Genomic DNA, 57,671 nt, shown 5'->3' with positions numbered 1-57,671 from the left:
AATAGTCCTAATCCAAATTTTTTACTCATTTTTTTCTCCTTTTTTGTTAAATTTTTTAAATAAATCCAGCACTGTTTTCATTATTATGATTGGTGATGATATTTGAGCAAAGTTTTGCACAATATTATCAATCCCACTAGATATATTTTGCATATTTTTTGTAATATCGCCTATTTGCCTTGTAACACGTATAATAAGAATAAAACAAATTATACCTAGAATAATAAAAACTGCTAATGCAATTGATAGTATAACCACTAGTATTTCAGCAGCTGAACTCATTACGCTCCTTTTTTATTTTATATTTATTTTGTTTTTATTTTTGATTTTTATGCAAATCTGTGAATATAGTATCATAAAAATACTAAAATGTCAATAATATTTTTATAAATAGTATTAATCTATATACATATTGACTTACTTATTACTTTATTGTATAATGTATTCTGCCTTTAGAAAGGCAAAAATAGAAAGGTACGTCATACGAAATGGCGTGGTACATTAATATGTTAATTGGAGTAACACAGAACTTCTTAAGAAACTGCTTGATGGATTTTGAAGAATCCAAAAAACAGTCAGGAGATATTTCATTCTCTTGGACAGATTGGCAAGATAGTAAAAGGTCCGAAATGCTGTTTTTCCTGAATGAATCTGAGTGGAGAATCTCGCAAACGTCTTTATTTAATAAGACCTTGATTAGTATTGAGAACAAACTACAGGATGTAAGTATTCATATTCCTAACGATGGAACCGATGCCTATATCGTAGGATTACATCGCGATGTTTACAAAAATCTCGTAGACTTAGCTACGCTAATCACTGAACGGATTAACCGTAGACTAACCTATACGGATAAATGTCAAGATGTGTTCATTGGAGGACAAGTGCGCTACTGGAAGAAAGTAGATCTGAACAAGGAAGTCGAAGCATTCTGTTTTTGCCAATCAAAAACTCCTTATAAGGGGCTATTTAATATAGATTCAATCACTTATGGGGATGATGAAATTAAACGGAATCATTCATTTGAAGATATTTCATTCAAAGATTTCAAGAAACAGAATTGGGAAAAAATCCTACTCCAATAAAAATATATACCCCTCTTTAAAGAGGGGTATTTTTTATCCATTGCCTGAACGCTTAATTGCCAGATGGCTATCATCTTCTGGGGCTATAAAATCTCTATTTCTTTCATCTAGCCTTTTAATAACTTTCTGCACTAACCTTTCAGGGTTACTATCAAAAATAACATCTTTACTATTAGGGGCTTCTACATTCTCAAGTAATGTCTTTGTGTAATCTGCTAAACCTTTAGATCCTGTAAGTACTGCTACAACCTTTCTAGCTTCTAGAGCTGTAGCAAGCTCATGTAGACTTCCCATTCTACCACCTACCGTAATTACTGCATCACTAGAAAGCACTAAGTGAGTATCTCTGCCTACATAATTCATGCCTGTAAAATTAATATAATCAAATGGTTTAAACGGTAATTTATAAGTATTAACATGCTGGCGAAAACTAGATGCTGGCGAAAATCCCACACTTAAACCAGTCCTACCTTTAACACTAACTGCCCCAATAGCAGCATAATGTGGCAGACCTACTGTAGCACCAGTAGTTAATATTTTACCTTGTTTTGAAATCTCTCTACCAAGCCTATAAGCCAATGTAGCAGAAGCTTCAACGCTGTCACCATTTGCAGCACCTGATACGCAAATTTGATATCTCATTTATTCTCCTTAAAATATTTTATTTTCAATTTGTTCTTTATTCATATTAGGGACTTTGGCATTAAATAATTCTATAATTTCTTTTTTAAGCTCTGTTCTAAACCCGTTAAAAGATCTTTTATGATTATCTATATAATAAAGGACATCCCTTTTGTTTACTGAAACTATATCATCCTGGCAAAAAATGACTGTATTTTTATATTTCTGCCAAAATATTTCCTTATTAGAAGTTTCTAAATTCTCCTCGCCTAAAATTTTATTTTTTAACGCCCCAGAGATCTCAGAACAGGTAACATCATTGTCGTAAAAACCTAATTCTTTAAGTGCTTCTATTGATCTACTATACTGTAAGGCCATTATATGCGCAGAGATACTGAAATCTTTACCTGTTTTATTCTCTAAAGACTGTAAGTTGTAATTAAATTGTTTTAATTTTACACCCTGCAAACCCAGTAGACTGCCAAGGTTAAACTTCATCATTTTATACTTTTCTCCATAATAGGCATACTGTGTAATTTTGCATTCTTTTTAAGAATACCGTCTTTAGATCCTATATATTGAATAACAGATGTTGAGTTAGCGCTAGCAAATAAAATACTTTCCGATAAAGATGCTCCTTGTACCCATTGGGATACAAAGCCTGAGCCGAAAGCATCACCTGCCCCAGTCCTATCTATAACTTTAACGTCTTCGTACATGCCTGCCCTTACGATACTTTTACCGTCACTGGCCCATACACCATCTTGCCCATCAGTGATAATGATATTTTTAACAAATAATAGTCCAGCTCTTAATAATTCTTCTATACTTTCTCCAGAAAATAGCTCTTGACCTTCTTGTTTATTAATTATTAGCAGTTCTACATCATCTAATAAAGTTTTAACTTTTTCGGGCTGTAATAATTCTTTGCTACCAGGGTTCCAAGCTATTTTTGTATTAGTTTTACTAGCTTGCGTAAATATTTTTCTAATCGCGTCAAACCTACCAGCTAAATTAGTTACATAAATAAAATCAAATTCACCTTCAGTAAGTTTAAAATTATTGGCATGGATATGACTAGAAGCACCACGATAAGTTAATATTGTTCTTTCCCCATTTGGTGCTAATAATATAGTTGAATAATCTGTTGAGCGTAATTTATCAATTTCTACTCTTGAAGTATCGATAAATTCTTCATCTAGGTTCCTCAATATTATATTACCGGCAACGTCATCACCTATAATTCCCATAAAGCTAGTTTTTAAGCCTTGTCTAGCAAAAGTTATGGCAGCATTGGTTGCTCCTCCTCCAGTTGCAAAATTTATCTGATTTAAATCTATTTTTGAACCTAAACCCAAACTAACAAAATCATGCTCTGGATCTGCCGATATTAAATTAAATTCATCAGAATTACCTAAAAAAACATCTTGAACAGCTGCACCTATAGTTAATATTTTAGGAATTTGCATTTTCTCTAAAACACCCCTTTACGATTAATCTCATCAACCATAGCCTTATATACCTGTTCTGGCTCAGGTGATTGAGCGAAAGCAGCCCCCACGTTTACAACATCAACGCCTGATTGCACTAAGTTGAATACATTAGATAAGTTAGCGCCACCATCCCAACCAATTTCAACATTAGGATTAATTTCTTTCACTAATCTAATTTTTTCTAGTTGCATCATATTAGCTCTTCCACCCATTTCGCCAAGATTGCCACTAAAAATAAGTACATGTTCAGCTTCTTTAATAGCATCAGCAATAGTCTCTGGCACAGTAGAGCGCAATAACGCTACAGCTGGCTTGATCATAGTTTCTTCTTTTAGTTTACGAAAAATTGGAGCTAGTTCTTCCTCACATTCACCATGAAAAATAACCATATTAGGGTTCATAGCTATAATAGTTGCTAAATGGTCGCTAGGGCGAGATACCATCATGTGAATATCTGCCTTTATTTCTGGCGGCCACCATACTTGGTTTTCAGGTATAGTATAGTTTTGAGCAAACATACCGTCAGTAATATCTATATGTATACGCTCTGCAAAATTAGCAATTCTTTCAATTTGATATTTATATTCTTCTTGGTTTCCTGCCAATATAGCTGGTGTAATTGTTGCCATTACTAAACCTCGTCAATTTGCTTATTTCTTCTAATAAATCTTGTAGCTCCAGAAAAGGGGGTTTCAAGCCAAGTATCTAGAACATTATATAAATCTAGCTTAGCTTCAGGTTTATCAAATATCCGTGCTGGTAAACATAGAACATTGCTGTCATTATCGTTACGAGTCCATTTAGCTTCTTCAGTATCCCAAACAACAGAAGCCCTAATGCCCTTAAATCTATTTGCGGCCATTCCCATACCTTGTGCACCACCACACATTAATATAGCTCTAGGGTCTTGATCGTCGCTAGTTTTAATTTTAACAGTAGCTTTTTGTGCAAATTCTGGAAAATCATCCTCAGGGTTATAGTTGTCTGGACCAATATTTTCAACATCATAACCCCTACCCTTTAAATATTCTTCAACTTTATCTTTTAAGTAAAATCCCCTATGATCTGAGCCAATATAAATTTTCACTTTTTCCCCTTACACATTAGCTGCAACATCAGCTGTAAGCTCAACTAAACGATTTGAATATCCCCATTCGTTATCATACCAAGCAACAATTTTTACCAAATTACCACCAACGACATTAGTTAATTCTAGGTCAACTATACAACTATGTGAATTACCTTTGAAATCAGAAGAAACTAAAGGCTCTTCACTTACGGCCAAAATACCTTGATAAAATGGTTCTTTTGAAGCTTTTTTAAATACTTCATTTAATTCTTCTTTTGTAGTGTCTCTTTTTAGAAGAGCAGTTATATCGCTAAGTGAAACAGTTATAGTTGGTACACGCACACTAAGTCCATCAAACTTACCTTTCAAAGAAGGTATAACTTTAGCTGTTGCAATTGCTGCACCTGTTGATGTGGGAACAATATTTTCAGCAGCCGCACGTGCCTCTCTTAAATCTTTTGCTGGAGCATCAATTAGCCTTTGGCTAGCAGTATATGAATGTACGGTTGTCATTAATGATTTTTCAATACCAAATTCCCTCTCAAGTATAGCCATTACAGGAGCGATACAGTTTGTCGTACAACTTGCATTACTGATAATATCATCATCTAGTGTCAATTCTTGCTCATTAACTCCTAGAACAACAAATTTAGCACCTTCACCTTTAGCTGGAGCAGAAATTATAACTTTCTTAGCACCTGTTTCTAAATGAACCTTAGCTTTAGCTGGGTCAACAAAAAGTCCTGTAGCTTCAATAACTACGTCAATTCCCAATTCCTTCCAAGGTAGGTTTTTAGGTTCACGCTCTGCATACACACGGATTTCTTTACCGTTTATTTTTAAACTATTATCCGTATAGTCTACATCATGAAAATATTGACCATAGGTAGAATCATATTTTAATAAATGAGCAAGAGTTTTAGTATCAGTTAAATCATTAATCGCTACTACTTCTATATCATCTCGCTCAAAAGCAAGCTTAAAGGCATTGCGTCCAATTCGACCAAAACCATTTATAGCAATTTTTTTAGACATTTTATCTCCTTTTTATTTACAAAAATTCCTGTTCTCATTTTAGCATAAACTTTTTAAAAAGTCTATTTACACATTAATTATTCTTATGCTTATTATTTTAATACACGGAATAATAATATTACGAAGAAAAAATGCTGCCAAAAGAATAATATTGTTCTAATTATAATCATATTTAATATATTTATATTATTCTTTATCTATTTCTTTTTTGATATGCACAAGGTTTATATGAAGATATAAGAACGCTGCAGACAGAAAACTCTAAACAAAGTAATAACATTGCGTCTAGAAGGAAAACGAGAATTTTGCGAAAAATAAAATTAATCAATTTAAAAAGACTACTTATAGTGAGTAGTCTTTTTAAATTTTCTTTTTTTCTGCCTGTTTCCGTGCTTGTATGGCTGTAGCGTTTGAAGTAGGTTCTATAATTCCTTTACGCTTAAGCTGTGACCGTAATTTTATTCTAGCATGAGAAGTTGTGACTAAATCAAGCCAATCAGCCTTTGGCTCTTGGTTTTTACGAGTCAACACCTCAACCACATCCCCCTCTTGTAAAGGTTTATCAAAAGCATGTATCTTTTCATTAACTCTAAAAGCATAAGCATGTTTTCCTATATCTGAATGAACCATATAGGCATAATCCAATGGTAAAGCACCCTCTGGCAAGTTATATATATCACCTTTTGGTGAATATACAAAAATCCTATCACCAAAAATATCTACTTGTAATTGATCACTGGAAATTTCTTCCCCATCACGTAGCCGTTGTGCTACATCTTGCATTTGTACGACCCACTGGAGTTCATTAGTTAATCCTCCATTACCCTTTATTTCTTGGTCAGGTAGACCTCTCTGAATAGAGGTAGCTCCTGATATATAATTTTTAGATGATTTTTGTTCATGGTAATGGAAGCTAGCAGCCAAACCTCTCTCGGCAAATTCATGCATATCTTCAGTACGTATCTGAAATTCAGCAATCAATTTACTTGGCGTAATAACAGTTGTATGTAATGATTGATACCCATTAGGTTTTGGCATTGAAATATAGTCCTTAATACGTTCAATCATTGGCTTATACATAGTATGAAGAACACCTAAAACACGGTAGCAATCTTCCTTATTTTTGACAATGATACGTAAAGCCATTAAATCGTATACTTGATCGATTTCTCCAGCTTTTTGCAATTTTTTATGCAAAGAATAAATACTCTTTACTCTTCCAGATATCTTAAAGTCTATACCTGCTTTTTTAAGTTGGTTTTCTACATCTTCACGAACACGGCCAAGTTTCCTAGTTGATTTCCCTAGCCGTTTTCTCATTTCATTTTTTAACCTATTATATTCTTTAGGTCTAAGATATGAGAAAGCTATTTCTTCTATCTCCATCCTTACTCGCCCCATACCAAGCCTATCAGCGATGCGCGCAAAAACATCTAAGCTTTCTCTAGCTATTTTTTTCTGTTTTTCTGGGGGCATATACTCTAAAGTCTGCACATTATGAAGTCTATCTGCAAGTTTTATAATTATTACACGAATATCTTGCCCAACTGCTATTAACAATTTAGATAAATTATCTTTAGTTTGCGGTAAGTATGCTTCTAAATTATCCATTCCACTTCTAGCCCTACCAACTTTTGTTACGCCATCCACTAAAAAGGCGACATTCTTACCAAACTTTTCCTCGATATCTTCTAAAGGTGTTTCCGTATCCTCTACGACATCGTGTAATACTCCTGCTATTACGGAATCTATATCCATTCCCCATTTTATCAAGATTCCAGCAACTCTAAGCGGATGAGTTATATATTTTTCACCAGATTTACGAAATTGACCATCATGCTTTATTGTTGCATAATCTATAGCCTCTTCAAGTCTAACTACTTCATCTATTTCATAATGCTTTTTAGCAATTTTTAACAATTCGCTCTTTTCCATATATAGATTTTAGAGTATAACTAGAAAAAAGTAAACCTTTTAAATATTGACTAATATAGAAAAAGATGTTATTATATAGTATCAATCAATAGATTAGTACTTTAATAATTAAGTTTAGTCTATTGAAATTTTCTTAAAAGGAGGACAAAGAGAATGTCCAGATCAATTTACTTTACCGAGCCTGAGCTCAGTAAGATCCCTAAGAGCAATAAAATGCTCGAGTATCAGAAGGTTCTTTCCATAGAGAAAGACGAACTGCTAAATGCAGGGTTGTCAGAAAATGACTATCAAGCCCTAGTCGACTGCGTAGAACTTGGCAAGACTATTAATAATTCATTAGCAATTCGCTTAAGAATTGTCTTAACAAGGATTAATACTAAGCCTATAAAAAAACAGGCTAAAAAAGATCCTGCCAAAAAAGTTCAGAGGACAAAAAAGAGTAGAAAAGTAAAAAATAAGCCTTTAATTGACTACTCTAAAGAGGAACTAATAGAATTAGTTAAAAAGCAACAAAAAGCTTTAGATTCATTTGACGAAAGGAAAAGAAAAAGTAAATCAGATCAAAAGAATAATCTTAATTTACTTCGCAATCAAATATCTACCCTCTCAGAAGATATTACCCAAAATAAAAAGGATCTAAGTGATAAGGACGATACTATTAGTAATTTAGAGGACCAAGTAACTAAATTACTAAAAGATAAGGAAGATCTAGAATTAGAAGCAAAAACTTCAGCTAACAACACAATAGATGTAAAGTTTAAGGAAAAACTAGAATCTGATAAAAGAAGTCTATCTATAAACCTTAATAAAACTAGGGAGAAGTTAGTAGCAAAAGAAAGTGAGGTTCAATATCTAACTAAAGAAAATTCATCTCTTGTTGATGAAAATAATCTTTTACGAGAAGCATTACTTGCTACTCAGGATAAAAAAGAGACAACTTTAGCAAAAGTTAATAGCTCACCTTTTGACATAAAAGTAGAAGATTTATCACCAGGTGTTATTTCTCAACTTTTCAATAGTATCAATCAACGATTGAATATTTTAGAACAAGACAGGATTATTACCTCTAAGGCTAAGCAACCTAAAGAAGAAAAGGAATCTTTACCTGATTTACCTAAATACGCCCCAGCTCAAGAAGAGGATATCGACAGATTAAGAAAATTTGTCGAAGATAATAAAACAGATACTTCCTCAACACCTTTAAATGCTAGTATTCTTAACTCTATTATTCATAAACCTAGAGTTAAATACACCAGCCCCAAAAAGCAAAGCAACAGTTTAGTTAAGAAACTATCAAAAAAATTTACACCTGAAGAAATTGAGATCCTTCAAAGCCAAAATATTATGATAGTTGCGGGAGGTATTCATAAAAATAAAGGTACTATTCGCTCTTTTGAACAATTCTTTGACAATATTGAATCGGTTATTGATGCAGGACCAACTCAAACTATTAACGCAATTAATAATGCTTTGGAGAATAAAAATATTGATTTTATTATCATATTTAATGACTCTATTGGGCACAACAAGTGGGAAGGTATTAATAATAAGAAAAGCTTTAAGATAATTGTTAATACGTTACTAAATAAGCGTAAAAGTAGAGACGAATTGCTTAAAGAAATTCTTTTTAGATTAGATTGGAATAAATAAAAATAGACTAAACTAAAAACCAAGCATTTAATTGCTTGGTTTTTTATTATATATTTTTTGTAATTATTTATTGTTCCAACGTTCAATAGATTCAGCAATAACTTCTTTGGCTTCTTCAATATCACCAAATTTTTCTACTTTAGTAGTTCCAGCCTTTTTTAAATCTTTGTAATGATTAAAATGGAATTCAATTTGTCTGATAAGTTGCTCTGGTAAGTCGGCTAAGCTCTTGTATACATTTCCATTATCTCTATCATCTGCTGGTACGGCTATAATTTTATCATCAACTTCGCCATCATCAACAAATTTCATAACACCCAAAATTCGTGCTTCTAGGAATATTCCAGTAGTTAGTGGGTCGTTAGTAATAAGTAGAACATCAAGTTCGTCACCATCTTCATCTAAAGTTTGAGGAATGAATCCGTAATTAGTTGGCTTAGCAAAAGCTTTAGGCTCTACCCTATCAAGTTGCATTACAGCTAAATCACGATTCCATTCAATTTTATGAGTAGATCCAGTAGGAATTTCTACTACTACATTAATAATACCGTTTTTATAATCTCCAGCATTTAAGATTTTATTAAAATCTGCCATTTTATTATTTCCTTTCTTTTTTTAAATTTTATCAATTTTAAGTAGTTAGATCAAGATTATTAGTCCTTATTTGCTAATTCTATTATTGAATCTTCAGCCGTCTTTTTGCTCTTTTTCTTTTTAGTATTTTTTACAGCTTTCCTACTTATAGGCTTTTTAGTATCTTTTTTAACTATTTTAGTAGGCAATTTTCTTCCACTAACTTTATTTTTTTCTATCCTTTTTTCTTTTTTGCCAGATAGCTTAGCAAACATCATTTTACCAGCAGCCGTTTGCAAAGTTCTAATAAATTCAACCTCTACAGTAGATCCTATCAAACTTTCTCCATTTTCTACAACCACCATAGTTCCATCCGGTAAATGTCCTACACCCTGTTTTTTCTCACTACCATTACCTATAATTTCTATCATTAGCTTTTCTCCAGGTAAGTAGCTTCCTCTAACAGATTGTACTAGTTCATTAATATTTAATACTTCTACGCCCTCAACTTTAGCTACTTTATTTAAGTTATAGTCAGCTGTCATGATCGTACCATTATATTCTTTTGCTAGTTGCAACAATCTATTATCAACACCCTCACTAGCAGTAGTAGAATCTTGCAATAATTTAACGTCTAAATTTTCTAGGTCTTGCAAGCTGTAGGCTATATCTAGCCCATATCTAGCTCTAGTACGTTTCTCATCATCTCCCCCATCAGCTAGTAACTGCAATTCACCTATTACGCTTCTTGGTATTCTTATAGAATAATTAATAAAACCTGTTTTAGCTACAGCTAAAAAACGGCCATCTATTAATATTGATGTATCAATTAGAACTATTTTATTATTTTTTATCTCCACTGATTTTTTTGTTTTTTGTCTATTTGTAATACATAAAAAAAGTATAATAATAGATAGAATAATATTAAATATTTCTACCATCATGAACAATCCTTTCTTTTAATTGTTATTGTAAGTATTTAATTAAAGCTTCTCTTAAGTCTTTTACTGGCTTAATAAACTGGTCTTTACTATCTTTATGGGCTGGTGCTATTGCTTTAGTAAACCCTAACTTTTTAGCTTCTTGCACTCTTTTGTCTGTTTGTTTAGCTATACGTATTTCCCCACTTAAACCAACTTCGCCAAAAACTACAACACCGTCATCTAGTTTTCTACCAGCAGCAGCAGAGGCTATAGCCATACAAATAGCTAAATCGGAGGCATGGTCATTTAATTTTAATCCTCCTACCACGTTAACAAAAATATCTTTATCGCTAAGATCTAATTTAGTGCGTTGATTTAATACAGCAACAAGTAAATTTAACCTATTTAAATCAAAACCACTTACCGTCCGTTTAGGGTAGCCAAAGCTACTTTTAGTTACTAAAGCTTGCACTTCTACTAATAATGGTCGACCGCCCTCTAGCGTAGCCATAATAATTGACCCATCTGTATTCTGTCTTTCAGCAAGTAGGGCTTGAGATGGATTTTTTACAATTTTAAGTCCATTATTATCCATTTCAAAAATAGCAGCTTCCGAGGTTGAACCATACCTATTTTTAACAGCTCTTACTACCTTAAAACCTCCATATCTATCGCCCTCAAAGTTAAGGACTACATCTACCATGTGTTCTAGTGTTTTAGGACCAGCAATAGATCCCTCTTTAGTAATATGGCCAACTAAAATAACAGCTGTATTATTTTTCTTAGCGGCGTTCATAATAAGATTTGAAGAATTAGTAATTTGCGATACAGTACCTGAAGCACTAGATACTTCTTTCATAGCCAAAGTTTGAATTGAATCTATAATAACAAGATCAAAGTTATCAGTATTAATAGTTTCAGCAATATCATCTGCAGATGTTGAGCTTGCAAATTTCAATCCAGTATTATAAACACCTAACCTTTTAGATCTTAACGCTACTTGACTAGCCGACTCTTCACCAGATATATATAATATTTTATGGTTCTTACAAGCAAAACCGCATATTTGCATTAGTAAGGTAGATTTACCTATTCCTGGTTGTCCAGCTATCAGAATAACTCCTGCAGGTAATATACCTCCACCTAAAACTAAATCTAATTCGCCAAAACCTGTAGAAATTCGTTCTTGGCTATCGCCTAAAATAACTTCATCTAGTCCATAGGAGATGATTCTTTTACCCATCCCCTCGCTTTTAGCTATAGCATTTTTACCTTTATTGTCTTCAATGATCTCTTCGACAAGAGTATTCCAACTGCCACAATTTTCACACTTCCCTACCCATTTAGGATATGAGGTATTGCAGTTTTGACATATAAATTTAGTTTTAACCTTAGCCACAAATACTATTTTAACACAAAATCATTTTTTATATTTTATTAGATGTTTTAAGGTTAGTAGTTATACTATCGTATAGTTTTTCATTTTGAATAGATATATCTAATAATCTTTGCCTCATTACATTAAATCTATCTATACTTTCATTTATTTCTTTATTATAAGAATCTATTTTATTCTTTCGTAGTGCTAGCTGATGTCGTTCTCTATCAAACTGTTGCTGACTGTTGAAACTGCCATTATTAGCTCTTTGGTTAAAATTAAGTATATCTTTATCTAATTGTTCTAGCTGACTATTGTATTGAGCTGTTTTGTCATCTATTTCTTTCTTTAGGTTTGGTAATTGATTATTCAGATTCTCAATTTCATTTTCAAGTTTAGTAAACTTACTATTATATTGCTTGTAGAAATTAGCAATTTTTTTACGATTATTGAAAAATTTGGCATAATGCTTTTCTAAATCTGCAGATATTTCTACTTCTTGCGTGCCTATCAAGGAGTGTAATTCATTCTCTATCTCCTCAGGCTCAGTCTCTTTATAATTTTTCATTAATTCTTCAAATTTAGGAGTTTTTATGCGTTCGTACTCCTCAGTTAATTTTTTGCCTAGATCTTTTCTAGTATTATCGTCCATTCTAGCCCAAATGGCATGCAGAAATTCATGCGCTGCCGTAACTTCTTTTATACCGTTTAATTGAGGGTCTTTAACATCTAAAACATGTATTTCACTATCCTTATAACAGCCTAAAACTGCTGTTTTTTCTGCCCTATTAATACATTTACTGGCAAAAGAATCTTTATTCTCTATTTGTGGGTTAGAAGCAAAAAATACTTTTTTTGCGTCATCTTTAAATTCTATACTAGAAACTAATTCTTTTATTTCACTACTAGGCTCATAAAAATTAGCCTTAAAAGTATCTACTATTTGTTGATAATTACTATTAAAAATAAAAACACCAGCAACAATACCTGCAGATAAAGATATAATCATTATTATTTTCTGAAAAGACTTATTTAAACCATCTTTTTCACTAGAAGAACTTTTTTTAGTTACTAAAAACATATATACTATTATTATATTTTAATCATGAGCAAAAAGCAAAATTATTTTACTAACCGGAAAATAGTATTTTATATCTTTTTAGCTATACTATCCTGCACCTATATTTTTTCTCATGAAAAAATGTGGATATCTACTAGAAATATTAGCTCGACTAACAATGAAATATTTCAGGAATTAAATAAACTAGAAGTTAAGGATAAAGACCCAAAGATTAACTATAAGCGAGAGAATTTCGGCAAAGGCTGGCAAATAGATGAAAATGGATGTAATACAAGAAATAGAATCTTAAAAAGAGACTTAAAAGATACTACAGAAGATAAAGCTTGCAAAATAATTACTGGAAAATTATTAGACCCATATACTAATGAAGAGAAATATTTTGATAAAAATAAAGACGCTTCCTCAGTGCAAATAGACCACGTAGTAGCCTTATCTGATGCATGGCAAAAAGGTGCTCAAAAAATATCACTAGAAAAAAGAATAGAGCTAGCTAATGATCCATTAAACCTACTTGCTGTAGATGGGGCTAAAAATAAGCAAAAGGGTGATAGTGATGCTTCTCAGTGGCTTCCACCAAATAAGAAATTTCAGTGTCAATATATATCAAGGCAAGTTAAAGTGAAATATAAATACGCCTTATGGGTTACTGCAGCAGAAAAAGAAGCTATGAATAGGGTACTGAGCACCTGCGAGAACTAATTAATATCTAAAATTTGTTTAATTTCAAAATCTGAACCTTCAACTACTGCCCCTATAAAATTTATATCATAATCTAAATATTCTTTATGACTATTTAAGAATATGGTTGCAGAGTATTTAACCTGATCTATTTTCTTTTTTGTTAGCGATGAAATTCCACCTCCATATAGCTGATTTTTACGATATTTAACTTCTGTAAAATAAATATTCTTCTTATAAATAGATACTATATCAATTTCACATTCCCTTGTTTTAAAATTACGTGCTATAATTTTATGCCTCTTAATATTCTTAAGGTAGTTAGCTACTTTATTTTCAGCTATATCTCCTATATATTTACTACTGCTAGTAGATATAGTTTTTATTTTAGCTACAGGCTTAAAACTTAACCTATGATATTCGCTAACCCCTTTTTCTTCTATTAACTGAAGGTGTTTTTTAGTACCATACCCAACATGATCAACAAAAGAATATTCACTATTACTAATACTCTCCATATATTCATCTCTAGCTACTTTTGCCAGTATTGAAGCAGCAGAAACACTCTTTATTAATAAATCAGCTTTCTTAAGTGTTGATGTTATATTCTCTAAATCAGTACCGGCTAAAAAATTAACATTTCCATCAATAATTATCTCTTTAATTTCTATATTTTTGTCTATACATTTCTTTTGGACTTCTCCCACAGCTCTCTTAGTAGCTAATCGTAAAGACTCGCTGAGTCCCACTCTATCCAATTCTTTATTATCAACCCAGCCAAGACCAAATACAGCATTACTTTCTTTAATTTTTTCGGCTAACTCTTTTCTCTTCTTTTTTGTTAACTTCTTTGAGTCAGTAAGCCCCTCAATAATAGCACCATTCAATAAACAAGCACCCACAACCAATGGGCCAGCCCATGCGCCCCTACCAACTTCATCAATTCCTAGAATATAAGACATATATTTTATATTAACATAAAATTTTACACTAAAAAACCACCGTCAAATGGTGGTTTTTTAGGACTTAAGCCTCTTCTTTTACTTCTTCTTTTGTTTCTTCTGAAACAACTTTTTTAGCTAAAGTGTTAACAGCTTCACGATCGAAAGCTACTGGTTTTAGACGAGCGCTTTTACCACTTCTATTTCTTAAGAATGATAGATAGTTGCGACGTACTTTAGCTCGTCTTACTATTTCAATTTTTTCTACTAATGGGCTATGTAGTAAGAATGATTTCTCTACACCTACACCACTAGCAATCTTTCTTACAGTAATTCTAGCTGTATGTGATTTTTTACGGTCAGTTCTAATAACAACACCTTCAAAAATCTGTATACGCTCTTTATTACCTTCTTTAATTTTTTGGTGAACACGTACAGTATCTCCGCTTTTTACATCTAAAACAGCGTCTTTCTTCTGTGTGTCATTTACTTTTTTGATTAGCTCAAAACTCATATTTTACTCACTTTTAAATTTATTATAAACAATCAAGTGTTATTATATCATACTTTTTACTTATTGTGAAGACTAAATAACCCTATTTACTTCCTCTAAAGTAGTATCCCCTCTTAAAGCTGCTATAACACCCTGTTGCACTAATGTTAATAGTCCATCTTGTCGAGCTTGTTTTTCTATAGCTTCTGTTGATATAGCTCCTCGCTCACCTCTTAAGAAAGCGGCAATATTATCATTTACTACCATCATCTCCATGACAACCATACGACCCTTGTAACCAAAAGGGCTATCGGCCGTAACTACTGGACGCCATAATTTAAAATCACCAGTAATATCTTGAGGCAATTTATCTTTAGGAACTCCATCCAGCACCCTTCTTACCCATGCTTTAGTCGCCTCATCTGGCCTATATTCTTTTTTATTTTCATCTAGCTTACGAACTAATCGCTGCGCTATAAGTAACCTAATAGCACTGGAGAATATAGGGTTCATTCCGATCATGTCAATCATACGAGAGAAAGCTGCCGAGGTTGAATTAGCGTGGAAGCTAGACAGCACCAAGTGACCCGTAATTGAAGCTTGAATGGCAGTACGAGCTGTGTCGTTATCACGGATCTCACCGACCATCACTACGTCAGGGTCAAGACGAAGAACAGACCTTAACCCATCGGCAAAAGATTGACCAGCAGTAGTATCAATAGGGATTTGTGAAATACCACCAATTCCGTATTCAATAGGGTCTTCCAGTGTAATTATTTTTTTATCTAAAGTATTTAAAGCATTAAGCATTGAATATAGAGTAGTAGATTTACCAGAACCAGTTGGACCAACCATTAAAACCATTCCGCGAGGATGAGAAATAATTTCGTCAATCTCTGCTCGCTCTTTTGGTGCAATACCTAATAAGTCAAGTTGTAACATACTTTCATCAAAGTTAAATAAACGGAGAACTGCATCCATACCATACATAGTAGGCACCGTCTCAACACGTAAATTTAATAGGTGTGAAGAGCCGTCACGATAAATATCTTTCTGGATATGTCCAGATTGAGAACTTTTAGCAGCACTAGAAACGCCAGCCCTAGATGACAGCTCGCCCATAATAACACGGTACCTATCCCTACCTAGCTCAGCAACAGGGTGTAAAGCTCCGTCTACACGCATACGGATTCTTATTACCTGCCTTTGGTTTTCAATATGGATGTCACTGGCACCTAACCGATCTGCCTGATCTATAAGATAATCAAATACTTGATCGCTGGCAACAGTAGCTAAAGTTTGCGAAACTTGCTTTAAAGTCTCGCTATCCCCTTCTCCGGCAATCTCAATATCATCATAAATAATCTGCTTCGGTGGATCGTAGCGATACATAATCTTTTTCCAGGCTACATCAGATATAAGATATATTTCCAAGGCCTTACCAGACTCTGCATATTTTTTCCTTAACTTTTGCACTACAGATCTGGGAGTTTGACTAGTAATTAACACTCTCCAAGGTTTATAAGAATCTTCATCCCCAACTTCTAAAGGAGCCAAAAAACCTGCATACATTTGTTCGATAGTAAATACATCCCTAGCAAGCGGGAAAGTATCCTCAAAACTACGAGCATCTATATAATTTAATCCTAAAATTTCAGCTCTTTTTTCAGCAGCAGCTTCTTCTTGATCGCGTCTACGTTGTTGAATCTTATTCTCATCCATTAATCTAATTTTAACATAATCACTTTATGTATTCAATTTAGAATACAGCAATTAATTATGATAAACTATAGGGTATGAAAGAAGTAGTAGTCTTAGCACACAATATACGATCAACCCATAATATAGGGTCTATTTTTCGTACGTGTGAAGGTTTAGGAGTAAAAAAAATATTTTGTTCAGGATATACGCCTTTTCCTACTTTTCAAGGCGATAAAAGATTGCCTCATATTGCAGATAAACTCACTCGACAGATAGCAAAAACTTCTTTAGGCGCAGAAAAAATTGTTCCATTCTTAGCCATCCAAGATATTACTGAAATTATTAATAAATTAAAAAAAGATGGCTTTGATATTATAGCCTTAGAACAAACCCCTAATTCTGTAATATTGCCAAAATTAAAAACTAACCCAAATCAAAAAATAGCCTTACTTCTAGGTGAAGAGGTTCATGGCATAACACAAAATCTATTAAAAGAATGTGATTATAGCATAGAAATACCAATGTTTGGACAAAAGGAAAGCTTTAATGTATCGGTGGCTACCGGAATAGCCTTATATAAAATAATTTGTGATAGCTAATTATTTTATAGAAAATTAGCTCGAAATTTATCCTCATCTATAATGGCAACTGAATATTTTTGTGCTTTAGCTAATTTTGAAGATCCTACTTTAGCACCAATCACTAAATAATCCGTATCTTTAGTAATTGTTTTTTGGAATTCTCCCCCATTCTCAACTATTTGTTTAGCAAATTCTTCTCTAGAAATATCTTTAAGAGTTCCTGTTATAACTATTTTTTTACCTGCTAAACTACCTTGTTTATTTTCTTGAGAAAAACTCTTCACTACCACCCCTAATTGTTCGAGCTTTTCTAATAATTCTATATTTTCCTGTTCAGAAAACCATGCCAATATACTTTCCGTAGCTTTTTCCCCAATACCTTTTATATTAATAATCTCGTCATAGCTAGCTTTTTTTATTTTTTCTATTGTTTCAAATTCTTTTGCGAATAGTTTAGCAGTTTCATTACCTATATATCGCACACCTAAAGAAGCTAAGAATCTTTCCAGGGTAGGATTTTTAGACTTTTCTATTGCATTTATTAAATTGTTAGCTGATATTTCACCAAATCTTTCTAATTTTAATATCTCTTCTTTTTTTAAGTCGTAAATATCACTTAATTCTTTAACAAGGCCACTATCAACTAATGCATTCACATTCTTTTCGCCAAGCCCTTCAATATCCAATCCTGATTTAGATGCATAAAATATAATATTTTTTTTCAATAGAATTGAAGAATCACTATTTTTTAGTCTATAAACAACTTCACCTTTGGGGCGATAAAACTCTTCGTTAGGGAATTTATTTTTTAATTCCTCTTCAAAATTAAACTTTTTTTCTTTCCCATTTCTAAATTCAAATAATACTTTTGATATTTTTGGAATAATATCTCCAGCTTTATAAACTACAACAGTATCACCTATTCTTACGTCTAACCTATCAATTTCATCACTGTTATGTAGGCTAGCATGTTTGACGGTAGTTCCAGCTAATTGCACTGGCTCAAAAACAGCAACTGGTGTTGTAGCTCCAGTTCTACCAATAGATATTATTATATCCTCAACTACAGCAGTAGCTTCTTCTGGCGCATATTTAAATGCTATGGCTCCTCTTGGTTGCTTACCTACAATTCCAAGGTTATCAAAAATATTTCTATCATTAATTTTTACTACAAGGCCGTCCGTATTAAAATCTAATTCTTTACGTCTTTCTGACCAGTATTCAATAAAATCTACAACCTCTTTAACAGAACTAATTTTAGAAGCTTGCCTGTTACGTTCAAAACCTATAGACGTTAACATATTGTACGCTACCTCATTCGTTCTAATTTCATCTTTATTTTCTCTTAAAATATCATAAGCGATGAATCTTAATGGCCTCTTTGAGGCTATTTTTGGATCAAGCTGTCGAATAGTTCCTGCAGCTAAATTACGTGGGTTGGCGAAAGGTGTTTCACCCTGTAATAATCTACTATCATTAATTTTTTCAAAATCTTTTTTTAATATAACTATTTCACCTCTTATTTCAGTTCTTCCAGATTTCAAAAAACTATATTCATTATCATTAAAAAAGAAAGGTATGTTTTTAATAGTTCGTACATTACTAGTAACATCTTCGCCAATAAACGAGTCACCTCTTGTGACTGCCTGTTGGAATTCTCCGTCTTGATATATTAAAGAACAAGCAAGTCCATCCATTTTAATATCAGCAAAAAAAACTGGCTCAATAGATTTATTTATTTTTAAAATTCTCTCAAACCATTGTGTAACTTCACTATAGTTAAAAACATCGTTCAAACTAAGCATTCTTGAACTATGAGCAACCTTATTGAATCCGCCACTAATAGCATTGCCCACACGCCTAGATGGAGAATTCGGTGAAATTATTTCAGGATTTTTCTCTTCTATTTTTTTAAGCTCACTAAAAAGAGAGTCGTAAATAGCATCAGAAACACTTGGTTTATCTAATGTATGGTATTCAAAAGAGTACTGATTTAAAATTTGTACTAAATATTTATATCGATCTTTATAATTTTCTGTCATAATCAATTATTTTACGATATAAAGTATAAACATAAACACCAAAAAATACAATTGAGAAAGCTGTAACTACTAGCATAGAACCCTGAATTATAGGAATATATTTAAACCATTCCATAACGCCATTCAATTTTCCTGCAATAATAATTATAGGTATCACTATTATTGCCCATATTAATGCAATTATGAATAAAGCCCAAAATACTCGTTTAAATATCATCATTCTACGCTGAGATATCATATCGCCAGATATCTTTAATGCTTGAAAAGGATAAATTCCTGGATTAGTACACATAATCATAGCAAATATAGATCCCATAATCCAATACGCCGAAATAGTCGCTAATAACCCTATAGCCCCCATAAACACCATTTGTTCAACACCGCTACCTGCCAGAAAACTAGTTGTTTTAGCTGCACTAGCAATAATAGTAGCTAAAAATAATGGTATAGCCTGTACTACTATTACTATTACTATTACTGCTAGTGGTATAATTGGTCCACCACAAGAGTATAAAGCATCTTTTGCACTAATTTTTTTCCTACCAGCAAAAATATCCCTACACATTTGCACTACTGCAAGCCATGTAAATAAAACTATCATAAACATTGTTAATTGTTGAGAAGGGTTTGGCGATTGGACTAAACCTCCTGTGGAAAAAGTAGAGAAAACTATTAAACCAGCCTTACCTATTTCGCCCCATCCCCCACTAAACAATTTACCATCACCAGTAGTAGATATTACTGTCTGTAAACTATTAATAAAATTCTGATCTAGTATTCCTATTAGAAAAATATTAAAAAATACAATAGTTCCAACTAAATAGGCAAAGGCCTTTTTATGATTTAGGATAATGGAAAAAATTTGTTTAGTGAATTTCCAATAGCCACCAAGGTCAACAGGCCTTGCATAATCTCTTTTCCTACTTATTCTAAAACTACGGTGTGGTCTTCTTTTTTTATAATCTCTCCATCTTTGCAGAATATTTTTTCTAATAAAAATTCTGGCAACAATCCAATAATAATATAACAGTCCTATCTGCTCTTTATTTGAGCTAAGTTTCTTTTTCTTGAATAACATAGTAAGAAAATTAGAACCTCGCACTATTATCTTTTAATCGCTGAATCCTCTTTTCAATAGGTGGGTGTGTTGCGAAAAGAGAATTAAGTACACTTTTTTTAAGTGGATTATTAATATAAAGGCTAGCAGTAGTTGAATTTTGCTTTTGCATCGGTGCTCCATATTTTTGTAATTTATCTAAAGCAGATATTAAACCATCTGGATATCTAGTTAACATCACAGCCGTAGCATCTGCTAAATATTCACGCTCTCTAGATATCGCCATTCTTACTATAAGAGCTAATATGGGCGCTACTATAGCTGCCACAAGCCCACCTACAAACATAGCAGGGCTACGTTCTTCTTTGTCGCTACTATAAAATGTAATGCGTAAAATAATATCAGCTATAAACCCTATAGCAGCAGTTAAAGCTACTGCAGCCATAGATACTCTAATATCATAATTCTTAATATGTCCAACTTCATGGGCAATAACACCTTCTAGTTCAGCCTTATCCATAATTTCTAATAGCCCAGTAGTAACACAAATAATTGCGTTTTCAGGCTTAGTTCCAGCAGCAAAGGCATTAGGAGCATTATCGTTAATAATATAAACTTTAGGCATTGGTAAACCTGCAGTCACAGTTATAGTGTCCACAGCAGCGTATAGTTCTGGAGCCATAGATCTAGAAATTTCAGTAGCTCCAGCCATCTTAATTACCATTTTAGTAGCAACAACATAATCAATTAATGCATAAACTAGTGTTACTACTAAAGTTATCCAAAATATAGATAATTCTTTAAATTCCCACGCAAAAAACAGTCCAATTCCTGAAATAATTGCTATAAATACTGTAAAAATAATTACTGTATTGCGTTTATTTTTAGAAATTGAACTGTACATATAAGATTATAAGCCCTTACGAAAAATTTAAATTTATAAATTTATATATTTAATGCTAAATAATTTAGAATTTAACTTCTGGAGCGTTTTCAACTGCTGTACGATCTTGAACTTCGAAATAATCACGTTTTTCAAAACCTAATTTACGTGCAAAAATATTAGTTGGGAAAGTTTTAATTTTTACATTCAAATCACGTGCTCCACCATTATAAAACCTTCTTGCACCTTGAATTTTATCTTCAATCTCTTGCAATTGTCTTTGTAGGGTGGCAAAATTTTCATTAGCTTTTAACTCTGGGTAAGATTCACTTAACATCATTAATCTACCTAGAGCTTGGCTTAATTCACCTTCAGCTTCTGCGGCTTGTTTAACATTATTTCCAGCACTTAGCATTCTAGATCGAGCGTCAGATACATTAGCGAATACCTCACTTTCATGTTCGGCATAACCTTTAACAGTAGAAACTACATTAGGAATTAAATCTGCACGGTATTTTAATTGAACTTCAATGTCGCTCCATGCCTCATTAACTCTTTCATTTAGATGCACCAAACCATTATAAACAGTTAATACATATACGCCCACAAACAATAGTAGACCTGCAATAATTATTATAGCTATTAACCATGCTGGCATTTTTTCAAATTCTCCTTATAAAAAAATTATTTGGTGCGCAAGGCGGGAATCGAACCCGCACGACTGTTTAGGTCAAGGGATTTTAAGTCCCTCGCGTCTACCAATTCCGCCACTCGCGCGTACTTATTATTATACGCACCTTGTTAAATAAAATCAAGGTGCGTTTTTTACTTTTTTATTCCTCAGTTTTATCTAAAATTGGAGCAATCAATGCTACAAAACCAGTACCAGCCAAAACAACAAGAGCAGTAGATATAGACTTTGCTACAGTTTCACCAGCTTCAATCCAAATAGCAGTTACTGCTATAGCAAGTAGAACTACTACTGTAATAAGCATAATCCAAAAACAAACTGAGCGTATAGCTAAAACTGTTTTGCTGTATTTACGAGGCTCTCTAGCTATTTGTACTATATTGCCTGTTTTATCTTTCCGTATTGGAGTTAGATTCTTTACTTCATTATTTTCCATATTTTATCCTTCATTTTTATACTTTGGAGGCACCTACCGGATTTGAACCGGTGTACACGGTTTTGCAGACCGCTGCGTAACCACTCCGCCAAGGCGCCAGTTAATATGATACAATACTAAAATTATATCATATACATTTTAAAAGTTCAAAGAGCATAAACGTAATTAAATATCTGCCATGTCAACATACTCACCTGTTGACATATTCTTAAATTTAAATATGCTATCTTGAAGTTCTTTCTCACCAATTAACATTGCAAATTCAACTCCTTTTTTGTCTGCAATTTTGAAAGCTTTTTTAGCGTTAACCGGCTCTAATAATACTTCCACATTCTTTCCTTTGCGTCTAATTTCCGAAGCAATAGAATATGCTTTAATAAGCTCCTTCTTCCCCATTGGCATAATTAAATATTTTGCAGTAGTTTTACTATTGAAATTCAATAGTCCTAACTCTCTTAGTGTCCAGAAAAGACGAGTAAGACCAATTGAAGCACCCACGCCCATTAATTTTTCTTTACTATAATATCCACATAGATTATCGTATCTACCACCACTAGCTATAGAACCTATCTGCTTAAAATCATTTAAGCTTGTTTCAAAAACGGTACCAGTATAATAATCTAACCCTCTGACTATCAACATATCAAAACAAATATTTTTTGCATCAACCCCCATATTCAATAATGTAGATCCTAAAGCCTCTAGCTCATTTATACCTAATAGGAACTGTTCATTATTTATAATATTGGCTATATCTTTAAGCTTTATTAATACGTTATCAATATCACCTCGGCAATTTATGAATTTTTTGATGATTTCTATTTTATCACCTAATTCTAAATTATTTGCCTGATCCTCAAATTCAGTTGGGGTAATTTTTTCAGCTCTATCTATTAAAGCCATTATTTCATCTGCTTTATCACCAAGTTTTAGACCACTGATTATTCCACTTATTAAATTCCTATTACTAATACGTAAGGTAAAATCACCAAAAGATAATTCCTTAAATATACTGTAAATAACAGCTATAACTTCAGCATCATAATTTACAGACATTTTTTCCTTACAAATAATATCAATATCACATTGATAAAATTCCCTAAATCGTCCTCGTTGTGCCCGTTCCCCTCTGTAAACTTTACCTATTTGACTTCTTTTAAACGGAAAAAGCAACTGTCCTAAATTATTGGCTGTATAGCGTGCCGTAGGGACAGTTAAATCAAACCTTAAGCTAAGGTCGTTATCACCTTTTTTGAATCGGTATATTTGTTTTTCTGTTTCCCCGCCAGCTTTAGCTAACAATGTCTCAGTACGTTCAATAATAGGGGTATCTATACTAACAAAACCAAATTGTGAATGATGTTTTTTTATAACATTAAGTATTCTATTAAATTCAATCTGTTCTTCAGGTAATAATTCCATCATACCTGGCAATGGTTTTGTATTGATTTTCATAAAAATATGATAACATTACAGCTTTACTTTTTCAAACTAACACAAGTTAAATAAATATAAAATAAAAAAATAGCTCCCATTGGAACTATTTTAAATAAACTAATTGGTGGCTCCTCCCAGACTTGAACTGGGGACACAAGGCTCTTCAGGCCTCTGCTCTACCAACTGAGCTAAAGAGCCACGTGCTAGAAATTATATATTAATTTATGTTTTTTTTCAAGTAACTTTTTTATTTAAATATTTTATAGATGATTTGTTTTATTAGCTTTTTATCATCCATGAAGCTACTAGATTCCAATTCCACCATTTCTATTAGCTCTTTTTTGCTAATTATTTTAGCCTCTCCAACTTCTTTAGGCATGATCTTAATATTAACATTGCTTAAATCAATATCATAAGAAAAAACTGACATAAACCTTCTTTTATTTTTATTTGTGGTAATAAAAATTTTATCAATAAATACTAACTTATCCTCTTTTATTTTTATACCTAATTCTTCCTCAGTCTCTCTTGCTGCAGCTTGTTCATAAGTTTCACCAACTTGGACGTGTCCAGCAGCTGAAGAAAACTGCCACTTATTAGCATATGTTTCTTTAAAGGCAGATCTACGCTGAATCAACACTAAGCCATTAGACGAATCAACTAGAATTACCGCTACTGTGCGATATATATCTCCTTTAGTTTTATCAAATTTAGCCTTATCTATAGACCCTATCTGTTGATCATTTTCATTAACTATAGGTATAATTTCCACTATTTAAACCTCGTCATCTTCAATATTGGTAAAACTTTCAAAAAATTCCCTCTTTATAGTTTGCCAATTTTTATCTTGTCTTACTAATTTTTCAGCATCCGATTGATCTTTTAAAAGTATTTTGACTGTTTCCTCTAGATATACATTACCTTGTGAGCCCTTACATAATATTAATGCCCCTTTTTGCATATTGCTACGCACAAAAATTCCAGCATCAATAGCATTTTTAGCTTCATGTACCTGACAACCCCTTTGTCTAGCTATAGGAGCTATATACTTAGAGGCATCATCACCCACAGTAACAACCCAATCCGTTAAGGATCCATCACATAATAATCCAATTTTTTGATGTTCGGCAGCCGATAATTCACCAAGCTCATTCATACTGCCAAGAACTAAGATTCTAGATGGAGCATTAATCTTGTAAAAAGTATTTAAAGAAGCTTCTACGGCTGCTGGGCTAGCATTATAAGTATCATCAATTAATACACTCTCATCTACTCCAGCTAATATATTCATTCTACCACTTACTGGGCTAATTTTAGAAAGACCACTCACTATCTCATTGGCAGTTAGTCCCATTTTAGAGGCTACAGCAATAGCACCTGCTATAGGGCGTAAGGAATGCTCTCCAAATACCTTAACATTAGCAGGAAACGAACCTAGCTCTAATGATTTAACTTCACCAATATAACCAACATTAATATTAAAATCGTGAGGGATAAATTCATATTGATTATTACCACCAGTGCCATAATAGTTTGTAATATAATTTTTAACTTTCTCGGTAAATTCCAATCTAACATCATTAATGTTAATCAATGATGATTTAGCAAATTTAACGACCTCTAATTCTTCATCAGCAACTGCTTCAATACTACCGAAAAATTCCATATGCTCAGGAGTTATAGCAGTAACTAATGCAATATCTGGCAATAAATATTCACCAAATTTTGCAATATCCCCAGGATGGTCTGTTCCTAATTCCTGAATTATCACTTCAGGCTCTTCAGCTGAAGATGAATTAATTCTTCTTCTAGCTGCTTTAAATACTCTATGCCACTGCCAAAAGCTGCGTGGATTACCTGGATAATTAATACCTAAAATAGCTAGGGGTGCGGAAAGGTGTGTATTATGGTTACCCTCATGCAACCTAACTTTATATCTTTCACTAAGGACTGTTGCTACCGCTAACTTGGTGCTTGTTTTTCCTACAGATCCAGCAACGGCCACTAATTTTATATTGGGGTGTTTTTCAAAATACCTTTTAACGTATTTTTCCAACTTATTTGTAATACTTTTTTTGAACATAATTTCCTTTACATTATAATATATAGCTATAACTCTTATCAAGCTATAGCTATATTGCTGATGTACGCCCACCCAAGGGCGATTTTTGCATTTTATGTTTATTTTTATCTAGTTGCATTTGGGCATTATTTCGCCCTCCTTTGCACACCAGCCTTAACAATATAATATAAAAGTGCTTAAGTTTTGTCAATTCATAAATGGTCTGTAATTATCTACTTGTCTTGCTATCTCATCACATGAAAAAGATTTATCAGGGTCAAATTCCACCCATTCTTCCTTACTTGTGTCTCTATTTGATAAATTTATCATTCTTCGCCAAGAATAATAGCTCCTAACATCTTTAGCGTCTAAAGGATTAACTCTACTGTATTCAACCAGCCCTAAATTACTAATATCATAGATTTTGTTTTGCCAAATATTATCCCAATCTTCTGGAAGTTTTTTCTCGATATCATAGCAAAAGCTCTGAATTAACTGTTTATGTGCAACAATGAGTACATTTTCCCCAGAATCAGCTCTCCACATTTTTTCCCTAAAATCTTTAACTCTATTGTACACATCAAAAAGGCTCTCGCCTCCATCTAACCTAATATACCACGGATCATTATTTGCTAATTTAGTAGTTAAAGGAAATTCCTCTTTTAACTTCTTCCTAGGGACTAAGCCATATATTCCCCAAATTCGTTCACTTAGTCTATCGTCTATATACCAACGAATATTCGAAAACCTACTAATATTCCAAGCAGTCTCCCTAGCTCTAATGAAAGGTGACGTATAATGTTTATCAAAAAAATTAAGGCTACCATATATTTTCTTTAATTCTAAAGCAGCTTTTTGGGCTTGCTCTTTACCTAAAGGGCTTAATCGCTGTTTCCAGTCAGCTCTATTATTTACAAGATCTTCGATACTAGATTTTTTACCGTATTTTTGAGCTTTTTGAACAACATTAGCCTCACTCTCGCCGTGCCTTATCATTACTAATCTTAAAGGATGTGCCACTTTTCCCCTCTTTTTATATTTCTTATGCTTTATTGTATATTATACTAAATTAACTAGCAAACATAAAATATTTTATTTGACAAAATATCTACTATATTTTAAATTAAATACTATGCCTATTAATCCTTGGAATAGACTTTTAAAACACAAATATATTAGTGTAAATAATATTTCTATTTCCACTTACAGTAAAATAGAAAAGAATAAACCTTTAGCAGTTCTCTTTCATGGTTTTGGCGGAAATTATTTTGGACTAACCCCTTTAGCCCATGAATTATCTTGTAAATATTCTATATTAATAGTAGAACTACCCTCCCATGGTAAAAGTTCTATAGCTAATTTAAACCATACTATTTTGTTGAATACTTTTTATATCTCTCTTATTAATACTATCAAAAAAGAATTTATAGATCCAAAAATTATCATCGCTCATTCTTTTGGCTGCTTTATTGCTAAAAATAATGCTATATCTAAAAAAATACCTACAGTACTTATTTGCCCCGTGCATACTCCTTCATCATCTTTCCTTAAAGGAATGCTCCTATCTCAAAAAAGTTCTTTATTTATGGTTTTATCAAATATACCCATATTATCACCATTTAAAGCTTTATTTTTACAAAAGAGATGGTCGTTACAAGCTTTTATAAATATATTTAAAAATATATTTTATTGCCAAAATAGTATAAAACAATTACTAAGCCAACAAAACCTGATAGATATAGCTTTAAAAAAAGATATCTTTTTTAATAATTACGTTAAATTAGTAATTAATGGTAAAAGCGATAACACTATAGATAAAAATAAAAAAGAGCTTTCAAAAAAGCTCTTTAAACATGCTAATATAGTTGATCTTAAGGGTGGTCATCTACTGCCAATGGAATCACCGAAAGAAATAACGAAAATTATTATAAATTATTTTTAATATCTTCAAGTGATATATTTAATCTATTAATAGAATTTTCCCTACCTATTACTGCTAAAGTTTGATTTAAGGCTGGAGAAAAACTAGCCCAAGTTAAACATATACGAATTAGCTGGAATATTACTGCTGGTTTTTCTTTAGTCTCTTCTAATAATTGATTTAGGGTTAACTGAATATTTTCTTCATTCCAGCTATCTATAGATTCTAGTTTTTTTATAGATATTTCCAATAATTCTATTAACCTATTTTTCTCTATTTTCTTTAATTGCTTGTTAGTGCTAATCATTTCTAAATTAGTATCTTTAATTTTAAAGAAATAGCCACTAGCTTCAGGTAAATCTTTCAATGTTTTTAATCTATCGTAAACTATACCCAATACTTGTTTTTTATAGCCCTCTTCAGAATCCTTAGCTTCAGACCCCCAAAAAGGTTGGCATCTAGCATATAGATCTTCAAAATCTAATCGCCTAATCCACTGACCATTAAGCCATAAAAGTCTTTGTTCGTCAAATCTAGCTCCGGATTTTTGAACTCTGTCTAAAGAGAATTTATCTATTAATTCTTCTAACGTAAAAATCTCTTGCTCAGTTCCATCATTCCATCCTAATTGAGCTAAAAAGTTAATCATAGCTTCTGGCAAAATGCCCTCTTCTCTATACTCAGTTACACTTTTAGCCCCATCCCTTTTGCCTAGCTTTTTATTACCGCTAGGCGCTAATATATGTGGAACATGTGCTAAAATAGGCGGTTCTATATTTAAAGCTTCATACAAAGATAAGTATTTAGGCGTACTTGCAACATACTCTGAACCCCTAATAATATGTGTTATCCCCATCTCATAATCATCAATAATATGTGCAAAGTTATATGTTGGTAGCCCATCAGCTTTAATAATAACAAAATCATCTAAAGCCTCTTCACCAGCAGATAATTCACCCATAACAGCATCATTCCAACTATATCTTTTAATAACTGGGGTTTTAAATCTTAAAGGCATACCCACTTTCCATTCTGGTGGGTTTTCGGGTCTATAATTTCGGTATAGAAAAGCTTTTTTGTTAGCTTTTGCCTCTTCTCTAAAAGCTTGCACTTGCTCAACAGTGTAAGGGTCAGCATAAGCTAATCCTTCATCAACCATCTTTTGCGCCCACTCTAAATAGATATTTTTACGCTGCGTTTGGTGGTAGGGCCCATATTTACCCTCTTCAGTAGATAAATTGATAGGACCTTCATCCCACTCTAGCCCTAGCCATCTTAACGTATCTAACACCATATCTTCAGCACCATCTACAAATCTTGCTTGGTCAGTATCTTCAATACGTAAAATAAAATCACCTTTCGACTGGCGAGCTACTAAATACGGATATAAAGCACTCCTAACATTACCTACATGAATATACCCAGTAGGACTAGGAGCAAAACGAGTTCTTACTTTCATACTCTATATATTATCATGATAAGCCGTTAAAATAAAATTAAAGGCTCTTTACAATATTACTTATTTCCGTATCGGAAATAGACCTATTCGAAGTTACTGTATACATTCTACCGTTATTAACCCAAATATACTCATTTCCTTTTGAATAGATGATTATTCCATTACTATAAGCTGTATTATAATTATCTCCCCATCTAGGATAAATGTGATTTTCTCTAAGTGCTACACTATCCCATTCTTTTTGCATTTCTTTTATTTCATAATGATAACCATTATTATTTTTATATTTAAATATAATATTTTCTCCATCAAAAGAGGCTAGACCATCACTACTATAACCTTCTAAAGTATAACTAGGCATATTAACTTCTATTCCAGATTGAGCAGATACTAACTTTACCGCTATATTAGGCATATTAGTATAAACAAGAAAGCAAATAGCTAAAGTAATAAAACCTAAAATTGATGAATATTTTAGAATACCTTTATTCCCTTTAATAAAAAAGCTATCGTGTTTATATTTATTTTTTCTACTATTATCTAAGGCTTCATTAATGGCAAGAATTTTTAACTCTCTAGCTGTAGGTAAAGCTTTTCCTTGTTTAGCAGATTTTAAAGCTTCATTAGCTTTTTTCTGAAGTGGGTGCTCCTGCGGAGGAATTAAAACTTCGTCTTTATCCTTGCTTTTAACTATAGGTTGGACATTAACCCTCTTTTTACTGCTGAATCTATATAAATCGGCACTTCTATTCTTTTCTGCTTTCAGTATAACTTCTGAATAATCATGCTTCCTTTTAAACTGGCGAATTGCTTGATATTGCTTAGGTGTAATATCACTATATTTTTTAGGAGGCTTTAGAAATTTACGATTTAGGGTTGTAGATTTCTGTATACTATTATGTATAGTATTGCTAGTACCCTTAAACTCTCCCGTTCGGGTATTATATTCTCTCCCATTTATAGTAATATATTCTTTCATTAAACCTCTTATTTAAGCTTATGTATATTTTAAGATAACATAACCTTTTTTTCAAGTATTCAGAAAAATATTACAAAATGTTATAATATTACAAATGAAAAAATCTATGCAAAAAGAAAATTTAATTATTTTTTTAAAAAATTTTGCTATGACTATTACAGTTATTACTATTGTAGTAATTTTAGTATTTCTCACTCAAGGATGGACACTGGATCCAAAAGGAAGTTTTGAAAGAAATGGATTGGTACAATTTTTCTCTTCTGTAACCGGTGCAACAGTAGAAATAGGAGATCAAAAGCTAGCAGAAAAAACAAATACTAAAACCCTACTTTCTGCAGGAACTCATGAATTTAAAATTTGGAAAGAAGGGTATGAGACATGGTATCGTAAAACTCAAGTTAAAGAAGGTGAAATACTATGGCTAAATTATGCACGTCTAATCCCAAAACAAAAGAGAATTGATAGTTTTTTAGATATTCAGAATTTAAAAACGGCAAAAGTATTACCAAATAAAGAAAAAATATTAATAGCACAAGAAGATAATAAGAAATCTATTAAATTCTCATTGATAAATCTACAAAATGATACCCCAAATATTAAGGAATTAGGGTATCTTAATGTTCTTCAAGAAAATAATAGTAAAGAAAATTCTATATCTAATGTCGAAATACAAGAAATATCACGTAATAATAACCGTTTTATATTTACCTACAACCAAAACGGAAGTAGACATTGGCTTATTGGAGACGTAAATAACCCATCTAAATTTATTGATATTTCTAAAGATTTTAATTTAAATAATATTGCTAAAATAGAGGCGAAAAATAACGAAGCTTCTATATTATACATTCAAGATGGGCAAAATTTGAAAGAGCTAAATGTAGACAGCTTAACATTATCGGCAAATATATTAACAGATATAGAAACCTTTACTTCAAGAGAAAATATAATTGAATCAGTTCAAAAAAAGACTAACAGCGAGAATAACACTACCTACTCAATACATATAAGGCGAGATAATAAAAATATGTTGATAAAAGATAATATTCCCACTGCCCCAACAATTGCACTTGGTAGATACTATAATGAAAGTTACGTCCATGTAGCAATAAAAGATGAAATACATATATATAAATCATCTAATTGGAGTGAACTTATGAGGCTTTATAAAAAAATTAAGGCCAACCAAGATATAACAAGTTTAAATATAAACGATGAATCTCGCTTACTGGCGATCAAGACCAATTCATCTACTTTAATGCATGATTTAGAAACAAAAGAAACCTTCACGCTAGATAATAATAGTCCAAATAAACCAATATGGATAGATAATTTTCACCTTGCTAATGTAACTAATAATTCTTTAAGCATAGTAGATTTTGATGGAGCTAATAAACACTCATTAATGCCATCACTAGAAAATATGCCTATTGTTCTTTCTGGAAATGACAAGTTTTTATATACTTTAAGTACAAATTCAAATGGAAATATATCTCTATTAAGATTGCGAATGATCTTGGAATAAAATATCTATAAAATAAAAAATGATAGTCTAATTGGACTATCTTTTTTGGTACCGCGAGCCGGACTTGAACCGGCACGAGCTACTGCTCACCAGATTTTGAGTCTAGCGTGTCTACCATTCCACCATCGCGGCATATGTTTATTTAAAACGCTTTGCTTATTTACAATAAATCCCCCCTATTGTATAATAGTAAATAGGAAAAATCAAGGGCATGGATGAAAATAATAAACAAAGCTTGGGGATAAAAATCCCTCAAAGACAAACTACAGATTTAGAAAAAAGACGAGCTCAGGCCGTAATAGATTATCGTAGAAAAAAGGTTGAAGATATATATTCAGGAAATAGTAATTATAAAACACCTCACACAACTCCCCTACAAAACAATTTGAATCAGCCTAAAACTATAGTAGATACAAAAACTTATGATGCTATAGTTGACCCTATCCACAATAAACAAAATATTAAAAATAGCGATATAGCTACCACTTCAAAAATTAAAGTAGCAAATAATAATAGAGCCTTAGATAACTCTGCTAGTATAGAAAATGGCCAGTGGAAAAAATATCATGAAGCTTGGCAAAGTTATTACCAGAAATACTACGAAAGTTACTATTCGGCAGCTTTTAAACACCAACAAAAAATGGCGAATATTCAGCCAGAAGTGATGGACGATTTATCCGATCAACAAGCTAAAATGAAAGCATTAGCTAAAATCAGAAAAGATATAATGGCTAAAGCTCAAGAAAAAACAGAAAAAATACGTAGTAGTAGACATTTTGTACCTATAATATCTGTGATAGTTGTAGTATTTACATTTGTTTTTCTTCAATATAATAGGCTTATATTTGCCTCAGTTGAAGCGTATGTAGCTCCGGGTAATTCAACTGCTCAACATACAGTCTATAGCCCAAACGCTAGTATTAATGTAGGCAATGATCCAAAATTAATTATTCCTAAACTAAATGTAGACGTGCCAGTTATTTACGGTGCAGGAAATGATTCAAAATCACAACTAAAAGCTATGGAAAAAGGTGTTGCTCACTTCGCAATACCAGGAGCTAATAGCGTTCCGGGACAAGCTGGTAATACAGTTTTAAGTGGTCATTCAAGTAATGACTTATTCGATAATGGTGAATATAAATTCATATTTGCACAGCTTGAAAAAATGCAAAATGGTGACACTATATATTCTAATTATAACGGCAAAAGGTACACCTACATAGTTAGGCGTAAAGAAGTGGTTATGCCAAATGAAGTAAGTAAAGTTGTAATGGATACAGATAAGCCTTGGTTAACATTAATTACTTGTACCCCTATAGGTACGGCTGAAAAACGATTATTAGTTTTTGCAGAACAGGTAGCACCAGATCCTTCAACGGCAGATGTAAAGAAACCTGAAAATAATGCTGAACAAAAAAATATAGAACTACCAAGAAATTCAAAAACTTTCCTAGAACGGTTATTCTCTTGGGACTGGTAGTAAATAAGGAAACTACTATTATATTATTTTCCTTATAGAATAGTAATATAAAAAATATTAGCAATAAAATAGATAGCTACATGGCTATCTATTTTATTGTAATTTTTATAATATTATATATTAAATGGTTTTGCTAATTGAAGTTCAGGGTTTGCCTCAGCAATTCTCATCAATTCATTATATTTCGCTACACGATCTGTGCGAGATAATGAACCAGTCTTAATTTGACCACATCCTAAACCAACAGCCAGATGTGCGATAGTAACATCTTCAGTTTCACCAGACCTATGACTCATAACTGTATTATATCCGTTATTTTGAGCAAGCTTAACGGCATTAATAGTTTCTGTTAGAGATCCAATTTGGTTAGGCTTAATTAATATAGCGTTAGCTACACCAAGATCAATTGATTTTTGCAATAGCTCAACATTAGTTACCATTAGGTCATCACCAACTAACTGAATCTTGTTTCCTAGTTTTTCTGTTAATAATTTCCAGCCATCCCAATCATTTTCAGCTAATCCATCTTCTATAGAAGTAAATGGATATTTACTTACTAAATCTTCATAGAATGAAACCATTTCTTCGCTTGTTAATACCTTATCATTAGCTTTAAAGTCATATTTACCATCTTCAGTATAGAACTCGCTAGATGCTGGATCTGAAGCGAAAGCAATGTCTTTACCCAATTCGTAACCTGCTAATTTAATGGCTTCTGAGATTAGTTGTAAAGGTTCTTCATTTCCTTCTTTAACTTTTGGTGCATAGCCACCCTCATCACCTACTGTGGTTGGATAGTTTTTTGATTTTAATACTTTAGCTAATGAATGGAAAGTCTCTGCTCCCATTTGCACAGCTTCAAATATATCTTTCGCACCAACTGGCATGATCATATATTCTTGAATATCAGTAGCCCAACCTGCATGCGCACCACCATTCATAACGTTCATCATAGGTAGTGGTAAGCTTGGGGTAGAATCTGTTTTCTCAGCAATATACTGCCAAAGTTCAATACCTTTAGCTTTAGCAACAGCCTTTGCAGTAGCTAAAGAAACAGCTAAGATAGCATTTGCACCAAGGCGTGCTTTATTATCTGTACCATCAAGTTTTAGCATAGCATTATCTATCTCAGATTGTTCTTCGGCATTTTTCCCTATTAGTAGCTCTCTAATCTCACCATTTACTGCAGATACTGCCTTATATACAGATTTTCCACCATAAACGTTATCGCCATCTCTTAGTTCAAGTGCTTCTCCAGAACCAGTAGAGGCGCCGCTAGGAACAGCAGCTCGCCCAACAGTTCCATCTGATAATATTACATCAGCTTCAACTGTTGGGTTTCCCCTTGAATCTAGTATTTGTCTTCCTTTGATTTCTTTAATTATATATTCCATATAAATATTTTATCACTCAAAACTAGCAATCGCAACATGCTCTCGCTAATCTTTCAGAATAACACAAGCTTCGCCTAATAAATTTACCAGCTCTTTAGCTAATTCGCTTTTAGAATCAACTCTAAAAGGCATTTTTATTGCTGACTTTTTCTCCATTCCTAGCACTAAAATTATATCTGAAACGCCTGGATATTTATTACAAATCTTTTTTACAGATAATAATGACTCATGATCATTAGGATTTTTAATATGCACAAAAACCCTCTGATTTTTCTCAGCTTGATATTCTTTTTTCTCTACTTGAGTATTTTGCTTTTGCTCAGACTGTTTTTTTGTAGGGTTTACTAGGCTTCGTTTATTTACAGTACTTGTAACTTTTTGTGAAACATTTTTCTTTTTTGTTACACTCTTTGCCTTTAATCCTTCAGCTCTTCTACCAGTAGATTCGTAGCTTTCTAGTTCTTCATCAGTAATTACCATTATATTTTCAGCAATCAATTGTGCATCGGGCTTAATATTACCGTCTCTATCTCTAGCAGAAACCTTTCCTTCAACCCTAAGTACAGTATCTATAGAGATCTTATTTTCAACTTCTGAGTATAAATTAGGAAAAACGATAACTTCACCTTCGCCAGTTTTATCCTCTATTTTAATAAAGGCCATTTTTGTTCCAGATTTGGTAATAATTGTTCTAGTATCGAGTACAATACCCCCAATAGTTGCTTTTTGACCATCAGTATTAGGTTGAATTTGAGATAGCGGCACGGTCTGCTCTTCAAAATAAGTAACATATTTATCTAATGGGTGCGCCGATACATACAACCCCAATAAATCACGCTCCCAGGTTAATTGTTCTTTTTCAGTATGTTGCTTAGTTCCAGTAACTAGTTCAATTTCTGGCTCAACCCTCATATCTTCCTCGCCAGCAAATCCAAATAAATCAGTCTGACCACTTAAAGCTTCTTTTTGTATTTTAGATCCATAAGCTTGAATCTTCTCTAAATTATGCAAAAGATCAGACCTAGTGCCAAAACTATCAAAAGCACCAGTCATTATCAAAGAATCCCATGCTTTTTTATTGAATGCCCTAGAATTTACACGCTTGGCAAAATCTAAAACGCTAACAAATTTCCCTTCAGCTTTGCGAGATTCCAAAACAGCATCTACTGCACCACTACCAACAGCCTTAACTGCTAAAAGTCCAAAGCGTATTTTATTCTCATGAGGTACTACTGCAAAATTCTTAAATGATTCGTTAACATCTGGACCTAAAACTTGAATACCCATTTTTCTACATTCAGCAATCTCAATAGCTAAACGGTCCGTATCATCAGCATCACTTGTCATTAAAGCAGCCATAAATGCATCTGGATAGTGAGCTTTAATATAAGCTGTCCAATAAGCAATTAGAGCATAACAAGCAGCGTGACTCTTATTAAAACAGTAGTTAGCGAATTCTTCTAGGTGGTCCCAGAATTTTTCAATTTTTCCACGATCAGCATTAGAATGCTTAACTGCACCCTCAATAAATTCACCTTTCATTTTCTTCATAAGGTCAATTTTCTTTTTTCCCACAGCTTTACGTAAAGTGTCAGCTTGCCCACCAGTGAAACCACATACCTCTTTAGATATCTGCATGAATTGTTCTTGGTACACTAAAATACCATAGGTGTTCTTTAAAGCATTCTCCATATGTTCTTCATAGTAAGTTATCTCCTCTTCACCATGCTTACGAGCAATGAATTTTGGTATTTCGCTCATAGGACCTGGCCTATATAGCGCTACCATAGCAATAATATCTTCAAATTTAGAAGGTTTTAATTCCTTAAGGTAACGCTTCATACCAGCAGACTCAAGCTGGAACACTCCAGTAGAGTCACCTCTTGATAACAGCTGATAAGCAGCTTCATCGCCTAAAGGTAATTTGGCTAAATCAATATCTTTGCCGTAAGTTTGTTTTACGATTTTTTGAGCTGTAGAAATAATAGACAAGTTTTTTAGCCCTAAAAAGTCCATTTTAAGTAGGCCGAGATCTTCAACTTGACCCATTGGAACTTGAGTGGCTACCACTCCCTTTTGCGCCATTTCTAACGGTAAATATTTAACTAGGTCATCTGGCGCAATAACCACACCACAAGCATGAACTCCATGGTTACGAATAGTCCCCTCTAACTGTACAGCAAAATCAAATACTGTTTTGGCCGTAGGGTTAGTTTCATATTCCTTCTTAAGATCTAAATCATTTTCCAAGCTAATTTTTAATGGAATATGCCTACCTTGGTTAGGATCTGGAACTAGTTTAGCTAGCCTATCTGCGTCGGCATAAGGCACTTCCAACACACGCGCAACATCACGAATGGCGTTTTTAGCCATCATCTTACCGAAAGTGGCAATATTAGCTACTCTCTCATAACCATATTTATTAGTACAGTACTGTATTACTTCGTTCCTTCTCGTATCTTGAATATCAACATCAATATCTGGCATTGAAATACGATCAGGGTTCAAAAAACGTTCAAAAAGTAAATCGTAAGCTAAAGGATCTAGATCCGTAATATGTAATGAATAAGCAATAATAGACCCTGCAGCCGAACCTCGCCCAGGACCAAAAACAATACCTTGACTTTTTCCCCAGTTAATAAAATCTTGAACAATTAAGAAATAGCCGTTATATCCCATGCTGTCCAAAATTCCTAACTCCATATCAACGCGATCTAATTGCTCTTTACTTAATTTGCTTCGAATTTCTTTAATGGACATTTTCTCAACTTGATCTCTTGGTATATGTGCATAACGCTCTCCCATACCGTAAAATACTAGCTTATCTAAAAAGCTTTTTTCGCTTTCCTCTCCCTCTGGAAGTGGAAATTTAGGAATAAGAATTTTTCCAAATTCGAAGTTAAAATTTACCTTTTCAGCAACCCTCTTTGTATTTAAAATAATTTCAGGATCAATCTTGCCCCATCTATCAATAATATCTTTTGGGTTTGTAACAAAAAGGTCAAACTCTTTTAAGCTCATCCTTTTTTCATCTCGTAAGTAAGATCCTGTACCTACACATAATAAAATCTCGTGAGCATCTTGATTTTCATGTGTTAAATAATGAGAATCACAAGTAACCACACAGGGAATATCTAGCTCTTTACTTAGCTTTAACAATCCATCATTTATTATCTTTTGTATATCCCAATGATTTGGACATTCTGGGTGTCCATGATCCTGAAGTTCTAAATAAAAGTCCTCTCCGTATATAGATTTATACCAACCAGCTAATTCTTTTGCTTTTTCATAATCATCAGCTTTAATAGCTTCTGATATCTCAGAACCCGCACAACCACTCAAGCAAATGATACCTTCTGAATGTTCACGCATTATGTCATGATCAATCCTTGGCTTATAGTATTGACCTTCAATCCATGCCTTTGTGGTAAGTGCGCATAAATTTTGCCATCCTTTTTCGTTTTTTACTAACAAAATAAGGTGATAGCGTGGTTTATCATGCTGTGGATCACGGTCAAAACGAGTTCTAGCCGCAACATATGTCTCCATACCAATGATAGGCTTTAACCCTTGATCTTTAGCAGATTTATAAAACTCAATCGTACCAGACATAGTTCCGTGATCTGTAATAGCAACGGCCTCCATGCCATTTTCTTTAATTGTTTTTGTTAGGTCATCTATTTTAGTAAGACCATCCAATAATGAATGATAAGTATGCGTATGAAGATGTACAAAATCACTAGGTACTAGCTCTTCAAAAGTTTTTGTTTTCACCTCTGACATATTATATAGTATAACAAATTTTATTACCTTTTTTAATAGTGTCTACTAGTAACAATTTATTAAAAAGGTAACTAAAAACTTAGCTTTTTTGATATATTTAAGGCAGCCAAAGCACCATTACCAGCAGCTATTATAATTTGTTTTTTAGCATCTTCAATAGCATCACCTGTAGCATAAACCAAGTCTAAAGAAGTTTTTAAATTCTTATCCACAATAATCTCTCCTCTATCATTAGTTTCTACACCTGAACCATCTAACCATTTAGTATTAGGGACCAAACCGATAAATTCAAAAATAGCCGGAGATAAAATATTAATATCCTCCCTAGAATCATTAAAAGTAATTTTTGCTCCGGATATATTTTCTGCATCCATTAATAATTCTTTAATTTGTGCACCTTTATAGACTGTTATTTTCCCTTTATTAACAGCGTCTTCCAATCTTTCTTTTAAGACTTCTTGTGCTTTAATGTCGCTCCTTACAATTAAGTGAACCTTAGATGCATACTTACTTATAAAAATAGCTTCTTGTACTGCAGAGTTTCCTCCACCAACTGCAATCACTTCCTTATCTTTAAATAAAGGTCCATCACATGTCCCACAAAAATATATTCCTCTACCAATAAATCTATCTTCGTTTTCAATTCCTAATTTTCTATATTCATTTCCTACAGCCAATAATATTGTTCTAGCCTTAAGTTCAAATCCATCTGCCAAAAATGTAACATATCCATCTTTCTGCTCTAAAGAAGATACTTCGGCATATTCAAATTTAGCACCAAATTTTTCAGCTTGTGATCTCATTTTCTTAATAAGATCTAAGCCAGTTATACCTTCTTCAAAACCAGGGTAATTCTCTATAAGATCCGTTTGAGATACTAGACCACCAATTATTTGCTTTTCAAAAACTTTAACATTTAAGCCATCTCTAGCAGCATATATAGCCGCAGAGATAGCACTTGGACCAGCACCAACTATAGCTAGGTCGATCATTAGAATCCGTAGTCCTTATAGTTGGGTTGTGGTATTTCCTCAAATTTAGGTATAAGCATAATTATAAACTTTAATGGAGTATCAGGAGCTATTGATTTTGCTGAATCTTGCTGATTAGGGCTACCATTAGATCCATAAGCCTTATCTGCAGGAATAGTAAGCTCTCTTACGCCACCAACTTTCATTCCTTGAATGCCTTCGCTCCAACCATCAATAACGCCCCATCCTCGGTTATTTTTCTTTACAGCTAATGGAAGTTTCAACTCGTCTTTATTAAAGCTGCCATCAAAAACACTACCATCTGGTTTCCATCCTATATAATAAGCGTAGAATTCGGTAGTTTTATCAGTTATCTCTTCACCATCTCCTACTTTTAGATCTTTCTTTTCTAACTCTTTTACATCCGAAGCTTTAAATGCACTTGGAGTTTTTCTGAACTCCTTAAAGCTATTGTAGTATTTAGCTGAAAGTTCTTTTGCTTGCTTATCTGCTTTTTTATTGTATTCTTCAGTAGCTTCTTGATATTTCTTATAATTATCCTGCTGAACTTTTGCTTCTTTATAGTTATTATCTTGACTTAGGAACATTGAAGCATATAAGGCAACAGTACTCAACACTGTTAATATTAAGATTGCCCATATTGCATATCTAGTAGTTTTAGAAGTCCCTGTTTGTAATTTTTGTGCCATATTTTCCTCCTCTATACTTTTATATTACTGTTCCTAATTCGATGATAGAATCCTGCAAAGCTGTAATTATCTTATTTATATCTTCACCATTAAATGTTCTATCATATGGCGAAATTTTAAATCTAAAGGTAATATTCTTATTATCTTGATCATATCGATAAATATCTACAGGTTTAATTTTTATTGCACATTCATTATCAATTTTATTAATCTTATTTTCTAAAGATTTAAGCAAATCATCATAACTAACCTTGTTATTAACCCTTATACTTATATCTCTCTCTATACTTTGGAATTTTGAAGGTAATTCAATATTCATTTTTCTTTCTAACCACTGATCAATAATTTTATCTATAACTATTTCAAAACCAGCTGTAGCTTTTGGAAGTTTAAAGCTCCTTTGAACACTCTTTTTAAATTCACCAATTGCACCTATCATTACAAAACTACTATCATGTTCATAATATCCCACCAATGCCGATCTTTTAGGTTCAAATTTGCCTGCTAATGGTGCTGCTGAAATATTGAATGGTTTAACTACTAATTTAATTCCTAATTTACGTAATAAAAATTCTAAATATTGCTTTGCATTATAAAAAGCCTCTTCAGAATCATTATTAGTATAAGCTAAAGCCAGTCTATACTCTTCTACCGGCACATCATCACGAATACCCATATCTTTTCTAGTAACTTTATTTATCTCAAATATCGCAAATTCATTATAGCCACTACGTACATTACTATTAATCTTATCAAGTAAGCTTGGTAAAATAGTTTGACGATAATATTGCAAATCTGGAGATATTGAGTTTATAATTTTATAAGAATTACTCTCGTCTTGATAAACATTTTCTAATAATTTTTTATGGATAAAACTATATGTTAGAACCTCATTAGCCCCTGCTGAACTTAAAATTTCTCTAATTTCCATTCGAATTTTGTCTATATTTGATAATTCTACAGGTTTAAAAGTTCTCTTAGGTAAGGTCAAACTGATATTGTCATAGCCTTTAAGTCGTCCAACTTCTTCAGCTACATCTTCCATAATATGTATATCTGTACGCCAAAATGGAATAACTATACTTATAGCGTTCTCCTCTTGCTTTTGGATTTTAAAACCAACATTTAGTAATGTCTCAGAAATATCATCAATACTAAAATTCGTACCTAGAATATTATTTATTTTTTCTACATTTACTGATAATTCTTGTGCTTTATTTTTAAGAGAATTAATTAAAATATTGCTTGATTGAGACAATCCAATCTGCTGGCTTTTTTCTGCAAATTTTTTAAGTGCAACCACATTCAGCATTCTAGGTATACCTTTAGTAAAACGCGTTATCGCTTCCGAGAAAATACCATGTCTCATTTGAGTGCTACGTAAATTATATAGGTTGAATGTTGCACTTTCTACTAGTACTCTTTTAGTACTATTATCTATTTTTGTAGCCTCTCCTCCAATAGCTCCAGCGATAGCAACAGCGTGTTGCCCTTCACCTCCTACAGCAATCACAATATCATTTTCAGCAAGAGAGATTTCTTTATTTCCTAAAACTACTATTTTTTCGTTTTGAAAAGCATTCCTTATTGTTATTTTAATATCTTTACTTCCGTGTAATTTTTCAAGCTTATCAAGGTCAAAAGTATGCAATGGCTGACCAACCTCTAGCATAATAAAATTAGCTAAATCAGTAATTGGATCAATAGCTTTAACTCCACTACGATGCAAAAAACTCTTTTCTATAGATAATGATTCTTGTTTTTTTAGGTTTACAGCGTCAAAAGTAGCTACAGCATAGCTAGAGCATAATTTCTCATCTTTAATATCAATAGAAATCTCATTATTAGCACCTTCTACTACACTAGCAGTATTTAGACATAAAGGCTCTTTAAATTTCTTACCTAAAATACCAGCAACTTCCCTAGCAAACCCGATATTACCAAAACAATCAGGACGATGCGTTAAACTTTTATTTTCAACTTCTATTAAATAATCATCTAGTTCAAAAATTTCAGAGAAGCTATCACCTGCACATAATTCTTTGTTAGCAATATCATTAGTAATTTCTAGAATACCATCGTGTTCTTCACCAAGGTCCAGCTCTTTAATGCTAGCAATCATACCATTACTCATATTTCCCATAAGCTTACGCGAACCTAATACAAAGTCTTCTTTCTTAAAAGTTTCAGGTACTATAGAAGCTGGTGGTAACCACGCTACAAATAGGCCTGTTCTCATATTTGGTGCTCCACAAACAACTTGAATTAAGCCATCATAATCTCTTTCGACACCTTGCCTTTTCCCACCATCATCAATTTTACAAAGATTTAAATGATCACTGCCTTCAACTTTTTGAGCACTGATAACTTTAACTACCAATACGTCCTTATATTTTTCGTTTAAATTTATTACATCTTCAATTTCAACTAAGCGAGCTCCAATAATTTTTACTAGCTCTTCTACAGGAGGCAAATCTGCCACAAATTTCTTCAACCAATTTACAGATATTATCATTTTAAAACTCCTTTAAAAATTCTAACTTTGCACTTTCGAAATAACGTATATCAGAAATTCCATATTTCAACATAACTAGTCTTTCAATTCCTCCACCCCACGCAAAGCCACGATATTTACTGCTATCAATACCTGCAGCTTCCAAAACATTAGGATGTATCATTCCACATCCAAGCATCTCAAGCCATTCACCTTTTTTACCACCAAGGCTTGCAGGCTTTTCAATTAAAAATTCTAAACTTGGTTCAGTAAATGGAAAATATCCTGGTTGAGTTTTAATAGTTAGCTTTTGACCATAATATTCTTCAAAAAAGGCATGGAGAGTTCCTAGCATCTGGCTTAAATTGGCATTTTTACTAACAAAAACTCCCTCACACTGGTAAAAGGTATGTTCATGTGTAGCATCCAAATCCTCATTACGGAATACTCTACCATATGAAATATGAGCAATCTGTCCTTCTTTTTCTAGTTGTTCTTTTCCGTGTTTTAATACCCTGTTTTGCATTGTTGAAGTATGAGCTGGTGGAATAAAACCTTCTTCTGTTCTAAATGTATCATAACCGTCCCTAGCTGGATGATTCTCAGGGAAGTTTAGTGCACCAAACATATTCCAGTCATCATCAATTTGTCTAGATTCTACTGCTTCAAATCCCATTCGAACATAAATATCTACTACTTTTTGCAGCTCCTTTTGAAGTGGATGCAAAGATCCATTTTCGCAACCTATCAACTTAGGTTTATAGCTACCTTTTGCTGTGCTTTCGCCAAAAGGTGCAGTAATATCAAGGCTTTGAACTTCTTGCTCTTCAATCTCCTGTTTTTTCTGCTCTACTATACTCTGAATTTCATTCTTTAGTTGATTAACTTTTTCACCAAAAGTTTTCCTATGCTCACCAGCTAGCGTGGGGATCATTTTATATAAATCTTTAATTTCAGAAGACTTTAATATATCACTAGGATTTTGCAATGATTCAATTTTTTCTAATAGCTGTTTTCTTACTTGCTCAATCTTTTCCATAACTACTACCTATTATAACACGATGATTTTTTTATTTTACCCTTTAGCAAAGGCTAAGAATAAACCTATAGCTATCATAATAGCAATAAAAACTAACAGCCAAACAAATGCAAGCCCTGTAGTTGGCTTGGTTCCCTCTAGAAAAACAGCATCTTCTCCGTTAAATTCACTTCTTTCCCCTTTGCCACTGCCTTCATCTAAAGAATTTTTCTTTTGTTTTTCCCTCAAATCTGCTGCTATTCTTTGTTGAAGTTCACTTCTTTCTTCGTCTTGTCTAACATATAAAGCCATTATTTTATTCCTTTATTTAGTTTATCTTTATATTATAACACTACTAATTTAAAATAGACTACCCTTTAGGTAGCCTATTCATTACTTAGAATATTATATTTATTTTTTGCTAGCTTTATTCATTAATGAATTTAATACAAATCCTAAAATACCACCAATTAATGCGGCACCTAGGTATATTGCAAATGACCATGAAGCACTTTGATTTTTAATAGTGAAAGCCTGCAAAGTAACTGCTATAGCAGGGTTAACAATAGCTATGCCACCCATAATTGAAGCAAAAGTATTAGCAATAAACACGGCAACCAAGCCAGCACCACCAACGCCAAATGCTTTAGCTATATCAGTTTTTTCATCATTTTTATCTGTTACACGTGCAACAGCAAAGCTAAAGATGAAAGCTCCTAGAAGCTCAGCAAATAGCACTAGCATTTCTTTGCCTTCTGTTATTTTAGTAGCAGAAAACATTTGTGGAGCTTGTCCAAGTTGTGAAGCATCGCCTACTCCTAAGCTATCAATATAACTCTTAACTAGTACGAACGATAACATAGCACCAAGAACTTGTGCTATTACATATAGTAAAGCTTTTGCAGTACTAATTCTCTTCGTAGCCCAAGCACCAACTGTCAATAAAGGGTTTACATAAGCACCAGAAACCGTACCTATCATTAAAACAACTGCCATTAACGCAAACATTAGCATTAGTGGTTGACCATTAGAAATACAAACAACCGTAGCTAACACAAAAGTTCCTATAAACTCAGCCAATACTGTCACTAAAACTGCTGGGTCGGAAAGACTCTTTACGATATTTTTAACTATAGTACTTCCTTTATCCTCTACTTTTTTAATTACTGTATTCTCTTTAGAAGTTTTCTTATTATCTTTAACTACTTTCTTTTTTGTAGCCATCTTCCTCCTTATTTTATACTAAAAAATTTTAACATAATTACTTTGATTTGTCTAATCTATTTGAACAGTTCTTATTCTGTTGGTTTTTCAATATTTTGCGGCAAAACTTCAGCAGAATTTTCTTCTCCGGATATTTTCACAATATCTTTGTCTATTTTACCTAACTCTTTATGTGCATTATTATAGTGGTTAACTGTAGTACCTAATGATTTCCCTAGCTTATTCATTAAATCTTCATATTTTATAATGTGAGCAGATAACAGGCCTACTCTTTTTTGTATCTCTTTACTTTGCTCTTCAATTTGTAAAGATTTAAGCCCTTGTAAAACTGTTTGCAAATACGCCATAAAACTAGTAGGACTCACAACTATAACTCTCTTATCTCTAAAAGCATATTCAATTAAATCTCGCTCGTCGCCACCATTACTACCAACTTTACCAATTAGCATATCATAATATAAACTTTCACTTGGTATAAACATAAAAGCAAAATCCATAGTATTTTCATTAGGTCGAATGTATTTTGCCGTTTCATCAATCCTTATCTTTAGATCGTCCCTTACTTTTTTAGCAAGCTGTTTCTTTTCTTCGCCTTCGGATTCAATCATGCGATTATAGTTCTCTAAACTAAATTTAGAGTCAACTGGCAAGATCTTTTGTTTATCTAAAAATATTACGGCATCAACAATTTCACTATTATTAAATTTATACTGAAGAGTAAAAGCATTAGGAGGTAACACATTGGACAATACTTGAGATAAATAAAATTCTCCTAACACACCCCTCTGCTTAGGGTTACGCAGTGCATTCTGTAAAGTCTTAAGTTCATCGGCAACATTAACAACCCTATTATTTGTTTCATCTAGTTTCGTTAATCTCTTGCTAACTTCTTCAACTATTTTAATACTTTCACTCAACTGCCTATTCATAGAACTTTGCAGTTGAAAGTTATTTTTTTCAAGCTTCTCAGTAACTTTTTCGTTTAAATTCGTTAAATTATTACCAAAGCTATCTTTCATATTATTTAAACTATTATTTAATTCTATTAAATCTGCTTTTAATAATTCTACTGATTTATCGTCATTCTTATTATTACCACCAAAACCACGCCAAAGAATAATAATTATTAAAACTATAAGTGTAACTAAAATTGCAATATCCATATAAAATTCCCCTCTTTTATCTAAAAGTATAACATAAGTTTTTTAGAAGATAAAAACCCCTACAAATAATGAAGGGGTTTTATTAATTTATTTCCTCGATTATGCAACCGTAATTAATTGCATTTGCATATTTTTTACACCAATACTCCAATTAATCATTTCATTAGCCTTTTTACCTAATAAACTTTTTCCTAAGGGGCTATCTGAGGATATCTTGCCTATTAATGGGTCAGCCTCTATACTATCAACTACTTGATATTTAAAAATTTTTCCTGTTGCATTATCTATTAGCTCAACAATAGAGCCTAATGATACTATAATACTCTTTTTCTTAGGTAGTATCTTGGCATTCTTTAATTTTAATTGTTTTTCAGCTATTTCAGACCTAACAGAATCTAGCCTTGCTAAAACTTCAATTTGCAACATGCTGTCTTCTTTTACGTCACTATTTCTTAGCTCTAGCTCTAGCATTTTCTGTTCATGTGATAGTTTATTAATCTTCTTTTTTAATTCTTTAATTCCGTGTTTACTTAAATAAATTTTAGAGTTATTATTCATCTTCCTCCTTTTGTGGTTTTTACCACAAGCATATTATTGCATAGTATCCTTAATTTTTACTTAAAAATGCATTTTTTGTTATACTAAGAGTATGTTAAGGAAAATCTCCTCTTTGTTCCCTTATGTTTTTTATATACTTCGTTCAATATTAAGGTCGAAAATATTTTTCATTATACTTAGTGGCATAATAATTATATTAGCAGGCAATCTTTCTCTATCTTATGTATTATCTCTTCAATTTAAAGACAGTCAGTTGGTCTCAACTTTTTTAGCAGAGAAACATGAGCTAGTAGAACTAAGTAAAACTATCTTGTTAGTTCTACTAATAATTACTATTAGCATTATAGGTAATTGGCCTATTGCAATTGGTGTTTTTTATTCATTAATCACTATTATAATGTTTATAAACACCCAAAAAATGGCATCACGCCATACACCTTTCTTACCTGAAGATCTAGCTATGACTAGTGAAGCTGGCTCACTATCACACTTCGTAAATATAAGCGATATTATAATGCTTTTAGCTTCAGTATTCATAATATTATTATTTTCTGTAATTATTAACAGATTTCTTAAAAGAAAGTACAAAATTAAAACTAACCATTTTGTAATGCTAGGCGTACGTATTTTTGCTATTTTTATTGGTATTAATATTCTAATGACACAAACTAGTTTCTTAAGAAATGATTTAAACGGTAAAGGTACTTTCTTTTTTGTAGAAAAACTCAATACGAATGTAGATTTTACCAGCCAAGCTTACAATTATGAGACTAATGGTTTTATAGTTGGTACAATTACTAATTTACGAGAGAAAAAACAGCCTAAACCAGCAAATTATAGTAAAAAAGAGGTTGATAAAATTACTCAAAAATATATAAATATAGCTAAAGAACAAAACGACACCAAAAAAGACCCAAAAGAAGAAAAAGTAAACATTGTATATGTTATGAGCGAAAGCTTTATTGACCCATCTTTAGGTAAACACATATATGATTACGGCAAAAAAGACCCTATACCCTATACCCATAAATTACTAAAAAAGCATACTTCTGGCTGGGCAGCCTCTAGTGAATATGGTGGTGGAACAGCTAATGTAGAATTTGAAGCCCTAACAGGTTTTAGCAATTTCTTCCTCAATACTATTCCTTATTCATCCCTAGTTTCAGGCAATAACACTATTCCTAGCCTGCCACGTTATCTATCTCAATACGGCTATTCAACTATTGCCTTACACCCCTATAAAACAACAATGTATAAACGCAATTCCGTATACCCAACACTAGGTTTTAAAAAATTTAAAGGTGAAGATGATTTTAAATATAAAGATACGCTAGAAAAGTCACCTTACATATCTGACGAGTCTGCATTAAAACAAACTATTGATGAGTTAAAAGAGTCTGAAAAACCAGCGTTCATACATCTTGTTACTATGCAAAACCATATGCCTTATGAAGATATATATGAAAATAATCCATTTAGCGTAACAGCTAAAAATAATAATACTGAAGAAGCACATAAGATAGAAGGCTACTTAAGAGGCATAAACTATTCTGATAATGCTATGAAAAATTTTATAGCCTCCTTAAATAAGCTAAACGAAAAAACTATTGTTGTTTTCTGGGGGGACCACTGGCCAGGAATCTATGGTGATGTATTTAGTAATTATCAAAATGAACACGATATTCGCCGAACTCCCTTGCTTGTTTATTCTAACTTTGAGAACGAAAAAATTAAATTAGGCACACAATCTCTTAATTACACTCAAGTCACTGCTCTGTCTCAAGCAAATCTTAAGTTGTCACCTTTTCAATATATGTTGAATGATTTAAGGCAATCTTTTCCAGCACTTAATAAAGATTTCGTTACTATGGATGAGGCTGAAAAAAATCAATTATTAAAGGATTATGAAATGATAGAATACGACATCCTAAGTGGTGAAAAATTTAGCAAAGGAAAATTCTTTCAGTAGTATAAAATAATTACCTTATATAAGGTAATTATTTTATGTGTTTAAGCTCTACTTTTGGCCAAAGATTAACTGTAAATAATCTTTCATCATTCTAGCACCACTAACAATCGGCAAATAGTCTACTAGCTGGTTTTTAATTTGTTTCTGAAGTAAAGTATCATTATTGTAAATATAGCAGGCTTTTTCCATTTGCTTATAAATAGCATTTAATTCTTGCTCATAGTTAATTCCTGAAACCTCTAATGCGGAAGTAGGCGAGATATCCGCAGCCCCACCATCAGCAGTAGAAATAAGTAATTTTAAATTACCTAAATCTTTCATGAATGATGTACCGCAAGCTTCTAATCCTACAATAGGCACATTAATGGCTATGTCTGAACCAACAGCCAAAGCTCTACCTAGTTCTTCATCATAATCTTGAATAAAATGGACACGCTCACGCAAGAAATCATCACTCTCTATTTTAGATAGAACACTATTTAAAGTTGCCCTCATTCTACTATCACCTTGATGTACTTTTCCAGCTAAAATATAGTAAGCATTGTTATCTCTTAAAATTTTTCTTAATTTCTCCGTATCTTCAAAAGGCATCCAAGGTCTTTTATAGTCTACAAATCGGCGTTTAAAATCAAACACTAAAGCGTTTTCAGGAATTTGAACACTTTTCCCATATTGATTTTTGCGTTTTTTAAGTACTTTATTTAACTCTATTCTACCTTTTTTCTTTAATTCTTTAATTTTCTCTATATCAAGCTTATCTATATTTTCTTTAAAATTATCTGTAGGTAGCCCAAATTTATCAATTATTTCTTTTTCTAAGTACAGGCCTAATATATCCGGCAATATCCATGTTTTTAGATCAATACCATTAGTAACAGCTCTAAATTTAACCTTATCGCCATTAATATCACGATAATCAGCAACTCTAGCGTGTAGTCTTGATACTCCATTTTTAGCTTCAGCTAGCTCAATTGTTAAGGTAGATAATTTTAATCTATCATTTCTAAAGAGTCCACTTATCCATCTAATTAAAGCTGAACTTTCAATATTAGGGAAAACAATTTTAGTGAATTGTTCATAAGAAAATTCACTCTCAGCTGCTTGCACTAAAGTATGGTTAGTATATAAGGTGTGCTTACGAACATACACTATAGCTTCATATAAGTTCATACCATTTTTAACTAACTCATCCAACCTTGCTACAGCTGCAAATATTGTAGCTGTTTCATTTAATTGAATAACAGAAGGCTTTTTACCTATCATTTTTAATGCTTTATATCCACCAAAACCCAGCGATACTTCTTGATACAAACGATGATCTCCTGAACCATCACCTGCATATAGTTCACCAAAATTACTTTCACCCATAGTTAAAAATCTGGTAGATCCTAAAATTTTTTGGAAAATATTAAGTCTTGCTGGTGGCATATCACGGTTAAAAATTTCTACATCATCAAGGTATTCAAAGCCATAGTCTTCTGGACGCACGTTAATAATAGTTTCCCTCTGATCCAGCGCAACAATACTTTGGTGAATTTCGCTTCTATAAAAAGGCGTTACACAAATAAATGGAATTTCTAGCGTTTCAGCAACTCTACGAGTATCGGCTGCCAAAACTCCTAAACCACCACCACCTTTTATCCCATTGCCTTTATCGTAAACTTCCATAGTAAAGTATACATATGGTCTATCATCAGATAATTTTTTAGTTAAATTTTTTCTATTTATTGCTTCATAAAATTCACTAACATCTTCTATGTCTTCTGTTTTAATAGTTTTATTTATTTTATCGTAATAACTTTCCATATTCTTTTGCCCAAAATTTTTATGCTTATTTAACTACTATTTTAACAAAATAATAGCCTTTTGTTAAGTAAAGAAAAAAGCCTTTATAAGGCTTTTAGTCTTCCCAGCTAGAATCAACTAGTTCAAATCTATTATTCTCTATTTCAATAATCGATTCATTCACTCCACCCATTCTTCTAATTTCTTGTTCTATACCCATTTTACGCATAATATCTCTTAAGCGATTTACTCCGTGAATATTATTGAAATTAGTTCTTCTAGCAAATTTCTCGATCTTTTTGCCCTTAACTATATAAACACCCTCTTCTTCTAGGTATTCAGTGTACCAACTATTTTCTACTTCTGCTTGGGAAAGGGTTATTATAGGTAGCTCTGCTTCATCATTATTTTCTTCTTCTTTTTTGCTTTGCAGTCTATAATTATCAACTTCTATTTTTAATGCCCTTAATAATTCTTTTAGGCCTTGATGGGCTACTGAAGAAATAACAAATATTTGTGAATTAGGAGCTACTTGCTTAATCTTCTCTACTTGATAAGCCTTTAAGTCTTCGTCCATACCCTCGCTTTTTGTTAAAGCAATTAATTCTGGTCTATCTAACAACTCAGGTTGATATTTAGCTAGTTCTTCTCTAATAATTTGATACTGCTTTGCTGGGTCTTCCTCGTATATATCAATTAGGTGTAGTAGTACTGATGTACGCTCAACATGTCTAAGGAAAGCGTCGCCTAAACCTTTACCTTCACTAGCGCCTTCTATTAACCCTGGTATATCTGCTATTAATAAATTACTATCATCTATAGAAGCAACACCTAAATTTGGTGTTAAAGTGGTAAAAGCATAGTTAGCAATTTCCGGTCGCGCATTAGATACTACGCTTAAAAAAGTAGATTTTCCAGCATTCGGAAATCCTACTAGTCCAATATCTGCTAATAGTTTTAGTTCTAAATCGGCTTCAAAAGTTTCACCAGCCTCACCAAGCTCAGCAACCCTAGGTGTTTGCCTTACGCTTGATTTAAAGTGTGCGTTACCAAAACCTCCGTCACCACCATTAGCAATAATTACTTCTTTACCATCAATATCAAGGTCTGCTAATATAATTCCTTCTTTTTTAACAAGCGTACCTACTGGCACTTTAACTATTAAATTTTCACCAGTTTTACCTGTCTTATTTCTCTTTGAACCATTTTCTCCATTTTTAGCCTTAAGCTCAGGTTTATACCTAAAATTTAGCAAGGTATTTAGATCTTTAGTAGCTTTAAAAATAACATTTCCGCCACGTCCACCATCCCCGCCATCTGGGCCACCTTTTTCTATATATAATTCACGCCGAAAACTAACGGCACCATTGCCACCCTTTCCAGCCTGAATAAAAACTTTAGCAGTATCTACAAACATAATTACCCTTTATTATAACATTTTATTATCCTAAATTCCATCTATTACCACCTTGCGATTTAATTATTCCTTTTATCTCTAGCATAGTAAGAGCTTGGTTAAATTCACTTATTGATATATTAAGTCCACTAAATATCTCATCACCATCAACCTCTCCATCCCTTAATTTATTAATAATAAAATTTTCAATATCATTGTTTCCAATAGGTAGATAAGCTTGTTTACTTTTCGCATCTACTTCAGGAACTAAATATTTTATAAATTCATCAATATCAATAAGAGGCGTAGCTCCCATTTTTATTAAATGGTTACACCCCTCACTATACGGAGATGTAATATTGCCCGGAACTGCAAAAACTTCTTTGCCTTGATTAATGCCATGAGATGCTGTAGATAATGTCCCACTCCTTTTAGCTGCTTCAACTACAACTATAACATCAGCTAAGCCGGAAATAATTCTATTCCTAGCTAAGAACTGCCATGGTAATGGTTTAGTATTTATAGGGTATTCGCTAATAATAGCTCCACCTGAAGAAATAATTCTTTCAGCTAAAGACCTGTGCATAGCTGGATACACCATGTCTAATCCATTAGCTAATACCGCAATAGTTAAGCCATCCCTTTCTAATGCTCCTCTATGTGCTACCGAGTCTATACCTAAAGCCAAACCAGATATCACAACAATACCCACTTCAGCTAATCTATTAGCTATTTTATTTGCAATATTTCTACCATAAGCTGTTGGTTTTCTAGACCCAACAATAGCAACTGTTTTAATTCTTTTATTAGGTAGAGTTCCTTTATAGAATAATTCAGATGGACAGTCTGATATATTTGATAGTATTTTTGTATATTCGTATTTTTCTGGTCTAAAAGTTTTTATATTCATAATTTATGTTAAAACTATTGACTAATTATATTTATTATGATATTATATAGAAAGTTGATAAAATACATTATATATTTTATCAAGAACTATAATAACTGTTATAGTATATAATATTTACCAATTTCATTCTTTCTTCCTCTACATACTTTAATAGTAAATATTATATACAGTAACCCCTTTGACCGGCGGACCCTTAGTTGTATGAGGTGGGTCGTCAGCTTCGAAAGATCGAGCCTTACTCGGGTGCGTCGAAGGGATAAAAAACCGTCTAAGCGATGCCCACCCGTGCTTAGGCGGTTTTTATTTTACTAAAATTATATTAAATTAAAAAAATATTTTATATATATTGTCAATGGGCTTATGCTTAAAATATTATATCTGTATATTAGCACTATTTTTAGATATATTCAATTTTATTATAATGAAAAGCTTTTTATTTATTACTAATACTTTTTTTAATATTTTGTAAATTATTTTGCAAAAATAATTCAATAAATTCTTCTACTATATCAAAAATTTCACTTTGCTTTAGCTTTTCTTCACTATTAAACTTGCCTAGCACAAAGTCACTTGCATCTATTTTATGCTCAATATATAATTTACTTTTAATTCCAATTTTAATTCTTGTAAACTTGTCGTCATTTAAATATTTTGATATAGACTTTAAACCATTATTACCTGCCGAGCTTCCACTTTGTCTAGCCCTTACTTCACCGAATAATAAATCTAGATCATCACAAATAACTAATAAGTCTTTCTGCCAATTAACCTTATAAAAATCACAAATAGCCCTAACACTCTTACCTGTATCATTATAAAAAGTATTTGGCTTCACTAATAATACTTTTTCTTCTCTATATTTAAATTCAAGTATATTAGCATAATATTTATTTTTAACAGTAAAATTTAAGCCTTTTTTATCTGCTAATCTATCAGCAAATTTAAAAGCTATATTATGCCTAGTATCTTCATATTCTTTAGGGTAATTACCTTGAAAAAGAATAACTTTCATAAGTAATATCTTTCACTACTTTTTATTTTTTGTAATGCCATATTTAGCTAAACGTTCATCACGCTTGCGTTCACGCTTACTTTGTAATTCCACGGCCTTTTTTAAACTTCCACTAGCTTTATTAATTGGGTCTTTACCCTCAGCAATACGTTTCTTATTCTCTTTAATTTGTTTTTCATCTCTGAATGAGAATTTGATTGGTGTACCAGAATAATCAAAGTTCTCACGTATTAGCCTTTCTAAATAACGCTTATAGCTCCAGTGAACAAACTTTAAGTTAGAACCATGTATAATAAACCATGGTGGGTTGCTGTCGCTTTGAGAAATATACCTTAGTTTTGGGTGTGTATTTTTAAGCCCTGCAGGTGGATGGGATTGTGTAGCTTGTTGTAATAATTGGTTTAATGTGGAAGTTTTTGCTTGTCTTTTTCTATTTCTATCTACATTTAATACTAAATCAAATATTTTTGTTACATTTTGCCCAGTTTTGGAACTAGTAAAAATTAATGGCGCCCAAGGAGTAAATTTAAAATAATGTGCAATTCTAGGTGCTAACGCATCTCTAGTATAAGCATCTTTACCTTCAACACTATCCCACTTGCTCACTACTATAATCATGCCTTTTCCTGCATCATTAATAAGTCCTGCAATGCGTTGATCTAGCTGCGTATTAAGCTCGTTAGCGTCCATTAATAGTAAACAGATATCAGCCTCGTCAATAGCATTTAAAGTTCTTAGTACTGAGAATTTTTCTATTCCAACTTCTTGCTTACCAGGTTTACGCATACCTGCAGTATCTACAAGCTCAATAGTTCTATCATGAAATCTAATTTCTGTTTTATTGGTATCCCTAGTTGTTCCTGCAACATTAGCTACAATAGCTTGCTGTTTACCAGCTAAAGTGTTAAATAAATAACTTTTTCCAGCATTAGGTCTTCCTACTAAAGCTACTTTAATAACATCTTCATTTTCTTCAGCCTCTTCCCTAACTTTAGGGATATTATCTGCTATTTCAGACAATAGATCTTCCACTCCACTATTGTGTTCTGCAGATGTTCTAAAAATAGGTTTTATACCTAGCCTTAAGAACTCTTCATTTGGTAGATTACCTTTTAAGTCAGTTTTATTCAAAACTAAGAAAACAGGCTTACGAGATTTTAAAGCTTTTTTTGCTATTAATTTATCTTCATGCGTAAAGCTTTTAGTTGAATCTAAAACTACCAATATTAAATCTGATACATCAACTGCATCTTGAATTTGCTCTTGAATAGTAGCTTCAAATTCGTCGTTAGGGTCTTTAAGTCCAGCTGTATCAATTAGCCAAAAAGCTTGCTTTTTATATTTAACTTTACCAAGTACGCTATCACGTGTTGTTCCAGCTTCACGTGCAACAACAGCTTGTTGAGCACGAATCATTCGGTTAAACAATGACGATTTACCTACATTTGCTTGGCCTATAATAGCCACTTTAGGAAGAATTTTAGACATAATATAGTAATTATAACATATAATAGTACCTTCTTCAATTTTTGTATATAGTGCGTAGTTATATTAAAATACGCCTTATTAATCTAGAAAAGAGGTGCTTTACAATGAAAAATAAAGCTATATTAGAAGATTCATACTTAGAAATTCCTAAAGCGGTAGTAAATTATCAATTACTCCATTTATAGTTTTATACTTTTAAAGCAGATAAAAATATCTGCTTTTATTTTTTAATTGTTATTTTATACTCACCCTTTTTCAAATCATCTTCTAACTGATAAGAACCAAAAATTTCCCTATGTAATTTTTTTACTTTATAACCTAATGCAGCAAAAGTTCTTCTTATTTGCCTATTACGACCTTCCCTCATAATTACTCGCCATTTCTTACGGCTATCATCAAGCCTTATTAGTCCTAATTGAGATTTTCCGTCCTCTAAATTAATACCAAAATCGGCAATCATCTGTTGATGTAACGGCTCTAATGCTATATCAAGCTCAACAATATATTCTTTATTTTTATAAAATTTAGGGTGCGTCATTTGAAAAGCAAAATCGCCATCATTTGTTAATAATAATACTCCACTAGAATCTTTATCTAATCTACCTACTGGTTTAAGCTCATTAAATTCTTTAGGTAACAAGCTATATATAGTTTCGTTATCACCTTGTTTTTTTCGTGAACAAACATAGCCTGTAGGCTTATTTAATAAAATATAAGTATATTCTTTTTTCTTAGTAGAAATACTTTCACCATCTAAAAGAATGTTAGCTCCGTCTTTAAAGCGTGCCCCAAGCTCTGCCTGTTGACCGTCTATAGTAATTCTACTTGAAGAAATAAGGTTATCTGCCTCTCTTCGTGAAATTCCTAACTGCAGGGCTAAAAATTTATTTAAGCGTAAAGATGGTTCTTGTTCTCCCATACTATTCATTAAGGGCTTTATTAATAAGGTTACCTATATCTTGGTTTGGTGTTGAATTTTCTAAAGGAGCTATCTGTTGTCCTCTTGGTGGAATAATATCTTCAATAGTCCTTGAAGGTGCACTGGCTTTAGGCCTGTCGCTAGAAAAAGGTGCTACAGGTTTTGGAAGTGTACTTTGGTATGGTACATTAATAGAACCATTGGCAGTTTGCCTTTCTCTATCAATACGTTCATAACCAGCTAAATTAGGTATTGGGGCTCTACCTACATTAACGGTATCTCTTCTTGTTGAACCTATATTTTGGCTAGCAGGTAATGGTACACTACTAACTGCTGGTCTTTGCACACTAGCATACATGCTTTGTGTATTTGCTGCAGGTACTTCTTCCCTATTTATTGCAGGGTTAGACTGAACAGTTTGCTGAGGCATAGCTTGAGGCATCACTGCGGGTTGAGGAGTACTAATAAAATTATTATTTAACAACTCAGCATTTTGATCATTAACTACTGGGGCATTATTAGCTCCCAATACCTCTTTAACCGTTTTTACAACATCTTCAATCCCAACTTGTGATTTAACAAGGTATTTATCAGCTCCAAGCATTTCACCTCTTCTACGCTGATCTTCACTAGATAGAGCCGTCATCATAATCACCTTAATATTTCTAGTTTCAGTGGTAGATCTTAGTATATCTAACATATCAAAACCAGATACTTTAGGCATCATTACATCACTAATAATAAGGTCAGGCCTTTCTTTTATAGCCATAGCTAGAGCTTCTTCGCCATCTCCAGCAGTAACAATTTGGTAGCCCTCTGCCAGTAATCGCACCCCATAAATTTCTCTTAAATTTTTATCATCCTCTACTAGTAAAATCTTTATCATATTATCTCCATTATATATTGCTTAACTGTAAAAATCTATATCCTTATGCTTTTATTTCTACTTCTCTATTGTCTCCCCTGCCTTAAGTTTTGTATATATAAAGCTCTCTGTCTATCTATATCACTTAACACTGGCTGAGGTTGAGGCCTTGAATAATTGTTTTGATTTATATTATTCACACTAGCTCTATTATTCATATTATTTTGAGCTATTGGTTGTACATTATTAGCAATAGTATTAGGTCTGTATTGGCTGTTGATGGCTACTTGTTGATAAGCAATAGAATTATTAGCGTAATTATAGTTTTGCTGATTAATAGCAAATGTTTTTTGTGTATTTACCATATTATTATTTATAGAATTTATAGCAGGAACTTGTGGCTTTGGAGGTTCAGGCACTCTAAAAGTTTGAGCAGGCTGAACAGAAATATTTTGCGAAGTTACATTATTTACTGGCGAGTAAGTAGTATTTAAGTTAGCCGTAGCCTGCTGGCTATTATAAGATGGTGTATATGTTTGTTGGGGTGTTTGTTGGGGTGTTTGTTGGGGTGTTTGTTGAGGTGTTTGTTGGGGTGTTTGTTGTGATTGCTGTAGTGTTTGTGGTGCTATATTTATGTTTTGGTTTGTAAAAACTGGCACCGGTGCTTTAGTTTGAACTGGCGTAGGCTGTGGGACTACGGCCTGCATAGGTGCTTGAGCCGGCATTAGTGTTTGCGTTGGGACTGGTGATGGAACATGCACAGGTATTTGTGTAGGCGTAGGTGTAGGTGTAGGTGTAGGTGT

General features: G+C 32.6%; 51 protein-coding genes, 4 tRNA genes and 2 pseudogenes (1 of these 57 running past the window's edge). 8 read left to right on the top strand and 49 right to left on the bottom strand.

What is annotated here, in order from left to right; translation table 11 throughout:
• Together G6CMJM_RS01360 and G6CMJM_RS01355 are read right to left on the bottom strand one after the other, a co-directional pair.
• Positions 1-29, bottom strand: the beginning of a protein-coding gene (locus tag G6CMJM_RS01360; RefSeq protein ID WP_129718692.1) for a YtxH domain-containing protein. Its footprint begins 313 nt before the window's first position; only the first 29 of its 342 coding nucleotides appear in the window; the start codon lies at positions 27-29; its stop codon lies off the left edge, out of view.
• Positions 22-282 carry a hypothetical protein gene (locus G6CMJM_RS01355; RefSeq protein ID WP_129718691.1) on the bottom strand — a complete coding sequence of 87 codons (261 nt, stop codon included), beginning with the start codon at positions 280-282 and terminating at the stop codon, positions 22-24. The genes G6CMJM_RS01360 and G6CMJM_RS01355 overlap by 8 nt, the downstream gene beginning before the upstream one ends.
• A 266-nt stretch (positions 283-548) precedes the next feature.
• Between G6CMJM_RS01355 and G6CMJM_RS01350 the strand changes: the two genes are divergently transcribed.
• Positions 549-1,085, top strand: coding sequence for a hypothetical protein (locus tag G6CMJM_RS01350; protein WP_129718690.1), 537 nt, complete (start codon positions 549-551; stop codon positions 1,083-1,085).
• A gap of 33 nt (positions 1,086-1,118) precedes the next feature.
• On the opposite strand, the gene G6CMJM_RS01345 is transcribed toward G6CMJM_RS01350, so the two are convergent.
• The 7 genes from G6CMJM_RS01345 to G6CMJM_RS01315 all read right to left on the bottom strand — a co-directional run bounded on the left by G6CMJM_RS01345 (position 1,119) and on the right by G6CMJM_RS01315 (position 7,238).
• A complete protein-coding gene (locus tag G6CMJM_RS01345) occupies positions 1,119-1,727 on the bottom strand; it encodes an SLOG cluster 4 domain-containing protein (RefSeq protein WP_129718689.1) in 609 nt (202 codons plus the stop codon).
• Positions 1,728-1,736: 9 nt separating this feature from the next.
• Complete coding sequence (locus G6CMJM_RS01340) at positions 1,737-2,207, bottom strand: hypothetical protein (RefSeq protein WP_129718688.1); 471 nt, start codon at positions 2,205-2,207, stop codon at positions 1,737-1,739.
• A complete protein-coding gene (locus G6CMJM_RS01335; protein ID WP_129718687.1) occupies positions 2,204-3,175 on the bottom strand; it encodes a carbohydrate kinase family protein in 972 nt (323 codons plus the stop codon). Before G6CMJM_RS01335 ends, G6CMJM_RS01340 begins: the two co-directional genes overlap by 4 nt.
• A gap of 5 nt (positions 3,176-3,180) precedes the next feature.
• Positions 3,181-3,828 (bottom strand): ribulose-phosphate 3-epimerase, encoded by a 648-nt coding sequence (locus G6CMJM_RS01330; protein ID WP_129718686.1) that lies wholly within the window; start codon positions 3,826-3,828, stop codon positions 3,181-3,183.
• A gap of 2 nt (positions 3,829-3,830) precedes the next feature.
• Positions 3,831-4,286 (bottom strand): RpiB/LacA/LacB family sugar-phosphate isomerase, encoded by a 456-nt coding sequence (locus tag G6CMJM_RS01325; protein WP_129718685.1) that lies wholly within the window; start codon positions 4,284-4,286, stop codon positions 3,831-3,833.
• Positions 4,287-4,295: 9 nt separating this feature from the next.
• Positions 4,296-5,303 carry a type I glyceraldehyde-3-phosphate dehydrogenase gene (gene gap / locus G6CMJM_RS01320; protein ID WP_129718684.1) on the bottom strand — a complete coding sequence of 336 codons (1,008 nt, stop codon included), beginning with the start codon at positions 5,301-5,303 and terminating at the stop codon, positions 4,296-4,298.
• Positions 5,304-5,663: 360 nt separating this feature from the next.
• Complete coding sequence (locus tag G6CMJM_RS01315) at positions 5,664-7,238, bottom strand: RelA/SpoT family protein (RefSeq protein WP_129718683.1); 1,575 nt, start codon at positions 7,236-7,238, stop codon at positions 5,664-5,666.
• Between the two features lie 153 nt (positions 7,239-7,391).
• Here G6CMJM_RS01315 and G6CMJM_RS01310 point away from each other — a divergent pair, with 153 nt between their 5' ends.
• A complete protein-coding gene (locus tag G6CMJM_RS01310; RefSeq protein ID WP_129718682.1) occupies positions 7,392-8,888 on the top strand; it encodes a coiled-coil domain-containing protein in 1,497 nt (498 codons plus the stop codon).
• 63 nt (positions 8,889-8,951) lie between these two features.
• On the opposite strand, the gene G6CMJM_RS01305 is transcribed toward G6CMJM_RS01310, so the two are convergent.
• From G6CMJM_RS01305 to G6CMJM_RS01290, 4 genes are read right to left on the bottom strand one after another with little or no spacing between them, the layout of a single operon-like run.
• Entirely contained in the window at positions 8,952-9,482 is a 531-nt protein-coding gene (locus G6CMJM_RS01305) for an inorganic diphosphatase (RefSeq protein WP_129718681.1), read from the bottom strand.
• Positions 9,483-9,541: 59 nt separating this feature from the next.
• Positions 9,542-10,405: a PIN/TRAM domain-containing protein gene (locus G6CMJM_RS01300; RefSeq protein WP_165302661.1), complete on the bottom strand. Its 864-nt coding sequence runs from the start codon at positions 10,403-10,405 to the stop codon at positions 9,542-9,544.
• Between the two features lie 22 nt (positions 10,406-10,427).
• Positions 10,428-11,783, bottom strand: a complete 1,356-nt coding sequence (gene radA / locus G6CMJM_RS01295; RefSeq protein WP_206660762.1) for a DNA repair protein RadA — start codon at positions 11,781-11,783, stop codon at positions 10,428-10,430.
• 28 nt (positions 11,784-11,811) lie between these two features.
• On the bottom strand, positions 11,812-12,843 hold the full coding sequence (locus G6CMJM_RS01290) for a hypothetical protein (protein WP_129718678.1): 1,032 nt from the start codon (positions 12,841-12,843) through the stop codon (positions 11,812-11,814).
• A gap of 24 nt (positions 12,844-12,867) precedes the next feature.
• Between G6CMJM_RS01290 and G6CMJM_RS01285 the strand changes: the two genes are divergently transcribed.
• Entirely contained in the window at positions 12,868-13,542 is a 675-nt protein-coding gene (locus G6CMJM_RS01285; RefSeq protein ID WP_129718677.1) for an HNH endonuclease family protein, read from the top strand.
• On the opposite strand, the gene G6CMJM_RS03190 is transcribed toward G6CMJM_RS01285, so the two are convergent.
• The 3 genes and pseudogenes from G6CMJM_RS03190 to G6CMJM_RS01270 all read right to left on the bottom strand — a co-directional run bounded on the left by G6CMJM_RS03190 (position 13,539) and on the right by G6CMJM_RS01270 (position 16,677).
• A complete protein-coding gene (locus G6CMJM_RS03190) occupies positions 13,539-14,483 on the bottom strand; it encodes a ribonuclease HII (protein WP_165302659.1) in 945 nt (314 codons plus the stop codon). The two genes, G6CMJM_RS01285 and G6CMJM_RS03190, sit on opposite strands and share 4 nt — an antisense overlap.
• Before the next feature lie 154 nt (positions 14,484-14,637).
• A pseudogene (gene rplS / locus G6CMJM_RS01275) lies at positions 14,638-14,976 on the bottom strand (50S ribosomal protein L19); the annotation flags it as partial.
• 72 nt (positions 14,977-15,048) lie between these two features.
• Positions 15,049-16,677: a GspE/PulE family protein gene (locus G6CMJM_RS01270; protein WP_129718675.1), complete on the bottom strand. Its 1,629-nt coding sequence runs from the start codon at positions 16,675-16,677 to the stop codon at positions 15,049-15,051.
• Positions 16,678-16,751: 74 nt separating this feature from the next.
• On the opposite strand from G6CMJM_RS01270, the gene G6CMJM_RS01265 reads away from it, so the two are divergent.
• Positions 16,752-17,255: a TrmH family RNA methyltransferase gene (locus tag G6CMJM_RS01265; RefSeq protein WP_129718674.1), complete on the top strand. Its 504-nt coding sequence runs from the start codon at positions 16,752-16,754 to the stop codon at positions 17,253-17,255.
• A 5-nt stretch (positions 17,256-17,260) separates the two neighbouring features.
• On the opposite strand, the gene ligA is transcribed toward G6CMJM_RS01265, so the two are convergent.
• The 12 genes from ligA to G6CMJM_RS01205 form a co-directional block, all read right to left on the bottom strand.
• Positions 17,261-19,279: an NAD-dependent DNA ligase LigA gene (ligA, locus tag G6CMJM_RS01260; RefSeq protein WP_129718673.1), complete on the bottom strand. Its 2,019-nt coding sequence runs from the start codon at positions 19,277-19,279 to the stop codon at positions 17,261-17,263.
• Entirely contained in the window at positions 19,263-20,357 is a 1,095-nt protein-coding gene (locus tag G6CMJM_RS01255; protein WP_129718672.1) for a hypothetical protein, read from the bottom strand. The genes ligA and G6CMJM_RS01255 overlap by 17 nt, the downstream gene beginning before the upstream one ends.
• Before the next feature lie 10 nt (positions 20,358-20,367).
• Entirely contained in the window at positions 20,368-21,240 is an 873-nt protein-coding gene (locus tag G6CMJM_RS01250; protein ID WP_129718671.1) for a M48 family metalloprotease, read from the bottom strand.
• 64 nt (positions 21,241-21,304) lie between these two features.
• Positions 21,305-21,877: a LemA family protein gene (locus G6CMJM_RS01245; protein ID WP_129718670.1), complete on the bottom strand. Its 573-nt coding sequence runs from the start codon at positions 21,875-21,877 to the stop codon at positions 21,305-21,307.
• Positions 21,878-21,908: 31 nt separating this feature from the next.
• Positions 21,909-21,996: transfer RNA gene (locus G6CMJM_RS01240), tRNA-Leu, on the bottom strand.
• A gap of 56 nt (positions 21,997-22,052) precedes the next feature.
• A complete protein-coding gene (locus G6CMJM_RS01235) occupies positions 22,053-22,346 on the bottom strand; it encodes a hypothetical protein (RefSeq protein WP_129718669.1) in 294 nt (97 codons plus the stop codon).
• A gap of 24 nt (positions 22,347-22,370) precedes the next feature.
• Positions 22,371-22,444: transfer RNA gene (locus G6CMJM_RS01230), tRNA-Cys, on the bottom strand.
• A gap of 67 nt (positions 22,445-22,511) precedes the next feature.
• Positions 22,512-23,801 carry a histidine--tRNA ligase gene (gene hisS / locus G6CMJM_RS01225; RefSeq protein WP_129718668.1) on the bottom strand — a complete coding sequence of 430 codons (1,290 nt, stop codon included), beginning with the start codon at positions 23,799-23,801 and terminating at the stop codon, positions 22,512-22,514.
• A 104-nt stretch (positions 23,802-23,905) separates the two neighbouring features.
• Positions 23,906-23,981: transfer RNA gene (locus G6CMJM_RS01220), tRNA-Phe, on the bottom strand.
• Between the two features lie 49 nt (positions 23,982-24,030).
• Positions 24,031-24,555 carry an NUDIX hydrolase gene (locus G6CMJM_RS01215; protein WP_165302657.1) on the bottom strand — a complete coding sequence of 175 codons (525 nt, stop codon included), beginning with the start codon at positions 24,553-24,555 and terminating at the stop codon, positions 24,031-24,033.
• A 3-nt stretch (positions 24,556-24,558) separates the two neighbouring features.
• Positions 24,559-25,866, bottom strand: coding sequence for a Mur ligase family protein (locus G6CMJM_RS01210; protein WP_129718666.1), 1,308 nt, complete (start codon positions 25,864-25,866; stop codon positions 24,559-24,561).
• A gap of 186 nt (positions 25,867-26,052) precedes the next feature.
• On the bottom strand, positions 26,053-26,865 hold the full coding sequence (locus G6CMJM_RS01205; RefSeq protein WP_129718665.1) for a histidine phosphatase family protein: 813 nt from the start codon (positions 26,863-26,865) through the stop codon (positions 26,053-26,055).
• Between the two features lie 112 nt (positions 26,866-26,977).
• Here G6CMJM_RS01205 and G6CMJM_RS01200 point away from each other — a divergent pair, with 112 nt between their 5' ends.
• A complete protein-coding gene (locus tag G6CMJM_RS01200; RefSeq protein WP_129718664.1) occupies positions 26,978-27,787 on the top strand; it encodes an alpha/beta hydrolase in 810 nt (269 codons plus the stop codon).
• On the opposite strand, the gene gltX is transcribed toward G6CMJM_RS01200, so the two are convergent.
• Both gltX and G6CMJM_RS01190 read right to left on the bottom strand, forming a co-directional pair.
• Positions 27,771-29,225: a glutamate--tRNA ligase gene (gene gltX, locus G6CMJM_RS01195; protein ID WP_129718663.1), complete on the bottom strand. Its 1,455-nt coding sequence runs from the start codon at positions 29,223-29,225 to the stop codon at positions 27,771-27,773. The genes G6CMJM_RS01200 and gltX overlap by 17 nt on opposite strands.
• 37 nt (positions 29,226-29,262) lie before the next feature.
• Entirely contained in the window at positions 29,263-30,204 is a 942-nt protein-coding gene (locus G6CMJM_RS01190; RefSeq protein WP_129718662.1) for a hypothetical protein, read from the bottom strand.
• A gap of 94 nt (positions 30,205-30,298) precedes the next feature.
• Here G6CMJM_RS01190 and G6CMJM_RS01185 point away from each other — a divergent pair, with 94 nt between their 5' ends.
• Positions 30,299-31,729, top strand: coding sequence for a PEGA domain-containing protein (locus G6CMJM_RS01185; RefSeq protein ID WP_129718661.1), 1,431 nt, complete (start codon positions 30,299-30,301; stop codon positions 31,727-31,729).
• Positions 31,730-31,775: 46 nt separating this feature from the next.
• Here G6CMJM_RS01185 and G6CMJM_RS01180 read toward each other — a convergent pair.
• Positions 31,776-31,861, bottom strand: a tRNA-Leu gene (locus tag G6CMJM_RS01180).
• A gap of 79 nt (positions 31,862-31,940) precedes the next feature.
• Between G6CMJM_RS01180 and G6CMJM_RS01175 the strand changes: the two genes are divergently transcribed.
• Positions 31,941-33,209, top strand: a complete 1,269-nt coding sequence (locus tag G6CMJM_RS01175) for a sortase (protein WP_129718660.1) — start codon at positions 31,941-31,943, stop codon at positions 33,207-33,209.
• A 113-nt stretch (positions 33,210-33,322) separates the two neighbouring features.
• Here G6CMJM_RS01175 and eno read toward each other — a convergent pair whose 3' ends face one another.
• The 10 genes from eno to G6CMJM_RS01125 form a co-directional block, all read right to left on the bottom strand.
• The gene (eno, locus tag G6CMJM_RS01170) at positions 33,323-34,603 is read right to left on the bottom strand and encodes a phosphopyruvate hydratase (RefSeq protein WP_129718659.1); all 1,281 of its coding nucleotides are present in this window, start codon (positions 34,601-34,603) and stop codon (positions 33,323-33,325) included.
• A 45-nt stretch (positions 34,604-34,648) separates the two neighbouring features.
• A complete protein-coding gene (gene dnaE / locus G6CMJM_RS01165) occupies positions 34,649-38,386 on the bottom strand; it encodes a DNA polymerase III subunit alpha (protein WP_129718658.1) in 3,738 nt (1,245 codons plus the stop codon).
• Between the two features lie 71 nt (positions 38,387-38,457).
• Complete coding sequence (locus G6CMJM_RS01160; RefSeq protein WP_129718657.1) at positions 38,458-39,378, bottom strand: NAD(P)/FAD-dependent oxidoreductase; 921 nt, start codon at positions 39,376-39,378, stop codon at positions 38,458-38,460.
• On the bottom strand, positions 39,378-40,067 hold the full coding sequence (locus G6CMJM_RS01155) for an FKBP-type peptidyl-prolyl cis-trans isomerase (protein ID WP_241569290.1): 690 nt from the start codon (positions 40,065-40,067) through the stop codon (positions 39,378-39,380). The genes G6CMJM_RS01160 and G6CMJM_RS01155 overlap by 1 nt, the downstream gene beginning before the upstream one ends.
• Positions 40,068-40,086: 19 nt before the next feature.
• Positions 40,087-42,582, bottom strand: coding sequence for a phenylalanine--tRNA ligase subunit beta (gene pheT / locus G6CMJM_RS01150; RefSeq protein WP_129718656.1), 2,496 nt, complete (start codon positions 42,580-42,582; stop codon positions 40,087-40,089).
• A gap of 1 nt (position 42,583) precedes the next feature.
• Positions 42,584-43,600, bottom strand: a complete 1,017-nt coding sequence (locus G6CMJM_RS01145) for a phenylalanine--tRNA ligase subunit alpha (protein ID WP_129718655.1) — start codon at positions 43,598-43,600, stop codon at positions 42,584-42,586.
• A 36-nt stretch (positions 43,601-43,636) separates the two neighbouring features.
• Positions 43,637-43,891: a hypothetical protein gene (locus tag G6CMJM_RS01140; protein WP_129718654.1), complete on the bottom strand. Its 255-nt coding sequence runs from the start codon at positions 43,889-43,891 to the stop codon at positions 43,637-43,639.
• A gap of 99 nt (positions 43,892-43,990) precedes the next feature.
• Positions 43,991-44,803: an aquaporin gene (locus G6CMJM_RS01135; RefSeq protein WP_129718653.1), complete on the bottom strand. Its 813-nt coding sequence runs from the start codon at positions 44,801-44,803 to the stop codon at positions 43,991-43,993.
• 71 nt (positions 44,804-44,874) lie between these two features.
• The gene (locus tag G6CMJM_RS01130; protein ID WP_129718652.1) at positions 44,875-45,966 is read right to left on the bottom strand and encodes a DNA recombination protein RmuC; all 1,092 of its coding nucleotides are present in this window, start codon (positions 45,964-45,966) and stop codon (positions 44,875-44,877) included.
• Between the two features lie 99 nt (positions 45,967-46,065).
• Entirely contained in the window at positions 46,066-46,524 is a 459-nt protein-coding gene (locus G6CMJM_RS01125; protein ID WP_129718651.1) for a GreA/GreB family elongation factor, read from the bottom strand.
• A gap of 91 nt (positions 46,525-46,615) precedes the next feature.
• Here G6CMJM_RS01125 and G6CMJM_RS01120 point away from each other — a divergent pair, with 91 nt between their 5' ends.
• A complete protein-coding gene (locus G6CMJM_RS01120; RefSeq protein WP_129718650.1) occupies positions 46,616-48,493 on the top strand; it encodes an LTA synthase family protein in 1,878 nt (625 codons plus the stop codon).
• A 48-nt stretch (positions 48,494-48,541) separates the two neighbouring features.
• On the opposite strand, the gene glgP is transcribed toward G6CMJM_RS01120, so the two are convergent.
• The 8 genes and pseudogenes from glgP to G6CMJM_RS03185 form a co-directional block, all read right to left on the bottom strand.
• The gene (glgP, locus tag G6CMJM_RS01115; protein WP_129718649.1) at positions 48,542-50,299 is read right to left on the bottom strand and encodes an alpha-glucan family phosphorylase; all 1,758 of its coding nucleotides are present in this window, start codon (positions 50,297-50,299) and stop codon (positions 48,542-48,544) included.
• A 94-nt stretch (positions 50,300-50,393) separates the two neighbouring features.
• Complete coding sequence (obgE, locus tag G6CMJM_RS01110; protein ID WP_129718648.1) at positions 50,394-51,695, bottom strand: GTPase ObgE; 1,302 nt, start codon at positions 51,693-51,695, stop codon at positions 50,394-50,396.
• Between the two features lie 25 nt (positions 51,696-51,720).
• The gene (gene dprA, locus G6CMJM_RS01105; protein ID WP_129718647.1) at positions 51,721-52,584 is read right to left on the bottom strand and encodes a DNA-processing protein DprA; all 864 of its coding nucleotides are present in this window, start codon (positions 52,582-52,584) and stop codon (positions 51,721-51,723) included.
• 433 nt (positions 52,585-53,017) lie between these two features.
• On the bottom strand, positions 53,018-53,596 hold the full coding sequence (gene pth, locus G6CMJM_RS01100; protein ID WP_129718646.1) for an aminoacyl-tRNA hydrolase: 579 nt from the start codon (positions 53,594-53,596) through the stop codon (positions 53,018-53,020).
• Between the two features lie 15 nt (positions 53,597-53,611).
• Positions 53,612-55,084 (bottom strand): ribosome biogenesis GTPase Der, encoded by a 1,473-nt coding sequence (gene der, locus G6CMJM_RS01095; RefSeq protein WP_129718645.1) that lies wholly within the window; start codon positions 55,082-55,084, stop codon positions 53,612-53,614.
• A gap of 220 nt (positions 55,085-55,304) precedes the next feature.
• On the bottom strand, positions 55,305-56,012 hold the full coding sequence (locus tag G6CMJM_RS01090; RefSeq protein ID WP_129718644.1) for a pseudouridine synthase: 708 nt from the start codon (positions 56,010-56,012) through the stop codon (positions 55,305-55,307).
• Positions 56,005-56,889, bottom strand: coding sequence for a response regulator transcription factor (locus G6CMJM_RS01085; RefSeq protein ID WP_129718643.1), 885 nt, complete (start codon positions 56,887-56,889; stop codon positions 56,005-56,007). Before G6CMJM_RS01085 ends, G6CMJM_RS01090 begins: the two co-directional genes overlap by 8 nt.
• 65 nt (positions 56,890-56,954) lie before the next feature.
• Positions 56,955-57,671, bottom strand: a pseudogene (locus tag G6CMJM_RS03185) (hypothetical protein); the annotation flags it as partial.

It is taken from the genome of Candidatus Nanogingivalis gingivitcus, from assembly GCF_004151455.1.
Classification (GTDB): domain Bacteria; phylum Patescibacteriota; class Saccharimonadia; order Saccharimonadales; family Saccharimonadaceae; genus Nanogingivalis; species Nanogingivalis gingivitcus.
This window is presented reverse-complemented; position numbering and strand designations above follow the sequence as displayed.

Coding starts and splice junctions, on each gene's coding strand:
- G6CMJM_RS01355 (WP_129718691.1), bottom strand. CDS start 282: ATGAGTTCAGCTGCTGAAATACTAGTGGTTATACTATCAATTGCATTA.
- G6CMJM_RS01350 (WP_129718690.1), top strand. CDS start 549: ATGGATTTTGAAGAATCCAAAAAACAGTCAGGAGATATTTCATTCTCT.
- G6CMJM_RS01345 (WP_129718689.1), bottom strand. CDS start 1,727: ATGAGATATCAAATTTGCGTATCAGGTGCTGCAAATGGTGACAGCGTT.
- G6CMJM_RS01340 (WP_129718688.1), bottom strand. CDS start 2,207: ATGATGAAGTTTAACCTTGGCAGTCTACTGGGTTTGCAGGGTGTAAAA.
- G6CMJM_RS01335 (WP_129718687.1), bottom strand. CDS start 3,175: ATGCAAATTCCTAAAATATTAACTATAGGTGCAGCTGTTCAAGATGTT.
- G6CMJM_RS01330 (WP_129718686.1), bottom strand. CDS start 3,828: ATGGCAACAATTACACCAGCTATATTGGCAGGAAACCAAGAAGAATAT.
- gap (WP_129718684.1), bottom strand. CDS start 5,303: ATGTCTAAAAAAATTGCTATAAATGGTTTTGGTCGAATTGGACGCAAT.
- G6CMJM_RS01315 (WP_129718683.1), bottom strand. CDS start 7,238: ATGGAAAAGAGCGAATTGTTAAAAATTGCTAAAAAGCATTATGAAATA.
- G6CMJM_RS01310 (WP_129718682.1), top strand. CDS start 7,392: ATGTCCAGATCAATTTACTTTACCGAGCCTGAGCTCAGTAAGATCCCT.
- G6CMJM_RS01305 (WP_129718681.1), bottom strand. CDS start 9,482: ATGGCAGATTTTAATAAAATCTTAAATGCTGGAGATTATAAAAACGGT.
- G6CMJM_RS01300 (WP_165302661.1), bottom strand. CDS start 10,405: ATGATGGTAGAAATATTTAATATTATTCTATCTATTATTATACTTTTT.
- G6CMJM_RS01290 (WP_129718678.1), bottom strand. CDS start 12,843: ATGTTTTTAGTAACTAAAAAAAGTTCTTCTAGTGAAAAAGATGGTTTA.
- G6CMJM_RS01285 (WP_129718677.1), top strand. CDS start 12,868: ATGAGCAAAAAGCAAAATTATTTTACTAACCGGAAAATAGTATTTTAT.
- G6CMJM_RS03190 (WP_165302659.1), bottom strand. CDS start 14,483: ATGTCTTATATTCTAGGAATTGATGAAGTTGGTAGGGGCGCATGGGCT.
- G6CMJM_RS01270 (WP_129718675.1), bottom strand. CDS start 16,677: ATGGATGAGAATAAGATTCAACAACGTAGACGCGATCAAGAAGAAGCT.
- G6CMJM_RS01265 (WP_129718674.1), top strand. CDS start 16,752: ATGAAAGAAGTAGTAGTCTTAGCACACAATATACGATCAACCCATAAT.
- ligA (WP_129718673.1), bottom strand. CDS start 19,279: ATGACAGAAAATTATAAAGATCGATATAAATATTTAGTACAAATTTTA.
- G6CMJM_RS01255 (WP_129718672.1), bottom strand. CDS start 20,357: ATGTTATTCAAGAAAAAGAAACTTAGCTCAAATAAAGAGCAGATAGGA.
- G6CMJM_RS01250 (WP_129718671.1), bottom strand. CDS start 21,240: ATGTACAGTTCAATTTCTAAAAATAAACGCAATACAGTAATTATTTTT.
- G6CMJM_RS01245 (WP_129718670.1), bottom strand. CDS start 21,877: ATGCCAGCATGGTTAATAGCTATAATAATTATTGCAGGTCTACTATTG.
- G6CMJM_RS01235 (WP_129718669.1), bottom strand. CDS start 22,346: ATGGAAAATAATGAAGTAAAGAATCTAACTCCAATACGGAAAGATAAA.
- hisS (WP_129718668.1), bottom strand. CDS start 23,801: ATGAAAATCAATACAAAACCATTGCCAGGTATGATGGAATTATTACCT.
- G6CMJM_RS01210 (WP_129718666.1), bottom strand. CDS start 25,866: ATGTTCAAAAAAAGTATTACAAATAAGTTGGAAAAATACGTTAAAAGG.
- G6CMJM_RS01200 (WP_129718664.1), top strand. CDS start 26,978: ATGCCTATTAATCCTTGGAATAGACTTTTAAAACACAAATATATTAGT.
- gltX (WP_129718663.1), bottom strand. CDS start 29,225: ATGAAAGTAAGAACTCGTTTTGCTCCTAGTCCTACTGGGTATATTCAT.
- G6CMJM_RS01190 (WP_129718662.1), bottom strand. CDS start 30,204: ATGAAAGAATATATTACTATAAATGGGAGAGAATATAATACCCGAACG.
- G6CMJM_RS01185 (WP_129718661.1), top strand. CDS start 30,299: ATGAAAAAATCTATGCAAAAAGAAAATTTAATTATTTTTTTAAAAAAT.
- G6CMJM_RS01175 (WP_129718660.1), top strand. CDS start 31,941: ATGGATGAAAATAATAAACAAAGCTTGGGGATAAAAATCCCTCAAAGA.
- eno (WP_129718659.1), bottom strand. CDS start 34,603: ATGGAATATATAATTAAAGAAATCAAAGGAAGACAAATACTAGATTCA.
- dnaE (WP_129718658.1), bottom strand. CDS start 38,386: ATGTCAGAGGTGAAAACAAAAACTTTTGAAGAGCTAGTACCTAGTGAT.
- G6CMJM_RS01160 (WP_129718657.1), bottom strand. CDS start 39,378: ATGATCGACCTAGCTATAGTTGGTGCTGGTCCAAGTGCTATCTCTGCG.
- G6CMJM_RS01155 (WP_241569290.1), bottom strand. CDS start 40,067: ATGGCACAAAAATTACAAACAGGGACTTCTAAAACTACTAGATATGCA.
- pheT (WP_129718656.1), bottom strand. CDS start 42,582: ATGATAATATCTGTAAATTGGTTGAAGAAATTTGTGGCAGATTTGCCT.
- G6CMJM_RS01145 (WP_129718655.1), bottom strand. CDS start 43,600: ATGGAAAAGATTGAGCAAGTAAGAAAACAGCTATTAGAAAAAATTGAA.
- G6CMJM_RS01140 (WP_129718654.1), bottom strand. CDS start 43,891: ATGGCTTTATATGTTAGACAAGACGAAGAAAGAAGTGAACTTCAACAA.
- G6CMJM_RS01135 (WP_129718653.1), bottom strand. CDS start 44,803: ATGGCTACAAAAAAGAAAGTAGTTAAAGATAATAAGAAAACTTCTAAA.
- G6CMJM_RS01130 (WP_129718652.1), bottom strand. CDS start 45,966: ATGGATATTGCAATTTTAGTTACACTTATAGTTTTAATAATTATTATT.
- G6CMJM_RS01125 (WP_129718651.1), bottom strand. CDS start 46,524: ATGAATAATAACTCTAAAATTTATTTAAGTAAACACGGAATTAAAGAA.
- G6CMJM_RS01120 (WP_129718650.1), top strand. CDS start 46,616: ATGTTAAGGAAAATCTCCTCTTTGTTCCCTTATGTTTTTTATATACTT.
- glgP (WP_129718649.1), bottom strand. CDS start 50,299: ATGGAAAGTTATTACGATAAAATAAATAAAACTATTAAAACAGAAGAC.
- obgE (WP_129718648.1), bottom strand. CDS start 51,695: ATGTTTGTAGATACTGCTAAAGTTTTTATTCAGGCTGGAAAGGGTGGC.
- dprA (WP_129718647.1), bottom strand. CDS start 52,584: ATGAATATAAAAACTTTTAGACCAGAAAAATACGAATATACAAAAATA.
- pth (WP_129718646.1), bottom strand. CDS start 53,596: ATGAAAGTTATTCTTTTTCAAGGTAATTACCCTAAAGAATATGAAGAT.
- der (WP_129718645.1), bottom strand. CDS start 55,084: ATGTCTAAAATTCTTCCTAAAGTGGCTATTATAGGCCAAGCAAATGTA.
- G6CMJM_RS01090 (WP_129718644.1), bottom strand. CDS start 56,012: ATGAATAGTATGGGAGAACAAGAACCATCTTTACGCTTAAATAAATTT.
- G6CMJM_RS01085 (WP_129718643.1), bottom strand. CDS start 56,889: ATGATAAAGATTTTACTAGTAGAGGATGATAAAAATTTAAGAGAAATT.